General features: G+C 71.6%; 51 protein-coding genes (2 of these 51 running past the window's edge). 26 read left to right on the plus strand and 25 right to left on the minus strand.

What is annotated here, in order from left to right:
- Both IF655_RS11060 and IF655_RS11065 read left to right on the plus strand, forming a co-directional pair.
- A protein-coding gene (locus tag IF655_RS11060; RefSeq protein ID WP_199584003.1) for a lantibiotic dehydratase crosses the window boundary here: on the plus strand, positions 1–1,352 show its 3' portion. The gene continues 976 nt to the left of window position 1, outside the view; only the last 1,352 of its 2,328 coding nucleotides appear in the window; its start codon lies off the left edge, out of view; its stop codon occupies positions 1,350–1,352.
- Positions 1,353–1,397: 45 nt separating this feature from the next.
- Positions 1,398–3,695: a M20/M25/M40 family metallo-hydrolase gene (locus IF655_RS11065; protein WP_199584004.1), complete on the plus strand. Its 2,298-nt coding sequence runs from the start codon at positions 1,398–1,400 to the stop codon at positions 3,693–3,695.
- Positions 3,696–3,836: 141 nt separating this feature from the next.
- Here IF655_RS11065 and IF655_RS11070 read toward each other — a convergent pair whose 3' ends face one another.
- Entirely contained in the window at positions 3,837–4,976 is a 1,140-nt protein-coding gene (locus IF655_RS11070; RefSeq protein WP_199584006.1) for an aminotransferase class I/II-fold pyridoxal phosphate-dependent enzyme, read from the minus strand.
- A 252-nt stretch (positions 4,977–5,228) separates the two neighbouring features.
- On the opposite strand from IF655_RS11070, the gene vioC reads away from it, so the two are divergent.
- The gene (gene vioC, locus IF655_RS11075) at positions 5,229–6,257 is read left to right on the plus strand and encodes an arginine beta-hydroxylase, Fe(II)/alpha-ketoglutarate-dependent (RefSeq protein ID WP_199584007.1); all 1,029 of its coding nucleotides are present in this window, start codon (positions 5,229–5,231) and stop codon (positions 6,255–6,257) included.
- A gap of 10 nt (positions 6,258–6,267) precedes the next feature.
- Here vioC and IF655_RS11080 read toward each other — a convergent pair whose 3' ends face one another.
- The 5 genes from IF655_RS11080 to IF655_RS11100 all read right to left on the minus strand — a co-directional run bounded on the left by IF655_RS11080 (position 6,268) and on the right by IF655_RS11100 (position 12,672).
- Complete coding sequence (locus IF655_RS11080) at positions 6,268–7,431, minus strand: aminotransferase (protein ID WP_199584008.1); 1,164 nt, start codon at positions 7,429–7,431, stop codon at positions 6,268–6,270.
- A 103-nt stretch (positions 7,432–7,534) separates the two neighbouring features.
- Positions 7,535–8,776 (minus strand): winged helix-turn-helix domain-containing protein, encoded by a 1,242-nt coding sequence (locus tag IF655_RS11085; protein WP_199584009.1) that lies wholly within the window; start codon positions 8,774–8,776, stop codon positions 7,535–7,537.
- Complete coding sequence (locus IF655_RS11090) at positions 8,773–9,480, minus strand: response regulator transcription factor (RefSeq protein ID WP_199584010.1); 708 nt, start codon at positions 9,478–9,480, stop codon at positions 8,773–8,775. The genes IF655_RS11085 and IF655_RS11090 overlap by 4 nt, the downstream gene beginning before the upstream one ends.
- A 268-nt stretch (positions 9,481–9,748) precedes the next feature.
- On the minus strand, positions 9,749–11,098 hold the full coding sequence (gene lat / locus IF655_RS11095) for an L-lysine 6-transaminase (protein ID WP_199584011.1): 1,350 nt from the start codon (positions 11,096–11,098) through the stop codon (positions 9,749–9,751).
- 44 nt (positions 11,099–11,142) lie between these two features.
- Entirely contained in the window at positions 11,143–12,672 is a 1,530-nt protein-coding gene (locus IF655_RS11100; RefSeq protein ID WP_199584012.1) for an aldehyde dehydrogenase family protein, read from the minus strand.
- Positions 12,673–12,864: 192 nt separating this feature from the next.
- Here IF655_RS11100 and IF655_RS11105 point away from each other — a divergent pair, with 192 nt between their 5' ends.
- Positions 12,865–14,127 carry a cytochrome P450 gene (locus IF655_RS11105; protein ID WP_199584013.1) on the plus strand — a complete coding sequence of 421 codons (1,263 nt, stop codon included), beginning with the start codon at positions 12,865–12,867 and terminating at the stop codon, positions 14,125–14,127.
- A gap of 10 nt (positions 14,128–14,137) precedes the next feature.
- Here the strand turns inward: IF655_RS11105 and IF655_RS11110 are convergent, their stop codons facing one another.
- The 5 genes from IF655_RS11110 to vioD are packed head-to-tail and all read right to left on the minus strand — an operon-like array spanning position 14,138 to position 25,280.
- Positions 14,138–14,791: a 4'-phosphopantetheinyl transferase superfamily protein gene (locus IF655_RS11110; RefSeq protein ID WP_199584014.1), complete on the minus strand. Its 654-nt coding sequence runs from the start codon at positions 14,789–14,791 to the stop codon at positions 14,138–14,140.
- Positions 14,792–14,793: 2 nt separating this feature from the next.
- Positions 14,794–15,624, minus strand: a complete 831-nt coding sequence (locus IF655_RS11115) for a metallophosphoesterase (RefSeq protein ID WP_199584015.1) — start codon at positions 15,622–15,624, stop codon at positions 14,794–14,796.
- Entirely contained in the window at positions 15,596–19,459 is a 3,864-nt protein-coding gene (locus tag IF655_RS11120; protein ID WP_307814904.1) for an amino acid adenylation domain-containing protein, read from the minus strand. Before IF655_RS11120 ends, IF655_RS11115 begins: the two co-directional genes overlap by 29 nt.
- Positions 19,456–24,147, minus strand: a complete 4,692-nt coding sequence (locus tag IF655_RS11125) for a non-ribosomal peptide synthetase (protein WP_199584020.1) — start codon at positions 24,145–24,147, stop codon at positions 19,456–19,458. The genes IF655_RS11120 and IF655_RS11125 overlap by 4 nt, the downstream gene beginning before the upstream one ends.
- Positions 24,144–25,280, minus strand: coding sequence for a capreomycidine synthase (gene vioD, locus IF655_RS11130; protein WP_199584021.1), 1,137 nt, complete (start codon positions 25,278–25,280; stop codon positions 24,144–24,146). Before vioD ends, IF655_RS11125 begins: the two co-directional genes overlap by 4 nt.
- A gap of 214 nt (positions 25,281–25,494) precedes the next feature.
- On the opposite strand from vioD, the gene IF655_RS11135 reads away from it, so the two are divergent.
- The 10 genes from IF655_RS11135 to IF655_RS11180 all read left to right on the plus strand — a co-directional run bounded on the left by IF655_RS11135 (position 25,495) and on the right by IF655_RS11180 (position 35,961).
- Positions 25,495–26,601 (plus strand): branched-chain amino acid aminotransferase, encoded by a 1,107-nt coding sequence (locus IF655_RS11135; protein ID WP_199584022.1) that lies wholly within the window; start codon positions 25,495–25,497, stop codon positions 26,599–26,601.
- 216 nt (positions 26,602–26,817) lie between these two features.
- A complete protein-coding gene (locus IF655_RS11140) occupies positions 26,818–27,036 on the plus strand; it encodes an MbtH family NRPS accessory protein (protein WP_199584026.1) in 219 nt (72 codons plus the stop codon).
- Positions 27,037–27,095: 59 nt separating this feature from the next.
- A complete protein-coding gene (locus IF655_RS11145) occupies positions 27,096–28,937 on the plus strand; it encodes a non-ribosomal peptide synthetase (RefSeq protein ID WP_242488667.1) in 1,842 nt (613 codons plus the stop codon).
- Positions 28,921–30,213 carry a cytochrome P450 gene (locus IF655_RS11150; RefSeq protein WP_199584028.1) on the plus strand — a complete coding sequence of 431 codons (1,293 nt, stop codon included), beginning with the start codon at positions 28,921–28,923 and terminating at the stop codon, positions 30,211–30,213. Before IF655_RS11145 ends, IF655_RS11150 begins: the two co-directional genes overlap by 17 nt.
- A gap of 32 nt (positions 30,214–30,245) precedes the next feature.
- Positions 30,246–30,995, plus strand: coding sequence for a thioesterase II family protein (locus IF655_RS11155; RefSeq protein ID WP_199584030.1), 750 nt, complete (start codon positions 30,246–30,248; stop codon positions 30,993–30,995).
- Positions 30,992–31,753, plus strand: coding sequence for a thioesterase II family protein (locus IF655_RS11160; protein WP_199584031.1), 762 nt, complete (start codon positions 30,992–30,994; stop codon positions 31,751–31,753). Before IF655_RS11155 ends, IF655_RS11160 begins: the two co-directional genes overlap by 4 nt.
- 74 nt (positions 31,754–31,827) lie before the next feature.
- A complete protein-coding gene (locus tag IF655_RS11165) occupies positions 31,828–32,769 on the plus strand; it encodes a hypothetical protein (RefSeq protein WP_199584032.1) in 942 nt (313 codons plus the stop codon).
- Entirely contained in the window at positions 32,766–33,707 is a 942-nt protein-coding gene (locus IF655_RS11170) for a hypothetical protein (RefSeq protein WP_199584033.1), read from the plus strand. Before IF655_RS11165 ends, IF655_RS11170 begins: the two co-directional genes overlap by 4 nt.
- Positions 33,704–34,603, plus strand: a complete 900-nt coding sequence (locus IF655_RS11175; RefSeq protein WP_199584034.1) for a cyclopropane-fatty-acyl-phospholipid synthase family protein — start codon at positions 33,704–33,706, stop codon at positions 34,601–34,603. The genes IF655_RS11170 and IF655_RS11175 overlap by 4 nt, the downstream gene beginning before the upstream one ends.
- 23 nt (positions 34,604–34,626) lie before the next feature.
- A complete protein-coding gene (locus IF655_RS11180; RefSeq protein ID WP_199584035.1) occupies positions 34,627–35,961 on the plus strand; it encodes a cytochrome P450 in 1,335 nt (444 codons plus the stop codon).
- A 14-nt stretch (positions 35,962–35,975) separates the two neighbouring features.
- On the opposite strand, the gene IF655_RS11185 is transcribed toward IF655_RS11180, so the two are convergent.
- Positions 35,976–36,920 carry a GlxA family transcriptional regulator gene (locus tag IF655_RS11185; protein WP_199584037.1) on the minus strand — a complete coding sequence of 315 codons (945 nt, stop codon included), beginning with the start codon at positions 36,918–36,920 and terminating at the stop codon, positions 35,976–35,978.
- An 88-nt stretch (positions 36,921–37,008) separates the two neighbouring features.
- Between IF655_RS11185 and IF655_RS11190 the strand changes: the two genes are divergently transcribed.
- The gene (locus IF655_RS11190) at positions 37,009–37,947 is read left to right on the plus strand and encodes an NADP-dependent oxidoreductase (protein ID WP_199584289.1); all 939 of its coding nucleotides are present in this window, start codon (positions 37,009–37,011) and stop codon (positions 37,945–37,947) included.
- 115 nt (positions 37,948–38,062) lie between these two features.
- On the opposite strand, the gene IF655_RS11195 is transcribed toward IF655_RS11190, so the two are convergent.
- The 8 genes from IF655_RS11195 to IF655_RS11225 form a co-directional block, all read right to left on the minus strand.
- Entirely contained in the window at positions 38,063–39,028 is a 966-nt protein-coding gene (locus tag IF655_RS11195; RefSeq protein ID WP_199584039.1) for an SDR family NAD(P)-dependent oxidoreductase, read from the minus strand.
- Between the two features lie 106 nt (positions 39,029–39,134).
- Entirely contained in the window at positions 39,135–40,892 is a 1,758-nt protein-coding gene (locus IF655_RS11200; protein WP_199584041.1) for a complex I subunit 5 family protein, read from the minus strand.
- Positions 40,889–41,236 (minus strand): sodium:proton antiporter, encoded by a 348-nt coding sequence (locus tag IF655_RS11205; protein ID WP_199584292.1) that lies wholly within the window; start codon positions 41,234–41,236, stop codon positions 40,889–40,891. Before IF655_RS11205 ends, IF655_RS11200 begins: the two co-directional genes overlap by 4 nt.
- 8 nt (positions 41,237–41,244) lie before the next feature.
- On the minus strand, positions 41,245–42,027 hold the full coding sequence (gene mbhE / locus IF655_RS11210; RefSeq protein WP_199584043.1) for a hydrogen gas-evolving membrane-bound hydrogenase subunit E: 783 nt from the start codon (positions 42,025–42,027) through the stop codon (positions 41,245–41,247).
- Entirely contained in the window at positions 42,024–42,284 is a 261-nt protein-coding gene (locus IF655_RS11215) for a DUF4040 domain-containing protein (protein ID WP_199584045.1), read from the minus strand. Before IF655_RS11215 ends, mbhE begins: the two co-directional genes overlap by 4 nt.
- A gap of 28 nt (positions 42,285–42,312) precedes the next feature.
- Complete coding sequence (locus tag IF655_RS31115) at positions 42,313–42,774, minus strand: MrpF/PhaF family protein (RefSeq protein ID WP_307814905.1); 462 nt, start codon at positions 42,772–42,774, stop codon at positions 42,313–42,315.
- Entirely contained in the window at positions 42,771–42,947 is a 177-nt protein-coding gene (locus IF655_RS31120) for a hypothetical protein (protein WP_242488689.1), read from the minus strand. Before IF655_RS31120 ends, IF655_RS31115 begins: the two co-directional genes overlap by 4 nt.
- Before the next feature lie 279 nt (positions 42,948–43,226).
- Entirely contained in the window at positions 43,227–43,871 is a 645-nt protein-coding gene (locus IF655_RS11225) for a dihydrofolate reductase family protein (RefSeq protein ID WP_199584047.1), read from the minus strand.
- A 219-nt stretch (positions 43,872–44,090) separates the two neighbouring features.
- Here IF655_RS11225 and gvpO point away from each other — a divergent pair, with 219 nt between their 5' ends.
- From gvpO to IF655_RS11280, 11 genes are all read left to right on the plus strand, one after another.
- Complete coding sequence (gene gvpO / locus IF655_RS11230) at positions 44,091–44,399, plus strand: gas vesicle protein GvpO (RefSeq protein ID WP_199584049.1); 309 nt, start codon at positions 44,091–44,093, stop codon at positions 44,397–44,399.
- A gap of 25 nt (positions 44,400–44,424) precedes the next feature.
- Positions 44,425–44,859: a gas vesicle structural protein GvpA gene (locus IF655_RS11235; protein WP_199584051.1), complete on the plus strand. Its 435-nt coding sequence runs from the start codon at positions 44,425–44,427 to the stop codon at positions 44,857–44,859.
- A gap of 3 nt (positions 44,860–44,862) precedes the next feature.
- Positions 44,863–45,573 (plus strand): GvpL/GvpF family gas vesicle protein, encoded by a 711-nt coding sequence (locus IF655_RS11240; RefSeq protein WP_199584053.1) that lies wholly within the window; start codon positions 44,863–44,865, stop codon positions 45,571–45,573.
- 37 nt (positions 45,574–45,610) lie between these two features.
- Positions 45,611–45,856: a gas vesicle protein GvpG gene (locus tag IF655_RS11245; protein WP_199584055.1), complete on the plus strand. Its 246-nt coding sequence runs from the start codon at positions 45,611–45,613 to the stop codon at positions 45,854–45,856.
- 131 nt (positions 45,857–45,987) lie between these two features.
- A complete protein-coding gene (locus IF655_RS11250) occupies positions 45,988–46,602 on the plus strand; it encodes a hypothetical protein (RefSeq protein WP_199584056.1) in 615 nt (204 codons plus the stop codon).
- Positions 46,595–47,761, plus strand: coding sequence for an SRPBCC family protein (locus tag IF655_RS11255; RefSeq protein WP_199584057.1), 1,167 nt, complete (start codon positions 46,595–46,597; stop codon positions 47,759–47,761). The genes IF655_RS11250 and IF655_RS11255 overlap by 8 nt, the downstream gene beginning before the upstream one ends.
- 33 nt (positions 47,762–47,794) lie before the next feature.
- Positions 47,795–48,211: a gas vesicle protein gene (gene gvpJ, locus IF655_RS11260; RefSeq protein ID WP_199584058.1), complete on the plus strand. Its 417-nt coding sequence runs from the start codon at positions 47,795–47,797 to the stop codon at positions 48,209–48,211.
- Positions 48,204–49,073 carry a GvpL/GvpF family gas vesicle protein gene (locus IF655_RS11265; protein ID WP_199584059.1) on the plus strand — a complete coding sequence of 290 codons (870 nt, stop codon included), beginning with the start codon at positions 48,204–48,206 and terminating at the stop codon, positions 49,071–49,073. Before gvpJ ends, IF655_RS11265 begins: the two co-directional genes overlap by 8 nt.
- Entirely contained in the window at positions 49,070–49,309 is a 240-nt protein-coding gene (locus IF655_RS11270; RefSeq protein ID WP_199584060.1) for a gas vesicle protein, read from the plus strand. The genes IF655_RS11265 and IF655_RS11270 overlap by 4 nt, the downstream gene beginning before the upstream one ends.
- Positions 49,310–49,357: 48 nt before the next feature.
- On the plus strand, positions 49,358–49,663 hold the full coding sequence (locus IF655_RS11275; protein WP_199584296.1) for a gas vesicle protein K: 306 nt from the start codon (positions 49,358–49,360) through the stop codon (positions 49,661–49,663).
- Between the two features lie 63 nt (positions 49,664–49,726).
- Entirely contained in the window at positions 49,727–50,161 is a 435-nt protein-coding gene (locus tag IF655_RS11280; RefSeq protein WP_199584062.1) for a hypothetical protein, read from the plus strand.
- An 87-nt stretch (positions 50,162–50,248) separates the two neighbouring features.
- Here IF655_RS11280 and IF655_RS11285 read toward each other — a convergent pair whose 3' ends face one another.
- The 5 genes from IF655_RS11285 to IF655_RS11305 form a co-directional block, all read right to left on the minus strand.
- Positions 50,249–50,956 carry a hypothetical protein gene (locus tag IF655_RS11285; protein ID WP_199584063.1) on the minus strand — a complete coding sequence of 236 codons (708 nt, stop codon included), beginning with the start codon at positions 50,954–50,956 and terminating at the stop codon, positions 50,249–50,251.
- A complete protein-coding gene (locus IF655_RS11290) occupies positions 50,953–53,169 on the minus strand; it encodes a hypothetical protein (protein ID WP_199584064.1) in 2,217 nt (738 codons plus the stop codon). The genes IF655_RS11285 and IF655_RS11290 overlap by 4 nt, the downstream gene beginning before the upstream one ends.
- Before the next feature lie 53 nt (positions 53,170–53,222).
- Entirely contained in the window at positions 53,223–53,756 is a 534-nt protein-coding gene (locus tag IF655_RS11295) for a hypothetical protein (RefSeq protein ID WP_199584066.1), read from the minus strand.
- 393 nt (positions 53,757–54,149) lie between these two features.
- Positions 54,150–56,921: a hypothetical protein gene (locus tag IF655_RS11300; protein ID WP_199584068.1), complete on the minus strand. Its 2,772-nt coding sequence runs from the start codon at positions 56,919–56,921 to the stop codon at positions 54,150–54,152.
- On the minus strand, positions 56,918–57,491 hold the 3' portion of the coding sequence (locus IF655_RS11305; RefSeq protein ID WP_199584070.1) for a 4Fe-4S cluster-binding domain-containing protein. 164 nt of this gene lie beyond the right edge of the window; only the last 574 of its 738 coding nucleotides appear in the window; its start codon lies beyond the right edge, outside the window — the gene reads right to left on this strand; it ends in the stop codon at positions 56,918–56,920. The genes IF655_RS11300 and IF655_RS11305 overlap by 4 nt, the downstream gene beginning before the upstream one ends.

The following is a 57,491-nucleotide window of genomic DNA, read 5'->3' on the forward strand; positions in this document are numbered from 1 at the left end:
TCGCGGCCGAGTTCGAACGCCTCACCACGTCCTCGTCCACGCGCCGGGCGGGCGGCACCTACGCCGGACGGACACTGGTCTACGAGGACACCGTCCGCGACCTGGACCTCCGCATCGGCCGCGAGGTGACCGACCAACTGGCCGCGCCCCTCGGGCTGCTGCTCGACAGCGCGCTCTGGCTGGCCAACAGCATCGCGGAACGCTACCTCGCCCGCGGCCGCCATGTGCTGGAGCGCGGCGGCGCCGAGTCGATGCCGTTGCTGCAGATGCTCACCGCGCTCCTCCCCGAGGTCGCCCAGCTCTCCACGGACAACCTCCGCTCGGAGCTGGTCGACGAGGTGGTCGCGGAGTTCCGTGCGCGCTGGCGCCGCGTCGTCGGGCTGCCCCTGGAGTCCTTCGCCGACACGCCCCGGCACACCGTCGGCGCCGCGGAGATCGCCGACCGGGTGGCCCAGGAGTTCGCGACCGGGGCGCCGCTCTGGAGCTGTGCCCGCTGGAACTCGCCCGACGTCATGTTCCTGACGGAGAGTCCGCAAGCCGCCGAACGCGGGGACGTGGACTTCGTCCTCGGCGAGATGCACTGCTCCATCAACACCCTGGAGAGCCAGCTCTTCGTCTCCCAGCACCCCGACTCCGCGCGCCTGCGCGACAGCGCCGCCGCCTCGGGCATGGACGGGCGGGTGGTCATCATCCCCCGCATGGACGCCGCCCTGACCACGTCGCGGATGGCCCGGGCGACCGAGCTGAGGCTGCCGTCGTACACCTATCTGTCGATCGGCTCCGACTCCTTCGACGCGCCCCCGGGAGCGACCACCCTCTCGGTCGCGGACCTGATGGTGGAGCGCAAGGGCGACGACGGACTGGTCGTGCGCCACCGGACCGACGGCCGGGAGTACCCGTTCCTGGAACTGATCGGCGAACCGCTCTCGCTCCTCGTCGCCAACGCGTTCAGCCCGTTCGGCGGGGCGGGGCACCGTCCCCGGATCAGCATCGACCGGCTCGTCGTCGAGCGCGAGGCATGGACCTTCACCGCGGCGGACTGCGACTGGGCGTTCCTCAAGGACGAGCGGCGGCGGTACGCGGCAGCACGCGCCTGGCGCGCCCGGCACCGGCTGCCCGAGCGCGGCTTCTACCGGGTGCCGGTCGAACGCAAGCCGATGGCCGTCGACTTCCGCAGCCTCGCGCTGGTGAACCTGCTGGCGAAGTCCGTCCGCAGGACCGCCGAGACCGGCGGCGGGTTCACGCTCTCCGAGATGCTCCCCGACACCGACCGGCTCTGGCTGCGCGACCACGCCGGTCAGCGGTACACCGCCGAACTGCGGGTCGTCGCCGTCGATGCCGCCCGCCGGTGACCTGATCCCTCCCCTTCCCCGTCACGAGGTACAACCGTGCAGGCCATGATCGCTCTGCGGAGACGGATACCGGCCCTGGCCGCGTTCCTGCTCCTGCTGCTCGTCTCCGTCGCGGCCACGCTGCCGCTTCTCACCCCCGACGCCCGGCCGGTCTCCACCGCCGAGGACACCTTCTCGGCGACCCGCGCGATCGGCAGGCTCGACCGCATCGCGACGGTCCCGCACCCCACCGGTTCGCCCGCGCAGAACGACGTACGCGCCTACCTCCTCGGCGAGCTGCGGGCGCTGGGGCTCACCCCCGAGGAGCTGACCCGCGCCGCCGCCCGGGACGGCGACGACGCGCCCGCCGACGCCGGTACGGTCACCGACCTCCACGCCACGATCCCCGGCACGCGGTCCACCGGCCGCGTCCTGCTCGTCGCCCACTACGACTCGGTGCCGATGGGTCCCGGCGCCGCCGACGACGGCTCCAACGTCGCGGCGATCCTCGAGATCGTCCGCGCGCTCAAGGCGGGACCGCGGCTGCGCAACGACGTCGAAGTCCTCTTCACGGAAGGCGAGGAGGACGGGCTGCTCGGCGCGCAGGCGTTCGTGGACGCGGAGGCGGGGACCCGGCAGGCGGCCGCTCCGGAGCGGACCGTCGTGGTCAACATGGAGGCGCGGGGTGTCTCCGGTCCCGCCGTGATGTTCCAGATGGCGGGCGGGGGGCTCACCTCCGCCGTGCGGGCGTCGGGAGCGTTCACCACGTCACTCGCCGACGAGGTCTACCGGCTGCTGCCGCACGACACGGACCTGACGGTCTTCGACGAGGCAGGGATGCGGGGGCTCAACTTCGCCTTCATGGGAGGCTCCCCGCACTACCACACCGACCACGACGACATCGCCCGGCTCGACCCCACCTCCGTGCAGGACATGGGCGACAGCGCGCTCGGCGCGGTCCGGCGGCTGGGCGGCGAGAACCTCGCCGGGAGCGGTTCGGACGCCACGTACTTCTCGCTGTTCGGCACGCTCGTGTCCTACCCGGCGTGGCTGGTTCTGCCGCTCGCCGTGGTGGCGCTGCTTGCCGTACCGCTGCTCATGTGGTTCGGGCGCCGTGCGGGTCTCGCCCCGCGCCGCGTCGGGCGGGCCGCCGCCACGTTCCCGCTGACGCTGATCGGCGCGGCGGCGCTCGGGGTGGCCGCCTGGTGGGTGCTGGCACAGTTCCGTCCGGACTTCGTGCTCACCGCCGGGGGCGTCTACCACCTGGGACGCTACGCCGTGGGGGAGACGCTGCTGCTCCTGGTCCTGCTCGCCGCCTGGTACCGGTGGGCCCGCCGTGAGGCGTCGCCGCTCGATGTCACGGTGGCGGTGCTCTGCTGGTTCGCGCTGCTCTCCGTGGTGTGTGCCGTACTGCTGCCCGGAGCCGCCTACCTCTTCACCTGGCCGGCGCTGATCGGTCTCGCCGCCGTCGCCGTGATCCTGCGGTACACGGGCGAGAGTTCGCCCTGGCGGACCGTGGCCGGGGCGGCGGCAGCGGTACCGGCGGTGGCCCTCGTGCTGCCGGTGGTCCTCATGCTGCTGCCCACCCTGGGGCTGTCGGCCGTGGCCGTCCCGCTGGTCCTGGCGGCGTTCGTGGCGGGCGTGCTCCTGTGCGTGGTGGAACCGCTGCCGCGGCGCCGGGTGGCCACCGCGGTGATGCTGGCGGCGGCGGTCGCGGGCGTGGCCACGCTCGGCGTGGGCGCCGCCCTCGACGGCTACAGCCCCGACGAGCCCAAGGCGGTCAGCCTCGGGTACGTGCTCGAGTCCGACACGGGCAGGGCGACCTGGGTCAGCCTCGGCGACACCTCCGAGCCCACGGTCGGCACGTTCCTCGGCGACGACCCCGTCCGTTACGACGACCGGGTTCCGCCGCTGTCCGGCGTCGCGCTGCCGAACGGGAAGGCGAAGACCGCCCGACTGGACCTTCCGCGCGCCGAGGACGTCTCGGTGACCGAGTCCGGCGGCGTGCGCACGGTACGGATGCGCGTCAAGGCGCCCGCGGACAGCTACGCCCTCGCCGTGTACGCCGACACCGGCGACCACGAGATCCTCGGCGCCTCCGTCGAAGGAAGGAAGCTCTCCGGGGGTCGCAACCACCCGCAGGGCAGGTGGGGTTGGGGCGTCACCTACGCGGCGCCGCCGACGGACGGACTCGACATCGTCGTCCGCGCGCGGGGCGCGGGTCCGCTGCCGCTGCGCGTGGTGACCAGCGAGGTCGGTCTCCCCGACGGGGTCGGCGCACCCGCACTGGGCGCCGACCGGAGCTGGGCGGGCTGGCCGTCGGTCGCGGGCCAGACCTTCGTCGTACGGACCTTCAGGGGCTGAGCGCCCGACCGTTGCCCGCGGGGCGCTTTCGCCCGTGTCCCGCGGGCGGTCCGCCTTGTCCTCGTCGGCCGGACCGCGCAACGCGTAAGGCGGCACCACCCCGCTCAGGGGTTGTGCCGCCACAGGCGTCGCGCGGTTCCGTCAGCGTGCCGACGGGGTGGGGGCGAGGTCCCGGTACGCCTCGGCCATCGTCTGCACGGCCTTCTGCACCGTCTCGAACGGCCGGGCCAGCGAGACCCGTATGTAGCGCAGACCGCTCTCCGGGTCCGCCCAGTGGAAGGGCGAGCACGGCAGCACGTGGACGCCGCGCACGAGCATCTCCTTGTGCAGGACGGCCGAGTCGGGTCCCTCCTCGGGGAGTTCGATACGCGCCACACTGATCTGCGAATCCGGGTCGGCCAGTCGCAGACCGACCTGGGCGATCGTCTCCTTGACCGTGGCACGGTTGCGCTCGACCAGGTCGCGTGCCCGCTCGTAGCCGCCGTCGACCCAGTCCCCGGCCAGTTGCGTGATGAGCTGCAGGACGACCGGGGAAGCCGCGAGCAGCGACTCGGAGAAGGCGTACTCGATCGGCAGGTCGGTGCGCTCGCTGTAGGCGAGCATGCCGATCTTCAGCTCGTGCGTCGGCCACAGCTTGCCGGTGTCCTCGATGGTGATCCAGGCGCACCCCGCGGCGTCGAGCACCGCGTAGGTGTCGTACTGCGCGTCACGGACCTGACCGCGGAAGCTGGCGTCGATGATGACCGTCTGGTCGTTCCGCGCGGCGTGCTCCGCCAGGGACCGCAGGTGCCCCTCGGGGGTGATCAGCCCGGTCGGGTTGTTGGGCAGCGTCACCACGATGGCGTCGACCGGGGCGCCCGGCCACTTCTCGGCGAGGAGGTCCTCCTCGGACATCGGGACGAGGCGCAGACCGCGGGTCCTCAGCAGGTCGGCGATGTTGTCGAACGTCGGGTGGAGCACCGCGACCGTCGCTCCCGCCGGGAGGGCGCGGGCGACGATGTCCGTGGCGAGCGTCGACGAGTAGCAGCTCAGGATCCGTCCGGTGCCGACCGGCGCGGTGTGCTGGCCGACAGCGCTGAAGAACGCCTTGTGGGCCGCGAGTTCGATCTCGGAGAACGGCCGGCGGGTGGCCTCCACAAACATTTCGGGAATGCGGGCGACAATGTCGGACTGCTGTGGTGTGAGAACGAGCCGGGCGTGTCCGTCGGTGAGGTTGAGCCCACCGTCGACGTCCATCAGCGCGTCAACTTCCATTGTCGTCAGATTGACAATTTCGGTCATCCTCAGCCCTTCAATAGGTCCCCGGATGCCTTCTGCTCGCCGTATTGATGAACCGACTCGGGCGTCACGAAAGCGCGATTGGGCTCCGCAGGAACTGTCACGTTGCCGAAAATATAGAGAGGGTCGCGCCCGGTGTGCCTGTCCCCTCTAAGGGGGACCGCGAGGCTTTCCCCTCCGTGCCTAGACTCCGATCCGTTCACGTCGGACCGCGGGTGCAGGGCACCGGCGGCGGGAAGGTGGAGGACGAAAGCCATGCATGACCTGGCGCTCACACCCGAGGACAACGCGGCGCTCACGCCGATGCTCGCCGGGCTGGCGGCGACGTACGACACGATCGAGAACCCCGAGCTCCTCCGCCGCGCTCCCGTGCTCGCGAAGGCGCTGCCCACCCACCTCTTGTCGTTCCTCGAGGAATTCCGCTTCGCGGAGCCGTCGGCGCTCTGCCGGATCTCCGGTCTGGACGTGGACGAGGACGAGCTGGGACCGACGCCCGAGCACTGGCGCGACAGCCACTTCGACTCGCCGGCCTTCCGCCAGGAGATCTTCTTCCTGCTGTGCGCCACCGCCCTCGGCGACGTCTTCGGATGGGCGACGCAGCAGGACGGCCGCATCATGCACGACGTCCTGCCCATCAAGGGTCACGAGAACTACGAGATCGGCTCCAACAGCCTTCAGCACCTCTCGTGGCACACGGAGGACGCCTTCCACCCCTGCCGGGGCGACTACGTGGCGCTGATGTGCCTCAAGAACCCGGACTCGGTCGAGACGGTCGTGTCGACCGTGCCGGACATGGACTGGTCGAACGTCGACGTGGACGCCCTGTTCGAGGCGGAGTTCACCGTCATGCCCGACAACTCGCACCAGCCGCAGCAGGGTCTGGCGTCCTCCGGCGACCCGCGCATCGACGCGCTGCGCGAGCGCAGCTTCCGGCTCATCCAGGAGTGGAACGACAACCCGCAGAAGCGCCCCCTGCTCTACGGGGACCGCAACGACCCGTACATGGCCCTCGATCCCTACCACATGGACCCCTCGGGCTGGACGGACCGCAGCCGCCAGGCGTTCAAGCAGTTGTGCGAGGAGATCGAGAGGGCGATGAAGGACGTCGTGCTCCTCCCCGGCGACCTGGTCTTCATCGACAACTTCCGCTCGGTGCACGGCCGCAAGTCCTTCCAGGCGCGCTACGACGGGTCGGACCGCTGGCTGAAGCGGCTCAACATCACCCGCAACCTGCGCGGTTCGCGCGCCTGGCGTCCCGCGACCGACGACCGCGTCATCTACTGATCCCGGTCCCTCACCCGCCGACTGCCGCGAGGCGGTCGGCGAAGTCGTGCAGCGCCTCCTGCGTCACGTTGCTGACGCTGACCCGCAGGGTGCGCTGGTCGGCGGGGTGGAAGGCGGTGCCCGGCAGCACCAGGACGTCCTGCTTCAGCAGGAGTTCGCGCACCACGTCCCCGGTCGGCCGGTCGGTGAACGGATGGCGCAGCCAGCCGAAGAAGCCGCCGACGGAGAGCAGTTCGAACCCGCCCGGGCGCCGCGCCATGGCCCGGGCGAACGCGTTCCGCTTCGAGACGACCTCCGCCGCCCGCTCCCGGCGCCACTGGCCCGCACCGGTGAGTCCCGCCCAGGCGGCTTCCTGGCCGATGCGCGGCGGGCAGATCGTGACGCAGTCGAGGAGCTTCATGATCTCCTCGTTCAGCGCGGGCGACGCCACGATCGCGCCGACCCGGTACCCGGGGATCGCGAGGTCCTTGGAGAAGCTGTGCAGGCTGACGACCGTCTCCTGCCAGCCGGGGTCGGCGAACAGGGGATGCGGGGGTTCGTCCGTGCCGCGGAACGAGCGGTAGGTCTCGTCGAGGATCAGGGCGATCCCGTGGCGTTCGGCGACCCGCGCGAACGCGACGATCTCCTCCGGAGGGATGGTGACCCCGGTGGGGTTGCCCGGCGTGACCAGGGCGATGGCCCGGGTGCGCGGAGTGATGAGCGCCTCGGCCGCCGCGGCGCTCGGCACGAGGTCGGGACCGGGCTCCAGGTGCACGGGGGTGAGCCCGTCCAGCCCCAGCCACATGTCGTGGTTGAAGTAGTACGGCAACGGCAGGACGATCTCGTCGCCCGGCTCGGCCAGAGCCGAGGTCACCAGGCAGAACGCCTGGTTGCACCCGGCGGTGACGACGACGTTCTCCGCCCCGACGCTGCCCCGGTAGTCGCGGGACAGCTCCTCGGCGAAAGCCGTCCGCAGCTTCGGCAGCCCCGCCAGATCGACGTAGTCGGCGCCGTGGGCGTCCCGGGCGACGGAGACGATGTGCTCCACGACCGACGGGGCGGGCGGGTGGGCGGGAGCCGCCTGCGCGAGGTCGAGCAGGGCGGCGTTCCCGTTCCCGTCGCGCTCGTCGAGCAGCGCGTAGGTCGCCCCGATGGGCGAGGGGGTTCGCAGCAGGGTCCTGGAGGTGAGGCGCACGCCGGTTCTCCTTCGAAGAGAGCTCGTCGCACCGAGCTTCCCCGGGCCCGTCCGGCGCCGCCAACCCCCTCTTCAGGGGACGTGCCGTCGAGGAAGAGGCGGGTCAGGACGACAGGAGCGCGGCCCGCCAGCCGTCCGGGAGCACCTCCCCGTACTCGATGTCGCTCACGCCGCGGAAGGCGGCGAGGTCCTCCAGTTGCCCCACGACCGCCCGGCGCAGCGCCGCCGTCGGCTCGACTCCGGGCTCCAGGTGGATGCCCTCGACCAGCAGGCTGTCCCGCTTGCGCTCCACGCGCGGGGAGATCCGGCCGACCAGCCGGTCGTCGTGGACGATCGGCAGCAGGTAGTAGCCGTACTGCCGCTTGGCCTTGGGGATGTACATCTCGTTGCGGAAGTCGAAGTCCCACAGCCGCTGGGTCAGCCGACGGTCGCTGACGAGGTTGTCGAAGGGGGAGAGCAGGGCGGTGCGCCCGTGCCAGTCGCCGGCGCGGATCGCGGTCAGCTCGTCCTCCGCGTCGGCGTGCACGTACCAGGTCTCGTTCGGCTTGCCGCCCTCGACACGGACCGGGACGACCCTGCCCTGTTCGGTGAGGTCGCGCAGCACGCCGGGCAGCCCGTCGTACTGGCCGCGCAGGAAGTACTGCCTGATGTCGAGCGGGCGGGCGACTCCGAGAGCCCGGAGGGTGTGCTCGGTGGCCGCCGTGACCTTCTGCTCGGCGGACATCGGCTGCCGGTCGGCGCCGGGCGGCAGACAGGCGTCGGGCAGACCCCACAGCCGCAGACCGCCCTCGCGGCCCTGCACCATCACCTTGCCCTGGAGCCAGAGGAAGGTGAGCATCCGCTCGACGTTGCGCCCGGCGGTCCAGCCGGAGGACGGCCAGTCCATGGCCGCGCAGTCGTCGAAGGCTTCCGTGGGCAGCGGGGTGCCCTCGGCGAGGCGGGACAGGACGTGCTTGGCCAGCACCACGTTGGCGTCCAGCCAGACCTGGGTGAAGGACCGGTTGGGCGGCGGGTAGGCGTCCATCGTCGCGCGGTGCAGCGGGTAGTCCTCGGTGAGCACGATGGCAGCCGCGTGGGCCCAGTACTCGAAGAGCCAGCGCTCCTGCCACCAGATCGTGGACAGGTGCGGCGCCGCCTCGGCGCCCAGACGGCTCCAGACCACCAGTTCATGGCTGGGCGCCACCACGTTCACGGGGTCGAGCTGGAGGTAGCGCAGGGAGCGCAGGACGGTACGCAGTCCGTCCGGCGTCGGAGCGGGCCGGGACGCGGTCAGGTGCTGTCTGGACAGGGCGAGTCGGCGCGCCTCGGTCGTGCTGAGCGTGAGAGTCGCCTTGGACGGGGTCATCGTGCTGCGGCTCCTTGCTGGGCGAGCTGTCCGAGGGAACGTCCCAGTCCCAGGAGGTGCTCGCCGCTGTGTGTCCGGCCGGTGGTGTACGGGGCGGTCTGCTGTCCGAGTAACGCGACCCGGGTGAGTTCCGCCTTGTTTCCGACACCCAGTTTGGCGCGAATGCGTTTGACGTACGTGTCGACGGTGTGCGGGCTGATTCCGAGGCGGGTCGCTATCTGTCCGTGGGTGAGCCCGCGGGATATCTGACGGAGTACTTGATTTTCCCGGTCGGAGAGGTTGCCGTCCGGGAAAGCCATTCCCTCCTGGGCGGCTGGGCCGGTGCTTTCGAGTGCGGTCCGGGTGGCTCCGCACAGGCACGGGGCGGGTTTGGAACCGGCGGCGAGAGCCTGAATGGCTCGTATGATGCAGGCGACCGAACCGTTCTTGTTGACGATGCCGGAGGCACCCGCCTGGAGGTAGGGGGCGGGGTCTGCCTCGGACGCGTGGTTGACGACGAGGACTGGTGCCTGGGCGGCGAGTTCGGTGATCTGTTGCAAGGAGGCAATGCACAGAGCTTCGGCGTCGAGGAGGACGACATCGGTCCGTCTGGGCGGGTTCGCCTGGGACGACCGTGCGGTCACGTCGATTCCGGAACCGTCAAGAACCTGGACGAGTCCGGCCAAGAAGATGGGAGACGCCGTAATTGCTTCGGTCCTGATCATAAATCCCCGTACTTTGAGCTATAAATGCTTGACAGTACTGTGGCATTCAGATATGGAGCGACGGCGGTAAGTGATCGTGTCGCTGCAGCCGCCGCTTGATCCGGCCGGGCCTGCGCATCCCCCCAATCGAGTAAACCGCTTCCCCAGGGCCGTACATCCCGATTCGAAAACGAATGTTATCAGTCGGGTCTCGCTTGACCTGTAGCTGTTTCGGGGGACATGTGGGTATGACAGCTACCAGTTTCAGCCATTTTCTTTGGGCGGGTCCTCAGGCGCCGTCGGCGCAGCGCTTGAGCGCCCGGGCGAACGCGTCGAGGGCGAGGGACAGCTCCTCCTGACCGACCGACAGCGCGGGCCGCAGCCGCACGGTGCGTTCACCGCCGGGGAGCACGAGGACTCCCTCCTCCCGCAGGACGTCGACGAACGTGTCGCGGATCTGGGTCGACGGCAGGTCGAAGGCGCACATCAGCCCGCGTCCCCGGGCGTTGGAGAGCAGACCGGGGAACCGGTCGGCCAGGGAGCGGAACCCCTCCAGCAGATGGGCGCCCGACGACACGGCTCGCTCGATCAGCCGGTCGCGCTCGATGACCTCCAGCAGACGGCGCGAGCGGACCATGTCGGTGAGCCCGCCCGCCCACGTCGAGCCGACCCGGGCGCTGACGCGGAAGACGTGGTCCGGCACCAGGTCCACCCGTCGCCCGGCCATGACCCCGCCGACCTGAGCCTTCTTGCCGAAGGCCACCAGGTCCGGCTCGATCCCCAACTGCTGGTACGCCCACGGCGTTCCGGTCAGTCCCACCCCGGTCTGCACCTCGTCGAGCACGAACAGCGCGTCGTGCTCGTGGCACAGCCGCTGCATCGCCTGGAGGAACTCGGGACGCAGATGCTGGTCGCCGCCCTCGCTCAGGATGGGCTCGGCGATGAAGCACGCGATGTCGTGCGGATGCGCCGCGAACGCCGCCTCGGCCTGGGCGAGCGCCGCCCGCTCGGCGTCCTCGACCAGCCGGGTGTTGCGCTCGTCCAGCGGGAAACGGATCGCGGGCGTGTCGATGCGCGGCCAGTCGAAGACCGGGAAGCGTTCGGTCTTGACCGGTTCGGTGTTGGTCAGGGACAGGGTGTATCCGCTGCGGCCGTGGAAGGCGTACTTCAGATGCAGTACCTGAGTGCCGAGCGACGCGGACCGGCCGGCCGCCTCGTTGCGTCGGCTCTTCCAGTCGAAGGCGCACTTCAGCGCGTTCTCCACGGCCAGCGCCCCGCCTTCGACGAAGAAGAGGTGCGGCAGCTCGGGGTCGCCCAGCACCCGGGCGAACGTGGCGACGAACTCCGCCAGCTCCGGGGTGTAGGCGTCCGCGTTCGACGGCTTGTTGGCGGCGACCTTCGCCAGGAGCCTGCCGAACTCCGCGTCCTCCACGACGTCCGGCGGATTGAAGCCCAGCGGGCTGGACGCGTAGAAGGTGAAGAGATCGAGGTACGAACGACCGGTGAGCGCGTCGACCAGCCAACTGCCGTGGCTGCGCGCCAGGTCGAGGACGAACGGGTATCCGTCCACGAGCATGTGGGCCGCGAGGCTCCGGTGGACCTGGGCAGGGGGGATCGAGCCGGTGGTGGGGAGAGACATCTGCGTTCCTCGCGTCGGGGGGCGGGTGCGGGCGGCCTGACCGGTCAGGAGAAGCTGATGTTCTGGGCGAGGGCGACCTCACCCGAGTAGTTGACGACACTGGTCGAGCGGCGCATGTACGCGTGCCACGCGTCCGAGCCGCACGCCCGCCCGCCCCCGGTCTCCTTCTCGCCACCGAAGGCGCCGCCGATCTCCGCCCCCGACGTGCCCAGGTTCACGTTCACCAGTCCGGTGTCCGCGCCGACGGCGGACAGGAAGATCTCGGCCTCCTGCTGGTCCCGGGTGAAGATGCTCGCGGACAGACCCTGCGGGACGTCGTTCTGCAGGGCGATGGCCTCCTCCAGCGTGTCGTACGTCAGCACATAGAGCAGCGGCGCGAACGTCTCCTCCCGCACCACGGGGGAGTGCGCGTCGATCCGTACGACCGCGGGCCGTACGTACGCGGCGGCGGACTCGGGGGTCGTCTCGACCCGGTCGCCGCCGACCAGCAGCTTTCCGCCGTCGTCCGTGACCCGGGCGATCGCCTTGCGCATCGTCTCGAGCGGAGCCGGGGAGATCAGCGGGCCGACGAGCGTGTCCTTGTCGAACGGGTCGCCGACGGCAAGCCGCTCGAAGGCGGCGGTCAGCCGCGGCAGCAGCTCGTCCACGACGTCCCGGTGCACGATGAGCCGCCGCAGCGAGGTGCAGCGCTGCCCCGCGGTGCCCGCCGCGGCGAAGAGGACCGCGGGCAGGGCGAGTTCGAGATCGGCGCTGGGGGCGATGATCGCCGCGTTGTTGCCGCCCAGCTCCAGCAGGGAGCGCCCGAAGCGCGCGGCGACCCGGGGTCCGACCGCCCGGCCCATCGGCACCGAGCCGGTGGCGCTGACCAGCGCCACCCGCGGGTCGTCCACAAGCGCCTCGCCGGTCTCCCGCCCGCCGAGCACCAGATGGTGGATGCCGGCCGGGGCACCCGACTCCTCGGCGGCCCGCGCCAGCAGCCGGTCGCAGGCCAGCGCGATCAGTGACGCCTGCTCGGACGGCTTCCACACGACGGTGTCCCCGCAGACCAGCGCGACCGCGGTGTTCCAGGACCACACGGCTGCCGGGAAGTTGAACGCGGAGATGACACCGACGACCCCCAGCGGGTGCCAGGACTCGACCATCCGGTGCCCGGCGCGCTCGGACGCGATGACCCGCCCGTACAACTGACGGGAGAGACCCACCGCGTAGTCCGCGATGTCGATCATCTCCTGGACCTCGCCGTACGCCTCGGCGCCGATCTTGCCGACCTCCAGGGTGATCAGCTCGGCCAGGTCGTCGTGGTGCTCGCGCACCAGATCGCCGAAGCGGCGCACGACGTCACCGCGGCGCGGAGCGGGCGTGGAACGCCAGGCGAGGAACGTCTCGTGGGCGGCGGCCACCGCCGCTTCCGTCTCCGCCGCGCCGCTGCCCTTCAGCCCGAACAGGTCCTCCCCGGTGATCGGCGTGCGGGCGTACAGGTCGTCGCCCTCCGGCACCACGACACCGATGCGGTCCAGGCACGCACGGGCACGCGCGCGCAGGTCGTCCGTGGGGGGCAGGGCAACGGTGCTCATGCATGGCTCCTGAGGAGGTGAGGCGGGCCGCAGTCGGCGGAGTTCCTGACGTTCGGCAGCCCCTAGCACACGTCGGGACGGACGGTCCCGGCAGCCCCCGGTTCGCGTGACAGGACAGCTCGCCGTTCGCGTCGTAAGTTCCTGACGCACGGCGCAGGGGTCCCTGTTCGCACCGGCGATGGAGTCGTATAGATGCACACCGACAGCTCGGCCAGGCAGGACAGCGTGATCGATGCGGTGGATCGGCCTGTCTATGACCCGTTCTCCTGGGAACTGCACGAGGACCCCTACCCGGTCTATGCCTGGATGCGGGAGAACGAGCCGGTCTACCGCAACGAGGAACGTGACTTCTGGGCGCTGTCCCGGCACGAGGACGTGCTCGCGGCGCTGCGCAGTCCCAAGCTGTTCTCCAACCGCAACGGCATCTCCCTGGAGACCGAGCTGTGGGGTCCCGAGGCGTACAAGACCAGCTTCTTCCTCGCCATGGATCCGCCGGAGCACGGCAGGCTGCGCACCCTGGTGTCCAGCGGCTTCACCGCCCGGCACGTCACGGGGCAGGAGGCCCGCATCCGCAGGATGGCGCGCGACCGGCTGCTGCCGCTGCTCGAGCAGGGCGAGTTCGACTTCGCGAGCGACTACGCGGCGGCGCTGCCCAACGACATCGTGTGCGACATGGTCGGCATCCCCGCCGCCGACTGGGACCTCATCCGCGCCGACACCGACATGCTGAACATGCGCGGCGACGGCGAGGAGGACCGCCCGGCGGGCTCCGTCCAGGCCGCCCTGCGCCTCGCCGCGTACTTCGTCGCGCACGTCACCGAGTTGCGGCGCAAGCCCGGCCACGACCTCACCTCGCACCTGCTGGACGTGCGGGTCAAGGACCGGGCGCTGAGCGACTCGGAGATCGTCGCCTTCCTCTTCCTGCTGATCACCGCGGGGAACGAGTCGACGGGCAAGGTCATCGGCAACGCCTGGTACCACGGCTGGCTCCACCCCGACGTGCGGCGGGCCGGGCTGGACCACCGCCCCGAGGACTGGACGATGGAGACCCTGCGCTACGACTCGGCCAGCCAGATGGTCGCCCGGACCGTCACCGAGGACACGGTGCTGCACGACGTCCTGCTGCCGGAAGGCAGCCGCGTCGCCATCCTGCCCGCCTCCGGCAACCGCGACCGCCGGGTCTTCTCCGACCCCGACCGCTACGACCTGGACCGGGACACCAGCCAGCTCATCAGCTTCGGACACGGTCCGCACTACTGCCTGGGCGCCGCCCTCGCCAAGCTGGAGATCAAGATCGCCCTGGAGGAGATCGGGGCGCGTATCGCCGACTACGACATCGACATGACGTACGCCCGGCGCGTGCACTCTCCGCACCAGCGCGGCTATGCCGTGCTGCCCACCTCGGTGACCCTGCGCGACAAGCCGCGCCCCCTGCCGGACGTGCCCGACCTCTAGGCGCCTGTCGCTAATCCCCGTCCGTGACGGCGGTCAGCAGGATGCCGTCACGGACCGTGAAGCGACCGCGCAGGGTGGACCACCGGACACCGTCCACGACCGGTCCGGGGACCAGCAGCCGGGCGCTGAAGCCGAAGGCGTCGGCGTCGATGGTCAGCTCCGCGTCCAGGAAGTCCAGCCACGTGCCGGTGAGCGGGAACCACGCCTTGTAGACGGACTCCTTGGCGCTGAACAGCAGCCGGTCCCAGGCGATGTGGCGATCCGCGGAGAGCGCGGACAGCATGGTGTGCTCGCTCGGCAGTCCGATCGTGCGGAGCACCCCTTCGGGCAGTGGCTCGTTCGGTTCGGCGTCCACCCCGAGCGCGGGCACGTCCCCGCGCAGCGCCACGGCGGCGCCGCGGTAACCGGCGCAGTGCGTGATGCTGCCGATCACTCCGGCGGGCCAGACCGGCGCGCCGCGCTCGCCCTTGGGGATCGGCACCACTTTCACCCCGAGAACCTGCAGCGCCTGCCGGGCACAGTGCCGTCCCGTGATGAACTCGGCCCGGCGGTGGGGCAGCGCCGAGGCGACGTGCACCATCTCCTGCGGGTGGTACGGGACACCGGGCGGGTCCCCCCTGAACTCTCGCACCGCGACCTTCGGCGGCAGGATGTCCGCGAGCACGGTCAGCCCTCCTGGACGGGGAGCACCTGGCGGACCCCCGGGTAGTCGCCGCGGGCGGTCCACTCACGCGGATAACCGACCGAGACCTCCATGAACGGCACGCCGTCGTACCAGGTGGTCCGGCGAATGTGCAGGTGGCCGTAGACGACGGCCGCGACGTTGAAGCGGGTGTGCCAGTGCGCGGTCCGGTCCGTACCGCACCACAGGGCGAACTGCGGATGGCGCAGGACCAGGGTCGGGTCCCGGACCAGCGGGAAGTGGTTGACGAGCACCAGCCGGCGGTCCGGGTCCAGCGCGGCCAGGCGGCGCTCGGTCAGTTCGACGCGGGCGTGGCACCAGGCGGCGCGGTCGGGGTAGGGGTCCGGGTGCAGCAGCGCCTCGTCGGTGCAGACCACACCGGACTCCCACGCCTCGTCCAGCGCCTGTTCCCTGCTGACGCCCGCGGGACGGAAGCTGTAGTCGTACAGCAGGAACAGCGGCACGACGGTCACCGGGCCGCCGGGACCCTCCCAGACGGGGAAGGGGTCCTCCGGCGTGTCGACGCCCAGCTCCCGCGCCGTCTCCACCAGTTGCTTGTAGCGGACGTCCCCGCGCTGGGCGTCGGTCTCGCCCCGGGTGGTCCACAGCTCGTGGTTGCCGGGGGTCCAGATCACCCGCGCGAAGCGGTCGCGCAGCACACCGAGCGCCCACGCCAGATCGTCGATGCGCTCGGCGACGTCGCCCGCCACGATCAGCCAGTCGTCGGGCGAGGTGGGCCGCACGCGCCGGAGCAGGTCACGGTTCCTGCCGTGCGAGACGTGCAGATCACTGATCGCGAGGAGCCTGCCGCTCATCGTTCCCTTTCCCCAACGCCGCCGCGATGACCGTGGCGAGGATCTCCGGCTGCTGCTGCAGGAAGTAGTGGCCGCCTTGCGGAACGGTCGCCAGGTCGACGGAGGAGCCGAAGCGCTCCCACACCCGGTGCCTGCGCTCGTAGCGGGGCGTCTCCGGATCGTCCGTGCCGATGACCACGGTGATCGGCGCCGCCAGCGGCTCGGTGCGGCGGCGCCGCGGCCAGTGCTCGCCGAAGTACGCCTGCGCGGCTCCCGCGTCGTGCCGGAACGCCCGCATGACGAAGGCGAGTTCGTCCTCCTGGACCACTCCGCCGAACCCGCCGAGCGACTGCAGATAGCGCAGTTCCGCCTGGTCGGCTTCGGGTCCCTCGCGGCGGCGCCGCGCGAACCGGCTCCCGTAGTACGGGTACGACGCGCCGAGGAAGAGCCGTTCGACGTCGCGTCCTGCCGTCTCCAGGCGGCGCACCACCTCGACGGCGAGCGCCACCCCGACGCAGTGCCCGTAGACGGAGACCGGTCCCGCCACGTTCTTCAGGACCTCGTCCGCGACGCTCTCCGCCACCTCCTCCAGCGGGCGTAGCTCCGGGTCGCCACCGAGTTCATGACCGGGCAGCGCCACGGCCAGCAGGTCGATCGCGGGGTCGAGACTGCCCGCGAGGGGCTGGTAGCCGATGGCGCTGCCGCCGCCGAACGGCACGCACACCAGGGTGTGCGCGGTCGTCCGGTCCCGGGGGCGCGGGGTCACCCGGAGCAGCGGTCCGGGTTCGTCGGTCGCTTCGAGCGCCGCCGCGAGTTCGCGCACGCTCGGACAGGCGGCGAGCAGTCCCACGCTGGCGCCCTCGATGCGGCGCACCGCGCGGACGGCGGTGAAGGAGTCGCCGCCCAGGTCGAAGAAGCTCGCGGTGACGTTCACGGCGGGCAGCCCCAGCAGGTCCCGGAAGACCTCGGCGATGCTCTCCTCCCGCGCTGACGCGGGCGCCTCGACGGCGTCCGCCGCCACGGCGGGCGCGGGATCGGGCAGCGCGCCGCGGTCCAGCTTTCCGTTGTGGGTGAGCGGCATCGCGGGCAGGACGGTGACCGTGGCCGGAACCATGTAGCGGGGCAGCGCCGCCCGTAGGGCGTCGTGCAGGACGGCAGGGTCGGGGCTGTCGCCGGTGACGTACGCGGCGAGGCGCGTTCCGTCCCGGACGGTCACCACCGCTTCGCGGACCGACGGCTGGTCGAGCAGCACCTGCTCCGCCTCGCCCAGCTCGATCCGGTAGCCGTGGATCTTCACCTGGTGGTCCATCCGCCCGAGGAACTCCAGCGTCCCGTCCCGGAGCCGTCGGACCTTGTCGCCGGTGCGGTACAGCCGTCCGCCGGGTCCCGCCAGGTCGTGCGCGACGAACCGCTCGGCGGTCAGTGCCGGACGGTTCACATAGCCGCGTGCCAACTGCACGCCGCTGAGGAAGAGTTCGCCGGGTACGCCGGGCTGGGCGGGGGACAGGCGCTCGTCCAGGACGTGCGTCCCGGTGTTCGCGACGGCGTCGCCGATCGGGACGACGCCGACGGGCGCGGGGCGGGCGCAGTCCCACCAGGTGACGTCGACGGCCGCCTCGGTCGGTCCGTACAGATTGTGCAGCTCCACGTGCGGGAGAACGCCGCGGAAGCGTTCCACCAGGGGGTGGGGGAGCGCCTCGCCGCTGCACATCACCCGGCGCAGGGCGGGCGCGTCGACGGGCTCGTCGAGGAAGAGCTGGAGCATCGACGGCACGAAGTGCGCGACGGTGACGCGCTGTTCGGTCAGGACGCGGGCCAGATAGGTGCTGTCCTGGTGCCCGCCGGGCCGGGCGAGCACCAGGGTGGCGCCGTTCATGAGCGGCCAGAACAGCTCCCACACCGACACGTCGAAGCTCAGCGGAGTCTTCTGCAGCACCCGGTCGTCGGCGCCGAGCGGGAAGGTCTCCTGCATCCACAGCAGCCGGTTGACGATCGCGCGGTGGGTGACGACCACGCCCTTGGGACGCCCGGTGGAGCCGGAGGTGAACAGCACATAGGCGGCGTCGTCGGGACGGCCCGGACCGGTCGCGCGCGGCACCTCGGAACGGTCCGCCGAGGTCAGGACCCGTTCCGCCCCGGCGCGTACGGCCGTCTCCACGCAGTCCGGCGCGGCGAAGGCCACCGTCATGCCCGCCTCGGACGCCATGAAGGCGAGGCGCGCGGGCGGCAGCGAGGGCTCCAGGGGCAGATAGGCGGCGCCCGTGAGCAGGGTGCCGAGCACGCCCGTGACCATGTCCGGGCCGCGTTCGGCGCAGACCCCGACGAACCGGCCGGGACCCGCCCCGGCGGCGGCGAGCGCGTCGGCCGCCCGGCGGGAGCGTTCGAGCAACTGCGCGTAGGTGAGCGTGCCGTCCTCACCGTGGACGGCGACCGCGTCGGGGGTGGCCGCCGCCTGCCGCTCGATCAGCGCGGCGAGGGTCTCCTCCGCGTCCGGGTACCGCACGCCGAGCGCCGGACCGCTCTCCTCGGCTCCGGCGGCGGCCGTCAGCACGCCGTCGACCGTCTCGGCGCCGGTGAGGGCGTCCAGGACGCGGTAGAGGTACTCCATCATGTCGTCGACCGCGCCCGGCTCGAACCGTTCGCGGTGGAAGACGAGCCGGACCACCGAGGCGGGCGCCGGTGTCACGATCAGGGTCAGCGCCTCGCTGGTCTTCTCGAAGTCGTTGACCGAGCGGACCGAGAACTGTTCGGCCAGCTTCCCGTCGCCGATGGCGAGCGGGTAGTTGTCGAGGACGACGACGCTCTCGAACAGCGGCTCGTTCCCGGGCAGGTTCGCCCAGGACCGGATCCGCGCCAGGGGCGCGTACTCGTACCGCCTGGCCGTGGAGTGCACCGTCTGGATCTCCCGCAGCCAGTCGCGGAGCGGACCGTCGTCGGGCACGGTGATCCGGATCGGCAGGGTGTTGATGAACGAGCCGACCATCTCGTCGACGCCCCGCAGTTCGGCGGGGCGACCCGAGCTGGTGCAGCCGTAGGTGACCTCCGCGTCCCCGCTGAAGCGCCGCAGGACCAGCGCCCAGGCAGCCTGCAGCAGCGTGCTGAGGGTGACCTGGTTGCGGGCGGCGACCGCGCGCAGCCGCTCGTCGAGGTCGGCGGGCAGCTCCCGGCGGACCTCCTCGACGGCGCCGGGACCGCGTCGCGGGTCGAGCCGCAGCAGCGGGCCGAGGCGACCGCTGTCGGCGGAACCCGAGAGGGCGCCGGTCCACCACTCCTGGGCCGCCCGCATGTCCTGGGACTGCAGCCAGGCGATGTAGTCCCGGTACGGGGCGGGCGCGGGCGGTGCCGGAGCGCCCGCGAGCAGGCACTGGTACCGCCGGATGAAGTCGCCGAGGACGATCGGCACCGACCAGCCGTCGAGCAGCAGCATGTGGTGGGTCCAGACGAACCCGTGGCGCCCCTCGCCGAGCCGGATCAGACGCAGCCGCTGCAGCGGCGGACGCTCCGGGTCGAAGCCCGTGGCCCGGTCCTCGGCGAGGAGCCGCTCGAACCTGTCCCGCTGCTCGTCGGCGTCCGCGTCCGACCAGTCGTGCCGCGTCAGCGCGCCGGGCGGGGTGCGGTGCACCACCTGGAGCGGCTTGTCGAGACCCTCCCAGTGGAAGGAGGTCCGCAGCGCGGGATGCGCGGTCACGACCTGCCGCCAGGCCAGCTCCAGGAGGTCGGCGTCGAGCGCGCCCGTGATCTCGAAGCTGCGCTGCGCGACATAGGTGTCCGCGTCGCCGCCGTACAGGGTGTGCAGCAGCATGCCCTGCTGGAGCGGCGACAGTTCGTAGACGTCCGCGACGTCGGCCTGGCTCACGGGGTCTCCTGGCCGGTCTGCAGACGGCTGAGCAGCCCGTCGAGCTGGGAGCGGTCCACGCGGGCGAGCGGGAAGTCCGAGGGGACGTGCGTGACGTCCCCCTCGGCCGTCAGCGCCCGCAGCTCCGTCAGGAACCGCTCCGCGAGCCGGTCCACGGTCTCCTGGTGGTGCAGCCTGGCGCTGTACTCCCAGGTGACGGTCAGCCTGCCGCCGGTGACCGAGGCGCGGACCGCGAGCGGGTACGGGCGCCGGGCGAGCGGACTCGTCGCGGGTCCGGCGGGTCCGAGCGCGGTGAAACCGTCCGTGGCCGGTGACGGCTCGTGGAGCTGCCCGGAGTACTCGAAGAGCACCTGCGCCGGGGAGTCCGGCACCGGGTCGTTGCCCTGGTTCAGCAACTGCCAGCCGAGCCCGCCCTCGGGGACGGCGCGCAGGACTTCCTTGACCGACTTCAACGTGGTCTCGGGCGTGCCGTCGGGTTCGCTGACGAGACCGACCGGGTGGACGGTGTCCAGCCAGCCGACGGTGCGTGCCAGGTCGAGGTCCCCGAAGATCCGCTCGCGGGTGTGCCGCCGCAGGTCGATCAGGGTGCGCGGCGAGCCCGTCCAGTCGCCGAGGGTGCGGCTCAGGGCGGTCAGCAGCAGCTCGTCGATCCGGCAGTTGTGCGCCGCCGGGACGGCGTGCAGCAGCTCGGTCGTCTCCTCGGCATCCAGGCGCGCGACGACCTCGCGGGCGTCGGCGGCGGTGTCGGCGCCCGGCGGCTCCGCCGTGTCGAGGGGCACCGTGCCGGACGCGCTCTCGACCAGCTCCGTCCAGTACGGCCGCTGCGACCGCACCGGCTGGGTACCGGCGTACGACGCCAGGCGGCGCGCCCAGGACTGCCAGGACGTCGTCTTGGCCGGCAGCGCGACGCTCTGGCCCGCGCCCAGCGCGAGCAGCGCGGTCCGCAGGTCCTCGACGAGGATGCGCACGGAGGTGGGGTCGGCGACCAGGTGGTGGGCGATCAGCGCCAGTTGGTCGGGGCGTCCCTCGCCGAGTTGGAAGAACTCGAACCGGACCAGCGGTCCCACGGAGGGCTTGAGACCCGCCGCCGCCTCGGCGGTCAGCTCCGTGATCCGGCGCTCCTGCTCCTCGCGGTCCAGTCCGGACAGGTCGTGCGCCGTGAACGGCGTGCGCGAGTCGGGCAGGGCGATCCGCACGCGCGTCTGGACGCCGTTGAGCTGGAAGCGCTGCCGCAGCCCGTCGTGGTGGACGAGGAGCTGGACGACCGCCTCGCGCAGCAGGTCCTGCGGATAGGACTCCCGCAGTTCGAGCAGCGTGGAGACGTTCCAGTGGTGCGGGTCGGTGATGTCCGCGCCGCAGAACCAGCGCTGCCGCGCGGTGAGCGGCGACGGTCCGCTGACCACGCCCTGCTCGGCGTCGATCACCGGAGCCGCCGTCGTCACCGCGGCGAGCATGGCGACCGTGGGGTGCTCGAAGAGGTCCAGCGGGGAGATCCGGATGCCGATGTCCTGCGCCTGTGCGACGACCTGGATGGCGAGGATCGAGTCGCCCCCCAGCTCGAAGAAGTTGTCGTGCACGCTGATGCTCTCGGTGCCGATGACACCGGCGACGATCTCGGCGAGCTGCTGCTCGACCGGGTTCTCGGGAGCGACGAAGTCCGCCGCCTCGGCGGGGCGTTCGTCGGTGGGGGCGGGCAGCGCCGCGTGGTCGACCTTGCCGTTCGGGGTCAGCGGCAGGGCGCGCAGCTCGACGAACGTCGCGGGAACCATGTACGGCGGCAGTTCCTTCTCCAGGAACGCGCGCAGGACACCCGCCGCGGGCGCGGGCGAGGTGCGCGGCACGACGTACGCCACGAGCCGCTTGTCCCCGGGCTCGGGCTCGTGCACGACGACCACCGACTCGGTGATCTCGGGGTGCAGGCTGAGGTTCGCCTCGATCTCCGCGGGCTCCACCCGGAAACCGCGGATCTTGACCTGGGTGTCGGCGCGGGAGACGAACTCCAGGTTGCCGTCGGGTCGTTGGCGCACCAGGTCGCCGGTGCGGTACAGACGCGCGCCCGGGTGCGCCGGGTCCGGGTCGGCGACGAACCGCGCGGCGGTCAGACCGGGGCGCCCGTAGTAGCCGCGGGCCAGGCTGATGCCGCCGATGTACAGGTCACCGATGCTGCCGACGGGGACGGGGCGCAGCCGGTGGTCCAGGATGCGCAGATCCGCCGAGGGCAGCGGGGTGCCGATCGGCAGGTTGGGCCAGTCGCGGCTCTGGTCGACCGGGTCGATACGGAAGAAGGTCGAGCTGACCGTCGTCTCCGTCAGTCCGTACACGTGCATCAGCGGCACGCCGAGCGGCTCCCACATCGTGATGCGGTCGGGCAGCACCCGCTCGCCACCGATGATCACCAGGCGGAGCCACTCCGGGAGTTCGCGGTTCTCGCGCCGCAGCGACCGGGTCCACTCGTGCCAGTACGCGGTGGGCAGTTCCATCACCGTGACGTGCTCGCGCTCGGCCAGCTCCGCGAGGTCGGCGCCGCCGCCGAGCAGCCGCTCCGCCGGGATGACCACCGCGCCGCCGGCCAGCCAGACCGGGAACAGCTCCTCCACGAGGACGTCGAAGCTGGGCGAGGCGAACTGCAGGAACCGGTCCCCGGTGCCCAGCCCGAAACGGTCCACGACGTCACGCGCGAAGACCGCCAGGGAGCGGTGCTCGATCTGGGCGCCCTTGGGGCGACCGGTCGAACCCGAGGTGTACACCATGTACGCCGTCGAGGCGGGGTCGGGCAGCGTGGGCAGATCGTGTGCCGGGCGGTCCAGGGGCGCGTCCACGAGGACGACCTCGCCCGCCCACGCCTCGCCCGCGACCGTCGGCGCGCCGTTCTCCTTCTCGACGATCAGCACCCGCACATCGGCGTCGGCGAGCATGAACGCCAGGCGCTCCGCCGGATAGGACGGGTCGAGCGGGACGTAGTAGCCGCCCGCCTTGAGCACCGCAAGGATCGCCACGGCCATGCGGGGCGAGCGGTCGAGCAGGATGCCGACGGGCACCTCCCTGCCCACCCCGCGTGCGCGCAGCTCGTGCGCGAGCCGGTTGGCGGCGCGGTTCAGCTCCGCGTAGCTCAGGGCGGTTCCCCCGTGGACCACCGCCGTGGTGTGCGGGGCGAGGGCAGCGCGCCGCTGGAAGAGCTCGACGAAGCCCGGACCGTGGTCCGCCGCCGCGACGGGGACCGGCGCTGCCGCCGCCGCGACCGGGCTGACGATGAACTCGACGTCACCGACCTTTGTGTCGGGCGCCGTCACCAGTTGCCGGAGCACGTTGACGAACTGCGCGGCCAGCAGCTCCACCGTCTCGGTGTCGAACAGCTCGGTGGAGTACTGCCATTGCAGGGACACGGTGTCGCCGCGCGGCATCGCGAACAGGGTCAGGTCGATGGAGACCGGTCCGATGTCCATCGGCTCCGGCGCGATGGTGAGGTCCGGCAGTTCGAGGGCGCTGGCCGGGGCGGTCAGGACGTTGATCATCACCTGGATCAGGGGGGTCTGCGACGCCTCCCGGCCGATGCCCAGTTGTTCGAGGAGCCGCTCGAAGGGCAGGTCCTGGTGGTCGTAGCCCGCGGTGGTGGTGTCCCGGGCGGCGTGCACCAGATCGCGCAGTGTCTGGTCCTGGGCGAGCCGCATCCGCAGCGGCAGCAGGTTGGCGAAGCAGCCGATCAGCTCCTCGGTCTCCACCCGGTTGCGCCCGGAGATGGCCGAGCCGATCACCAGGTCGTCCTGGTTCGCGTACCGGTGGAGCAGGACGGAGAAGGTGGCGAGCAGCACCATGAACAGCGAGGCGTTCTCCCGCTCGCTGAACACCTTGAGTTCGCCGCTCAGTTCGGGCGTGAGGTCGATGTGGTACTGCGCGCCCTCGAAGGTCGGCCGGGCGGGGTAGGGCCGGTCGACGGGCAGCGAGAGGCGGGTCGGCACCCCCTCCAGCGCCTGCTTCCAGTAGGCGAGTTCGGCGCCGATCCGCTCGTCGGTGAACTCCCGCGCCTGCGCGGCGGCGAAGTCACCGAACTGGATCTCCAGCGGCGGGAGCGTGCCCGTGCCGCCCCCGCGGTAGGAGCCGTACAGCGCCACGAACTCCCGTACGAGGATGGCCATCGACCAGGCGTCGGACGCCGCGTGGTCGGTCGTGAACAGCGCCACATGGGTGTCCGGGGCGAGCCGCAGCAACTGGATGCGCAGGCGCTGGGGGTCCTCCGGGGCGAAGGGGCGCACCAGCTCGGCGTCCGCGCGCCGCCGCACCTCGGCGGGCTGCTCCTCGGCGGGCAGGTCGGACAGGTCGATCAGCGGGGTCGGCACCGGGGTGACCGGCTGGACCACCTGCACGGGGGTGCGGCCGTTCATCTCGACCGTGGACCGCAGCGCCTCGTGCCGGTCGACGATCTCCGTCAGCACCCGGCTGAGCAGGGAGAGATCGAGGTCGCCGACGAGCCGCAGCGCGCCGCCGATGTTGTTGGAACCGCGGATCCGGCCGGTGGTCCACTCGCGGAGCTGGGCGAAGGACAGCGGGGTCGGCGCCTCGCGGTCGCGCGGCGTGATCCGGTCGACCGCGGCGGTCCCGCGCGCCGCCGCCATGTCCGCGAGCCGCCGCTCCAGCAGTTCCCGCTTGTCCGGGGAGAGGGCGGCGATACGGGATTGCAGGTCGTCAGTCATCGGGCAGCCACCGTTCGGGAGTCTTCGCGCAGCACCTGTTCGAGGGAGGAGAGTCCTGCTGTCAGCTCGGCGGTGGTGCCGCCGAAGCCGAGCCGGGCGTAGGAGCGGAAGTCCTCGCCGAAGCACATGCCCGGCACGAGCAGCACACGGTGCTCCTCCGCGAGCCGTCGGCACGAGCGCTCCACGTCGGGGAGGCGGGGGAACTCGACGAAGGTCGTCACACTGCCGTCCGGCGGGGTGAGCCGGACCAGTTCCGGCAGTCCCGCCGCCCAGTCCCGCACCAGCTTGAGGTTGGCGTTCGCGTGCTCGCGCTGGAACGCCACGATCCGGTCCGCGTTGCGGATCGCCTTCTCCGCGAAGAACTCCAGGACGGGCGAGACGTACAGCGCGATGTAGTCACGCAGCACCGCCATCTCCTCGTGCAGTTCCCGCGGCGCCAGACACCAGCCCACCCGCATTCCGGCCAGCCCGTAGCTCTTGGAGAGGGTGCCGAAGGAGATGACCTTGTCGTAGCGGTCGTGCGGCAGCCGCAGGGGGTCCCCGGTGTACGTCATCTCGCCGAACGCGTTGTCCCAGACCAGCCAGGCGCCCGACGCCGCCGCGATGGCGATCAGCTCGTCCTGCTCCTCGGCGGTGATCGACACCCCGGTCGGGTTGTGCGGGAAGTTCACCACGATCATCCGCGGTCCCGACGCGGCGAGTTCACGCAAGCGCTCCATATCGGGGCGGAAACCCCGGTCGGCGCGCAGCGGCCAGCGCGTGATCCGGCACCCCAGCGACCCGGCGATGTCGTACAACTGCTGGTAGGCGGGGTCGACGACGATCACCTCGTCGCCCGCCTCCAGCAAGGTGTGCATGACGATGTAGATCGCCTCGCTGGACCCGTGCGTGACCATCACCGGGTCGACGTCGCCGCCGGTCCAGCGGTCCGCGAGCGCCGCCCGCAGCCCGGGCCCGCCGTACGCCTCGCTGTCGTGCAGCACCAGCGAATCCAGCTCGGACAGCTCGAAGTCGCAGAGCGTGCGCAGCTCCGCCATGGACAGGTCGCGCACCCCGCTGCTGCCGATGTCGTGATCGACCTTGTGGTAGTAGTCGCGCATCCAGGCTTCCAGCTTCGCAACGGCGATGCCCATACGTAATTCCACTCTGTTCGCGGCCACTTCGAACGGGAACTGCGGAGCCGAAAGTCGACAGATTCCCCAGTCTCGGCCAGCCTCGTTCACCGGCTCCGCGCCCGCATGTCGTCCTTTCATGTGACACCGCCGCGCCGAGTCGCTGCGGGTAGTTTCTGGACCACATCAGGGCCTTCACACCGCCGAGTTCAACGAGGAAGCAGGTGGTCGACCGGTGGACTTCGAGATACACACCAGTGACCGACCGACGCCGGCCCGGGAGCGCGAGTCGGTCCTCGGCTCACCCGGCTTCGGCAGGGTCTTCACCGACCACATGGTGACCCTGCGCTTCGACGAGGAGCGCGGCTGGTACGACGGGCGGCTCGAAGCGTACGCCCCCCTCAGTCTCGACCCCTCCGCCTCCGTGTTCCACTACGGCCAGGAGTGCTTCGAGGGCATGAAGGCGTACCGGCAGGACGGCGGCGGCATCGCGCTGTTCCGCCCGTCGGTCAACGCGCGCCGGTTCAACCGCTCCGCGGAACGCCTCGCCATGCCCGCCCTCCCCGAGGAGACCTTCCTGCGGGCGCTGGAGCTGCTGGTCACCCAGGACGCCGCCTGGGTCCCCTCCGGCGAGGGCGAGAGCCTCTACCTGCGCCCCCTGATGATCGCCACCCAGCACGAGCTGGGTTTCACGCTTCCCTCGCGCAGCTATCTGTTCGTGGTGTTCGCCTCGCCCGCCACCGCCTACTTCGGCGCCGGTGAACGGCTCCGGCCGCTGACGGTGTGGCTGTCGGAGGAGTACACCCGCGCCGCGCCCGGCGGCACCGGCGCCGCCAAGGTCGGCGGCAACTACGCCGCCGCCTTCGCCGCCCAGCGCCAGGGCGTGGCGGAGGGCTGCGACCAGGTGGTGTGGCTGGACGCGGCGGAGCACACCTGGGTCGAGGAGATGGGCGGCATGAACATCTTCTTCGTCCTGCGCGAGGAGGACGGGAGCAGACCGCGGATCGTCACACCCCCGCTGACCGACACGCTGCTGCCCGGCGTGACCCGCGACTCCCTGCTCCGCCTCGCCCCCGAACTCGGCTTCGACACCGAGGAACGCCCCATGTCGGTGCCGCGGTGGGAAGAGCTGTGCGCGTCCGGGAGGATGACCGAGGCATTCGCCTGCGGGACGGCTGCCGTCATCGCCCCGATCGGCCGGGTCAAGGGAGCGGGCGGCAAGGGCTGGACCATCGGGGACGGCGAGCCGGGACCCGTCACCCGACGGCTGCGCGAGGAGCTGCTCGGCATCCAGTACGGGCGGCTGCCCGACCCGCACGCCTGGGTGCACAAGGTGGGCTGAACCCGCGCCCCGCGCCCGGATGTCGTCCTTTCATGTGACACCACGCGGGAGTTCCACGCGGATAGCGTCGGTTCGACGTCCCACGACAAAGCGGCGACCCGTTCGCACAGTTCGTCGATATCTCCCGGAAGCGCCGGCGCTCCCTTCGAAAAACACGGTGCGGCATTCCCGTCCGGTCCGCATTCATTCCCGCTGCCCATTCAAGGAGCCCATGCAATGAATCCCTTCGACGATTCCAACGGGACCTTCGCCGTCCTCGTCAATGCCGAGGAACAGCACTCGCTCTGGCCGCTCAAGCTGGACGTCCCGGCGGGCTGGAAGTCCGTCCACGAGGGCACCCGGCAGTCCTGCCTGGACTACATCGACGAGCACTGGACCGACCTCCGCCCGCTCAGCGCGCGCCAGGACCCCGCGGCGGTCTCCGCCTCCCGTTGAGCCCGCCCGGCATCGGTGACGCAGAGCCGAGCAGAGAAGAACAAGGTAGGGAATCAGTGATGGGCAGCCTTCAGTCAGCTCGCTCGCCGCGCTGTGTGCACGACATGGTCGCGGAGCAGGCCGCGCGGATCCCCGAGGCGACCGCGATCAGCCACGGCGACCGCAGTCTCAGCTTCCGGCGGCTCGACGCCGACGCCGACGCCGTGGCGCGGCGGCTGCGCGCGGCCGGGGTCGGTGGCGGCAGCGTCGTCGCCGTCCTGCTCGACCGGTCGATCGACCTCATGGTCGTCCTGACCGCGATCCTCAAGGCGGGCGGCGCCTACCTGTACCTCGACCCGGCGGAGCCCGCCGAGCAGCGCGCCCGCATCCTCGACGACGCGCGCGCCCGCTTCGCCGTCGTCGACTCCGGCACCGCGCCGCTGGCCCACGGCATCGAGCACGTGCTGTCCCTCGACGACCCCGCCGAGCCCGAGTCCGCCGAGCCCGGTCTGCTGCCCGCCGCCGAGATCGGACCGGACAGCCCCGCCTACGTCTGCTACACCTCGGGCTCCACCGGCATGCCCAAGGGCGTCGTGGTCTCGCACCGCGCGATCTTCCGGCTCATCGACACCCCCGACTGGATCGACGTACGCCCCGACGACGTCTTCCTGCAGATCACCCGCGTCGGCTTCGACGTGTCGACCTTCGAGATCTGGACCTCGCTGGCCAAGGGGTGCCGCCTCGCCCTCGCCCCGTCCGGCCGGGCGGACCTGGACGAGATCGTCAAGACCATTCGCGACGAGGGCGTCACCATCCTGTGGCTGACCTCGGGTCTCTTCCACAAGATGGTCGCCCACCACCTGGACGGACTGGGCACCGTACGGCATCTCCTCGCGGGCGGCGACGTCCTCTCCCCGGACCACGTCCGCCGGGTCCTCGCCGCGCACCCGGACCTGATCTTCACCAACGGGTACGGACCGACCGAGAACACCACGTACACCACCTGCTGGACCACCCGCACCGGCAGCGACGAGGAACGCGTCCCGATCGGCACCCCCATCCACGGCACCACCGCCGCCATCCTGGACGACGCGATGCGCCCCGTCCCGCCCGGCGAATGGGGGGAACTGTGGGTCGGCGGCGACGGCGTGGCCACCGGATACCTCAACAAGCCGGGCGCCACCGCCGAGAAGTTCGTCGCCGACATCTTCGGCGCCGAACCCGGTCGCCGCATGTACCGCACCGGCGACATCGTCCGCGAACTGCCCGACGGCAACCTGGACTTCCTGTGCCGCGCCGACCGCCAGGTCAAGATCCGCGGCTACCGGGTCGAGCCCAGCACGGTCGAGACGGAACTCCTCAAGGACCCCCGGGTCGAGGAGGCGGCAGCGCTCACGCACACCGACGGCGCCGGTGACACCCGGCTGATCGCGTACGTCGCCGCGGGCGAGCTGTCCGAGGAGGAGTCCGCCGCGCTCGGCGTGCAGCTCCGCGAGAAGCTCGCGGCGGTCCTGCCCGCCCACCTGGTCCCCTGGGTGATCCTCGCCCTGCCGGAGATCCCGCTCAACGCGAACGGCAAGGTGGACCGCGGCGCCCTGCCCTCGGCCAAGATCCCGCGCAACGTGTGGAACGAGTACGTCGAACCGGCCGACGAACTGGAGCGCCGCCTGGCCGAGATCTGGAGCGAGGCGCTCGACGTCGAGCCGATCGGCTCCACCGACAACTTCTTCGAGCTCGGCGGGCACTCGCTGATGGCCGCCGAACTGCTCGCCGCTCTGCAACGCGAATTCAACGTCGATCTGCCTGCCCGGACGCTGTACCTGCGCCCGACGATCGCCGACCTCGCCGAGGGTCTGCGGCAGAGCGAGGGGCTGGGCGCACCGAAGTCAACACAGGAGGCCGAGCATGCTGCCGCTGGATGAATCAGCCGCCGGGGCTGTCACCCCGGTCGTCGGGTGCCCCGTCGTACCCGCCCAGCCGGCGCCCGGCTGCCCGGTCGGAAAAGCCGCCATGGGTCTGGCCGACCCCATGCTCTACAGCCACGGCGACTTCCATCCGCTCTGGGCCGAGCTGCGCGAGAAGGACCATCTCACCTGGCAGCAGGTCGACGACGCGAACGGCTTCTGGTCGGTGGCCAACTACCACGACGCCGACCAGGTGCTGCGCGACTCCCACACCTTCACCTCCGAGCGCGGCACCCTGCTGAACATCCTCGGCGTCGAGGACCCGGCGGGCGGGCGGCAGATCGCGGCGACCGACCCTCCCCGGCACACGATCATGCGCGCCCGGCTGCAGAAGGCCATGGCCATCAAGGCGATCGAGCGCCAGGACCAGATGATCCGCGACCTCGTCCTGGAGGTCCTGCGCCCCCTGGAGGACGGCGGTCCGTTCGACTTCGCCGAAGCCATGCTGGCGCTGCCGGTCGCCGTCGGCGGCACGTCCATGGGTCTGCCCCGGGAGGACTGGCCGCGGCTGGCCACGCTGCTCAACTCCTCCATAGCCGCCGACGACCCCGAGTACCGGCTGGAGGGCGGCACCCAGGCGACCCTCGACAACGCGCACCGCCAGTTGTTCGCCTACTTCCAGGACATCTACGGCGAGCGCCGCCGCAATCTGGGCGACGACCTCATCAGCGTCCTGATCACGACCGAGGTGGACGGCCGGCGCATGACGCCCGGCGAGGTCATGTCCAACTGCTACAGCGTGCTCCTCGGCGCCGTGGTCACCACCCCGCACTCGCCGAACTACATGATGGCCGAGCACGTGGAGGACGGGCTGCTCGAGACCTGGGCGTCCGACCTCAGCGTGACGTCCACCGCCGTGGAGGAGGCGCTGCGCGTGGCGTCCCCGGTCAGCCACTTCATGCGCTACGCCGTCAACGACACCGTGATCCGCGGCACCCGGATCAAGGCAGGCGACGCCGTGGTGGTCTGGCTCGGGTCCGCCAACCGGGACCGCGAGGTGTTCGCCGACCCCGACACCTTCGACCTGCGGCGCCGTCCGAACAAGCACGTGGCGTTCGGCATCGGCCCGCACTACTGCGTCGGCCACACCGTCGCCCGGGTCACCCTGAGGATCCTCTTCACCGAACTCCTCAGCCGGTTCACCGACTTCGCGTACGCGGGGGAGAAGTCCAGGCTCCGGTCGAACTTCATCTCCGGGTACAAGCACCTGCCGATCACCGCCCGTCTGCGCTGACCACCGCCCCTCCCGACCCTGGAGACCTGCCGATGAACCACCGCCCCTCCGGCCGGAACCCGTGGCTGCCCCACCGGCCGTCGGCCGACGCCGTAGCGCGGGTGTTCCTCATCCCCTATTCGGGATGCGGTGCCAGCATGTACCGCCAGTGGCCCCGGCACCGCGACGGGGTGGACTTCGTCCCGGTCGAACTCCCGGGCCACGAGACGCGGTTCGCCGAGCCCAACTTCACCACCTACCAGGAGCTCGCCCAGGCCATGATCCCCGGCCTGGAGGACCACCTGGACGTGCCCTTCGCCTTCTTCGGGCACTGCGGGTCCGCGCTCGCCGCCTACGAGGTCTCCGCCGAGCTCGCCCGCACCGGCAAGCCCGCCGCGTCACAGCTCTACGTCTCCTCCGAGGTCGCCCCCCAGGACGGACCCGCCGGCCGCTTCCTGTCGATGGACGACACGGAACTGACGGCCGAACTCGAAGGGCTGATGCGCAGGCTCGGCGGCAACCCCAGCCCGGACATCCTCTCCTTCTACCTGGAGATCCTGCGCGCCGACGTCGACACCAACAAGCGGTACATCGTGCCCGACCCGTTCCGGCTGCCCGGACCGATCACCGCCATCGGCTGGACCGAGGACGACGAGATCCCCTACGCCGACATGACGGGCTGGAAGAAGTGCGGCGAGACCACCGCCGTCCTGCTCGAAGGCCACCACCACAAGTTCATGGAGGCTCCCGACAGCCTCCTCGACCTGATGGCCGCCAACCTGCTGACGGCGGCGGGACGATGACCGGCACCGCGACGCCGGGGGCGAACACCGACCGCCGCTGGTTCAAGCGGTTCGGCCGCACCGGTCCCGCCGAGACCCGCCTGTTCTGCTTCCACTTCGCGGGCGGCAACACCTCGCTGTTCCGCCGGTGGCCACAGGAACTGCCGTGGTACATCGAGCCGGTGGCGGTGCAGCTCCCCGGCCGCGCCGACCGGTTCACCGAGACGCCCTACGAGCGCATGGCTCCCCTCGTCGACGATCTGATCAAGGTCATGGAGCCGCACCTCGACAAGCCGTTCGCCCTCTACGGCGTCAGCATGGGAGCTAGGGTCTCCTGGGCGCTCGCCCACGCCCTGCGCGAACGCGGACTGCCGGGACCGAAGGCGCTGTTCGTGGCGGCCAGCGTGGCGCCCGCGTGCGACAACGGCCAGTGGGAGTGGGACGGACGGGAGGACGGACTCGTCGGCTACGTGCGCGACATGGGCGGCACACCCGTCGAAGTCCTGCAGCAGCCCGAGCTGCTCGCCGGACTGCTGCCGACCCTGCGCGCCGACCTGACGGTCCTCAGCACCCACGACTTCCACCCCGAGACGCCCCTGGACATCCCGGTCCACGCGTTCGCGGGCACCGAGGACCCCGAAGCACATCCCGAACGGATGAAGGACTGGTCCCGCGAGACACGTGACCGGTTCGCTCTGACACCGGTCCCGGGCGGCCACTTCTTCGACGACGAAGGGCAGCAGCAGGTCATCCGCGTGATCGTGGACCACCTCACGTAAGACCCGCCCGGGGCAAGGGCGACAGGGCCGCCCGGGCAGCATCGGTGCGGCGAAGTCCGGCTGATAGGGGACTCATGACAACCGTCCGCCAACTCGACATGCCGTGCCCGGGCCGGGACCCCAACCCCGCCGCGCGCACGGCTGCCGGGGAGCTGCGGTCCTGGGCCGACCGGTTCGGTCTCCTCCAGGACGCGAACCGTGAGGAGATCCTGAAGCGGGCGAACCCGGCGCACGTCGCCGCCCGGCTGTATCCCGACGCGCCACCCCGTGCCCTGACGCTCGCGGCGCAATGGCTCGCCGTGAACTTCCTCGTCGACGACCTGCTCGACGCCGAGGACGACTGCGGTCGCTGTGAAGCGCTGGCGGACCATGTCGTCGCCGCCTTCGACGGCGCGACGACCACCGCGGACCCCCTGATCCCCGCGATCACCGACCTGTGGCGCCGCACCACGGTGGGACGCTCCGCGCAGTGGTGCCGCACGTTCCGGGACGACTGCGCCCTGTGGCTGTGGACCTACGCCCGCGAAGCCATCGACCGCGTGGGCGACCGGGTCCCGGGAGTCGACGAGTACCGCCGCCACCGGCGCCTGTCCTCAGGGATGCTCGTGTTCGCCGACCTGGTGGAGGTCGCCTCCGGCGTCGACCTGCCCGCCGGGGTCAGGCGGCTCGACGCCGTCCACACCCTGCGGTCCCGCACGTCCGAATACATGGGTCTGGTCAACGACCTCTACTCCATCGACAAGGAACTGGCGACGGGGCAGGTCCACAACGCCGTCCGCGTGGTCATGCACCACACGGGCGCCGACCTCGCCCGGGCTGTCGACGCGGTGGGGGAGCTGGCGTCCGCGAGCCTGCGGGCGTTCGAGGAAGCCGCCGCCGCGGCAGGCACCTCGGACGACGTCAGGCGGTGCGTAGCGGGATACCGCCTGCTCATGCGGGGCGCGGTCGACTGCTGCGGGGAGCTGGACCGCTATGCGACTCCCGCCGTCGGACCCCAGGAAGGAGCCCCGGCGTGATCACCTACCCCGAGCACTTCATGCCGTTCCCGCCGATCCCGCTCAACCCCGCCCGCGACACCTGCGAGGCACCGGTGTGGGAGTGGATCGACAGGTTCGCACTGGCCGACGACGAGGACGTGCGCCGTCTGCTGCGCCGCGCCGACCCCGCGCTGACCACGGCGCGCTACTTCCCGACGGCTGCTCCCGAACTGCTCGTCTACCTCGCCCAGTTGATGGCCTGGATCTTCGTCAACGACGATCAGTTCGACGACGGCCGCCTGGGACGGGACCCGGTCCGGGGCCGCTCCGCCCTCGACGGCCGCCTCGGTGTCCTCGACGGCGCCCCCGCCTCGGGCGCGATGGAACGGTCGCTGGCGGAACTGTGGGGACGCCTGCCCGAGGACCGCTCTCCCGCCTGGTACACGACCTTCCGCCAGGACCTCGGCGCGTTCCTGCTCACCTACGGCGTCGAGTTCGACGAACGGAGCAGAGGGCGGATACCCACCCTCGACACCTATCTCGCCCACCGCCGCGACACCGCGGGCACGCGCTGGTGCGCCGACCTCATGGAGGTCGCCGTCGGTGTCGATCTCCCCGCGGACGTGCGCCGCCTGCCCGCCTACGGGGCGCTCAAGGACGCCGCCGCCGAGCACTGCGGACTGTTCAACGACATCTACTCGGTCGGCAAGGAGCTGGCCTCCGAACAGATCCACAACGCGGTGCGCGTGGTGATGCACCACGAGGGCACGTCCCTGGGCGACGCGCTCAGCGCGGTGAACGACCTGGCGACCGACCGGGTGAGCGCCTTCGAGAGCGCGGCGCGGGCGCTGCCCCGCTCCACCGGGACCGACCGGTGGATCACGGGCGTACGCCACCTGGTCAGAGGCAACTTCGACTGGCACTTCGAGTCCGAACGCTATCGCGGCGACCTCAACACCATCGGAGACATGACGTGACAACCACCAACGCAGGCTTCGACGTCATCACCGGCCTCGCGGACGACCCGTACCAGTCCCGGGTCGAAGCCGTCTACCGGGACGATCCGGCGATGTGGCGCACCGCGATCGGCGGCGACCTGTGGTTCCAGTTCGGCCTCTACGACGGTGACGACGACGCCTCGCTCGACCAGGCGGGGGAGCGCTACTTCGCCCGGCAGCTCGACCTCGCCGGACTGCCGGAGGGCGCCCCGGTCGGCCGGATCCTCGACGTCGGCTTCGGCTGGGGCACCACCCTGCTGCACATGGCCAGGCGATACCCGGATTGCCCGCGCATCGACGGGGTCAACATCAGCGGTCCGCAGGTGGAGTACACGGCCGACCGCCTGGCGCGAGCCGGTGTCGCCGACCGGGTGCGGCTCTACCAGTGCAACGCCCAGGACCTCGAGCAGATACCCGACCGCGAGCCACCGTACGACCTGGTGGTGCTCCGCGGCAGCATCGGTCATCTGACGCCGTCCACCCTCGAAGCCGCGATGAAGGCGATCTCGGTGCGTACGGCGGACAACGCCGTCGTGGTGATCTCCGAGACCCTCTACAACATCCCGCTCGGCGACTACCAATCGATGATCCCCGACGAGGTGGACCGGCTGGCCTGCGGACACCGCAAGACGCTCGCCCAGTTGGTCGAGGTGCTGGAGCGCAACTCCTTCGCCGTACGCGACCTGCAGGAGCTGCCGTCCGGTCCCGAGGCGATCCGCTGGCTGAACGAGATCAAAGCCAATATCGACCGCGACGACGCCCTGCCCGGACACCGCCCCTTCGCCGAGATGCGGGACGTCGCCGTCAACCTGTCGGCCGCGCTGCGCGCGGGCAAGGCGTCCATCTACAGCGTCGTCGCACGACGCCTCCCCTGACCGTTCCACCGAAGGAGTCCGGCATGACCACAGCGACCTTCACCAGCGGAACGGCACCGGGCGCCCTCCCCCTCGTGGGCCACGGACTGCGACTGCGCGGGCAACTGTTCGAGTTCCTCGAATCGCTGCCCCACCACGGCGACGTCGTCGAGATCAAACTCGGCACCCAGCCCGCCTACGTGGTCTGCCACCCGGATCTCGTCCGGCAGGTACTGATCGACGACCGCACCTTCGAAAAGGGGGGTCCGCAGATCGAGAAGCTGCGCGAGCTGATCGGCTGGGGGCTCGCCACCTCGCCGCACGACTCCCACCGCCGACAGCGGCGACTCGTGCAGCCCGCCTTCCAGAAGGAGCGGATGGCGACCTACGCCGACATCATCGGTGAGGAGATCGACGCCACCTCCCACTCCTGGACGGACGGCCTCACCACCGATGTGCAGCGTGACATGTACCGGTTCTCGGTCCGCACCACCGTGCGGACCCTGTTCGCCGCCGACATGAGCGTCGAACGCGTCGACGAGCTGCGCCGGTGCATCGACACGGCATTCGAAGGCGTGTACAAGCGCGTGCTCGCGCCGCTCGGTCTGAAGGAAAAGCTCCCGCTGCCCTCCAACCGCCGCTACACGACCGCGCTCGCGACCATCGTCTCCATGCTGGACGAGGTCATCGAGCAGAACCTGGCGGCGCCCGAGGACAGCGGTGACATGCTCAGCGGACTCACCGCCGCCCGGCACAACGGCGACAAGCTGTCGGCCCAGGAACTGCGCGACAGCGGGCTCACGGTGCTGATCGGCGGCTCCGACACGACGTCGTCGCTGCTGACCTGGACCCTGCACCTGCTGGGGCAGCACCCCGACATCGCACGGCGGGTGCAGGAGGAGTCCGACGAGATCCTCGCGGGGCGCACCGCGACCTGGGACGACATGGCCAGGCTCCCCTACATGAACCGCGTGGTGATGGAGTCGCTGCGGCTGTATCCGCCGGTGCCGCTCCTCACCCGCGAGACCACCCGGGACACCGAACTCGGCGGCCGTCGCATCCCCGCGGGCGCCACCGTCATCTACAGCGCCTACCTGATGCACCGTCGCCCCGAACTCTTCGACGACCCCGAGCGGTTCGACCCCGACCGCTGGGCGGAGGGCGCGGCGACGCCGTGCCGGGGCGCGTACGTCCCCTTCGGTCTCGGCGCCCGGCAGTGCGTCGGCAACGACTTCGCCACCATGCGGGGCGTCCTCGCGCTCTCCACCTTCCTCGGCCGCTGGAATTTCAAGCCCGCGCCCAACGCCCCGGTGCGCCTCGCCCCGACCAGTACGGTCATCCATCCCGTGCGTCTGATGATGGAGCTGCGGGCGCGGTGACCGAAGCGGGCGCGCTACGCCACCCCCCGGAACGTCCGCCGGTACGCCCCCGGTGTCACACCGATCGTCGCGTGCAGGTGCTCCCGTAGGGACGTGCCCGTGGCGAAGCCGACCTGGGTGGCGATGTCGTCCACCGGGAGGTCGGTGGTCTCCAGGAGGTGGCGGGCGCGGTCGAGGCGCCGTTGGATCAGCCAGCGGCCCGGACTCGTGCCGACCTCCTCGGTGAAGCGGCGGGCGAAGGTGCGGACGCTCATGCGGGCGTGGCTGGCCAGGTGCGCGAGGGACAGCGGTTCGTGGAGGTGTTCCAGCGCCCACTGGCGGGTGGCCGAGGTGCCGTTGGCGGGCTCCTCGGGCACCGGGCGGCGGATGTACTGCGCCTGACCGCCGTCCCGCCACGGCGGGACGACACACGCGCGGGCCACCTCGTTGGCGACGGCGGCACCGTGGTCCTTCCGGACGACGTGCAGGCATACGTCGACACCGGAGGCGGCGCCCGCCGAGGTGAGGATGTCGCCGTCGTCCACGAAGAGGACGTCCGGGTCGAGGGCCACCCGCGGGTACCAGGCGCGGAAGGTGTCCGCGAGCGCCCAGTGGGTGGTGGCCGGACGGCCGTCGAGCCGTCCGTCGGCGGCGAGGACGAAGGCGCCGGTGCAGATGGAGACGATCCGCGCTCCGGACGGTACGGCCGCGAGTGCCTCGCCGGTCTTCGGGGACAGCTCGCGGGTGAGACGGCCGAGGTCGAACGGGGGCAGGACCACCGTGTCGGCCGTGGCCAGCGCCTCGGCTCCGTGGCCGACCGTGACCGAGAAGTCGGAGTTGGTGGCGACGGGACCGCCGTCGGCCGAGCAGGTCAGCACCTCGTAGCGGCTCCCGGCCGAACCGAAGACCCGGCTGGGGATGCCCAGCTCGAAGGGGTACACCCCGTCGAGGGCGAGAACGACGACACGGTGAGCGGTCATTGGCACGATCCCGTTGAAAGATGGCTTTCATGCCATGGTACGCGGGGGCGGCTCCGGCGAACCTGGACGTATGACGAATCACCCCACCATGCGCGCCATCAGCCAGGACGAGTACGGCACCCCCGAGGTCCTCAAGGAGACCGAGCTGCCCCGCCCCGAGCCGGGACCGAGCGAGATCCTGGTCTCCGTCCGCGCCGCAGGTCTCAACCCGACCGACTGGAAGCACCGCGCCCACCGCGTCTTCCTCGACCGGCTCCCCCTCGTCCTCGGCTGGGACGTCTCCGGTGTCGTGGAGGCGGTCGGCTACGGCGTGACCCTCTTCAAGCCCGGCGACGAGGTCTTCGGGATGCTGCCCTACCCGCACGGCGTCGGCGCCCACGCCGAGTACGTCACCGGCCCCGCCCGCGCCTTCACGCACAAGCCCGCCTCGATCGACCACGTCCAGGCGGGGGCGCTGCCGCTGGCCGCGCTCACGGCGTGGCAGGCGCTCGTGGACACCGCGCGAGTCCAGCCCGGTCAGCGGGTGTTGGTGCACGCCGCCGCCGGTGGGGTCGGGCACCTCGCCGTACAGATCGCCAAGTCCCTCGGGGCGTACGTGATCGGCACGGCGAGCGCGCCGAAGCACGAGTTCCTCCGGTCGCTCGGCGCGGACGAGGTGATCGACTACCGATCCGTGGACTTCCGCGACGCCGTGCGGGACGTGGACGTGGTGCTGGACCCCCTCTCCGGTGACACACGCGGACGATCGCTCGACGTCCTGCGCCCCGGTGGCGTACTCGTCTCGCTCCTGCCCGGCACCGACCCGGAGGAGGGCGCGAAGGCCGAGGCGCGTGGGGTGCGGGTGGAGACGCTGCTCGTGGAGGCGGACCAGGCGGGGATGAAGGCGATCGCCGAAATGGCGGCTTCCGGCGCGCTGCGCGCCCACATCGAGGAGGTCTTCCCGCTGGCGGAGGCGGCGAAGGCGCACGCGCTGGGGGAGACGGATCGTACGACCGGCAAGATCGTGCTGGTGGTTGACGCGCCCTGACGGGGCGGACGGGGTCGACAGGGCTGACGGGGTCGGCGGGTTCCAGGGGGACGCTCCGGCTCGCGTCGGCGGTGGGATGCGCCACCGCCGACGCGAGCCGGAGTCGTACCGGGGACTACTTCGCGAACGCGTTCACGCCCGTCAGCTCCGCCGACAGCTCCCACAGCCGTGCCGCCTGCCCGGGGTCGGTGGCCCAGGGCTTCACTCCCGCCCAGGTGCCGTCCTCGGGGGCGGGTTCGGCGATGTCGCAGTCCTCCAGGTACAGACCGCCGAGGGCGTCGAGCCGCGGGGAGGTGGCGGCCCAGACCTGGGTGGCGGCGCCCTGCTCGGGGGTCTTGAAGCCGGAGGGGTTCACGGGGTTGCCCTGTTCGTCGATCCAGCCGCGCTCGACCATCTCCTCCTTGGCGAGGTGGCGCTGGAGCGGGGTCATGATCCCGCCCGGGTGGAGGGAGAAGGCGCGGACGCCCGAGTCCCGTCCGAGCGTGTCGAGGTGGAGGGCGAAGAGGGCGTTCGCCGTCTTCGCCTGGCCGTACGCCTGCCACTTGTCGTAGCCCTCGGTCCACTGGACGTCGTCCCAGCGGATGGGGGAGAGGTGGTGGCCGCGCGAGGAGACCGAGACCACCCGCGCGCCGCCCTCCGCGAGCGCCGGCCACAGGCGGTTCACCAGGGCGAAGTGACCGAGGTGGTTGGTGGCGAACTGGGTCTCCCAGCCCGGTCCCACCCGGGTCTCCGGGCACGCCATGATCCCGGCGTTGTCGATCAGGATGTCGACGCCGCGACCGGAGGCGAGAAACCGCTCGGCGAACCCCCGTACGCTCTCCAGATCACCGAGGTCCAGCTCGTCCACCTCGACGCCGTCGAGGTCCGCCAGCGCCTCTCGCGCGACGTCGGGACGCCGCGCCGGTACGACGACATGCGCCCCCGCCTTCGTCAGCGCCCGCGTCGTCTCCAGACCGAGACCCGAGTAGCCCCCGGTGACGATCGCGAGCTTCCCGGCGAGGTCGATACCCCGCAGAACCTCGTCGGCGGTGCTGTCGGCGCCGAAACCCGAACCGATCTTGTGCTGTGCAGGTGTGGTCATGCCCGGAACGCTACGAATTGGAGTGCGCTCGAAGTCAAGCGGGACACCCGGAATTCAGGACACCGGGTACCTGCTCCTGGCCCTCACGCCCCTACGCCTTACTCCCTCACCCCGGCAACGCCAGCACCGCCACCACCACCGTCCCCACCACCAGCCACGCCACATAGTCCCCGATGTGCCCGGAGTGCAGTCGGCGCAGGGGGGTCGTCCACGTGTGGAGGCGGGAGGAGACGGGGTGGGTCACCGCCCAGGTCGCCAGGGTGGCGGCGAGGGCGGAGGAGAGCAGGTCGAGGAGGACGCCGGGGAGGGTCCATTCCGGTGGCGGGGCGGGGGTGGAGCCCAGCATTTCGTCCACCGCGTGGCCCACCGACTCCGCCACCGAGGGGAACACCCCGACGGCCAATGAACCCGCGAGGAGCGCGATCGGTACCGTCAGCATGGTGTCGGGGAGGCGGCGCAGCGGGCCGGCTGTCTCCGGTTCCTCGTGCTCGCCCGTCGTCTCGGGTTCCTCGGTCCGCTCGTCCGGGGGTTTCTTGCCCAGACCGCCGAAGACGCGGGCGGCGACGCGGAGGACCGCGCCGCCCGTCACCGCCGAGACGAGCACGAAGACGGCGGTGAGCGCGGGGCCCGCCGACTCCTCCGTGAGCGCCTTGCCGAGACCGGTGCCGAACGGCGGGAGACCCGCCAGGGCGAGACCGCCCACCGTGAAGACGCCGGTCATCACGGGCAGTTCGCGGGCGCGGCCGTGGAGTTCGTGTTCGTCGACGCTGCCGTAGCGGGAGAGCAGGACGCCCGTGGCGGCGAACAGGGCCGCTTTGACGCCGACATGGCCGAGGACGTACACCGCCGTGCCGGTGGTGGAGGCGGGGGTGAGCAGTCCGATGCCGGTGAGGAAGAGACCGGTGTGGGCGACGGTCGAGTAGGCGAGGAGGCGTTTGACGTGGCGCTGGAGCCAGCACATCAGGGCGCCGACGAGGGCGGTGAGGACGCCGAGGGCGATCAGGGTGTGGCGGGTGTCGGGGGCGGGGATGCCGCCGGGACCGGAGAAGACGAACCAGTACACGCGGGCCACGCCGTACACGCCCAGCTCGACCATCACGCCGGACAGCAGCATGCACACCGGGGTGGGGGCGACCGCGTGCGCGTCCGGGAGCCAGAAGTGGAACGGTACGGCTGCCGCCTTGACCAGCAGCCCGGTCAGGATCAGGGCGAAGGCGGCCAGGACCAGGGCGTCGGCTCGACCCTGGGCGTCCAGGCGGTCGCCGATGGCGCGCATGCCGAGTTCGCCGGTGCGGGCGTAGAGCAGGGCGATGCCGAGGAGCAGGAGGTAGGCGCCGAGGGAGTTGATCACGCCGAAGGTGAGGGCGCCCTGGACGGCCTTGGGGTCCTCGACGCGGTAGCCGGTCAGGGCGTACGCGACGACGCTCATCAGCTCGAAGAACACGAACGCGTTGAACAGGTCCCCGGTGAGCACGAAGCCGCACATGCCCGCCTGGAACAGCAGGATCAGCGCGGGGAACGTGCCCGCGTGCCGGTGCGGCGGCTCGTCGAAGTACCGCCAGGAATAGGCGAGTACGGCCACCACCAGCAGGGACACCGTGGCCGCGAGACCCAACGGCAGCGGACCCGCCCGCAGGACGATGCCGACGCCCCGGCCGTCCGGGCCCGGGGTCCAGCCGCCCACCCACTCCGTCCGCGGCGGGGTGACCCCGAGCAGCAGCCACAGCACGAGCGCCGCCGTGCCCGCCGCGAAGGCCACGCCCACCCCCTCGGCGACCAGCCGGGGCAGACCGCGCCCGGCGACGACCAGCAGCGCGGCGCCCAGCAGGGGAAACGCCACGACCAGGGGCAGCAGGGCGCTCACCCGCGCAGTCCGGACAGCTCGTCGGGATCGACCGTGCCGTGCCGTTTGCCGACCTGGATCACCAGCGCCAGCAGCAGTGCCGTCACCGTGGCGCCCACCACCACGTCGGTCAGACACAGCGCCTGGACGACGGGGTCCACCAGCGGGCGGGAGCCGGGCTTGAGGTCCGAGTGCACGGGCGCGGTGCCGTTGTGGCGGTAGCCCACGGAGAGCAGCAGCACATAGGTGGCGGACTGGCACACCGTCAGGCAGCCGATGGTGTGGATCAGAGTGCGGCTGGTCGCCAGACCCACACAGCCGACGACGAGGAGATAGGCGGCGACCACATAGGGGAAGACCGCCATGAAGCCCGTCATGTGCTCTCGTCCCCCTCTGTCGAGCCCTCCGTCGAACCCTCTGCCGAGCCCTCCGTCGGGCGGATCTCCACCGCCTGGTCCAGGAAGCGCGCCAGCAGCACCACCACCGCGCTCGCGACCTCCATGCCGATCGCCGCGTTCAGGATCGGCACGGTGCCGCCCGAGGTGAGCGTGTTGAACGTGCCGTAGGGCAGCACGTTGGCCAGGAAGGCGCCGCCCACGAGCAGACCCGCGAGACCGGTCACGACGTAGCAGCCCTCCGCCGCCGCGTCCGCGATCTCGTACATGCCGACGGGGCGCACGCGCTCCAGGGCGCGGTAGTCCACCGCGATGTACAGCAGATGCAGCGCCGTCGCCACGACCACGCCGCCCTGGAAGCCGCCGCCGGGGCTCAACTGGCCGTGCGCGACGACGTAGAGACCGATCAGGAGGGTGACGGGGAGCGTGAGGAGGGCGTAGCGGCGGACCGGGCGTGCCACGCGTACCGGCGCGGGGCGCACCTCGCGTTCGCCGCGTGTCTGGCGGAGCAGCGCGACCGTGCCCAGCACCGCCGCGAACAGGATGCTCTCCTCGCCGAGGGTGTCGAAGGCGCGCTGGTCGAAGTTGACGGCGGCGACCACGTTGGCGGTGTGCCGGTCGAGCGCCGCCCGGGTGGCAAGCTCGCCGTACGGGTGCCAGGTGCCGCCGAAGGCGGGCAGCCGCAGACAGGCGGCGACCAGCAGCGCGGCGAGCCCCGCGAGACCGGCGCCGAGCACCCACAGCCGCAGCCGCCGGCTCATCCGGACCCCTCCCGGTCCCGCCCGCGCCGACGCACCTTGCGCGCGGTCAGCAGGATCAGCAGCGGCGTCAGCACGGCGCCCACCGCGAGCTGCGACAGGGCCACGTCCGGCGCCTGGAGCACGGTGAACAGCACGGCAAGCGCCAGCCCGAGCAGCGAAAGCACCAGGCACTGCCGAACGGGGTCGCGGGTCGCGACGGCGGCGGTGGCGGTCCCGGCGACCAGGACGAGACTCAGTACGACCAGGGCGTCATTCATGTGGGTGCGCTCTCATCCGCGTCCGCTCTCATCCGCGTTCAGCCTCCTCCGGCTCGCCGCCGCCCAGCGCGACGGACGCGATCACGTTCCCGGCGATCAGCAGCGCCCCGATCACGAGCAGCTTCCCCATGGCGCGGCTGGGCCCGGTCGCCACGCACAGCGGTACGACCACCACCACGGTGAGGACCGCCGACGCGAACGCGGTACCCCGCACCTTCGGCGGATCGCGCTCCAGGTCCGCGGCGAGCAGACGGGCGTACACGAGGGTGCCCGCGGGACCCAGGACCGAGAGGACCAGCGCCAGATCGACGTACGACGGGCGCCCGTACCCCTGCGCGAGCAGCAGGAAGACCAGGCAGACCACCAGCGTGGCCGTGTTCTGCGCGGTGACCCGGCGGCGCGGCGGGCCGGTGGCGACGCCCACGGCCGCCGCGCCGAGACCGAGGGCGAGCAGGGCGAACGCGGCGGCGAGCCACGGCCAGGAGGTCACCGGGTGCCCACCGCCCGCCGTGCGGCGCACGCCGCGAGGGCGCCGAGCGCGGCGGCCGTTGAACCGACCGTCAGCTCCGCGCCGTCGACGGGTCCGATGAACAGCAGCCACAGCGCGGCGAGCACCACCCACCAGCCGAGGAACTCGGCGACCGCGACCGCTCCCGCCCTCACCCGTCCTCCTCCCGGCCGCCGCGCGGCGCGCCCGGACCGTCGTCGGCACCGGCGTCGGCGCGCCGTCCCGCACGCCGTCCAGCGCGCCGGGCGCTCGCCACGCGGTACCCGGACGCATCGCCATGAAACCACCGCGCCGGGAACGATCACCGGAGCCACGGCGGGGGCGCGTGCGACGCGGGCGGGCGGCGGCTCGGGCGGCGCGTGCGGCTTCCGCCGGAACAGCGGGAGCTGCTTCCGCCGGAGCACCGAGCGCCGCCTCCGCCGCAGCCGCCCGCGCTACTTCCGCCAGAACAGGTGGTGTGTCACGCCGCTCGGGCTCGGTACGACGTCCATGTGGAAGCGGTCGAGGAGGTCGTCGGGCGAGTCCCACAGGCGCAGTCCGTGGTCGAGCTTCATGGGCGAGACCACCACGTGGAGCGTGTCGACCAGGTCGGCGTCGAGGAACTGCCGGATGGTCGAGACGCCGCCGCCGAGCCGGACGTCCTTGCCCTGCGCGGCTTCCTTCGCCTGCGCGAGGACCGTCGCCGGGTCGCCCGAGACGAAGTGGAACGTGGTGTCCGAGAGCGTCAGCGGGGGACGCTCGTGGTGCGTCAGCACGAAGACGGGGGTGTGGAACGGGGGTTCGTCGCCCCACCAGCCGCGCCACTCGTCGCCCTGCCACGGACCGCGTACGGGACCGAACTTGTTGCGGCCCATGATCTCGGCGCCGATGTTGCGCGGGTAGTCCCGGGTCATGTAGTCGTCCAGACCCCGGCTGCCGCCGGGCTCGGTCCGCATGGGCCAGCTCGCCGTCGCCCCTGCCCAGGCGAACAGCCGCCCCGGATCGACATGGCCGAACGGCCGTTCAAGGGTCTGGTCCTCCCCGGCGCCGATCCCGTCGCTCGAGACGTTGAAGTTCTGGACCCGCAGCAGTTGAGTCATGTGTTTCCTTCCATGGCAGAAGCGGAAGCCGACGTCGGCGCCGTGCCGACGGGGCTTTGACCGTGTGGAACGACGAAAGTCATCGGGTGGGTACGCAGCCCGTCTCCGTACACCCGAGCAGACGCGAGGCATACGTGAGAGTCGCACGGGCACGCGAAGCAGAAGTCGTAGAGGACGGATGAAGACCGTCTTCAAGAAAGCTTCCGGCGGGCGGAGTTCATGAGCAGCAGCGACGACGAAAGCCAGAAGGACGGCAAGGGCGCGGAGGAGCGGCTGGACCTGCCGACGGTCGTCAGCCGGGCGGGCAGTCAGCTCTCCGCGTTGCTGCAACGCGAGGCGGGCGCCGTCTCGGCGGTGCGGGCCACCGACGACGGATGGTCCGCGGAAGTCGAGGTGGTCGAGCTGGAAAGGGTGCCGGACACCATGAGCGTCATGGCGTCCTACCGCATCGAACTCGACCACCGCGGCCGCCTCCTCGGGTACGAACGGCTGCGCCGTTACGCCAGGGGCCAGATCGACCGCCGTTGAACGAACCGACGGAAAGGAGCTCACCATGACACTCGTCCAACAGAGCAGTACCACCTCCGGGGGCAGCGGATCGGGAAATCTCTACGACGTCCTCGAACTCATCCTCGACCGAGGGCTCGTGATCGACGCGTTCGTGCGCGTCTCGCTGGTCGGCATCGAGATCCTGAAGATCGACGTACGGGTCGTCGTCGCCAGCGTGGACACCTATCTCCGCTTCGCCGAGGCGTGCAACCGCCTCGACCTGGAGTCGGGCCGCAAGGCGCCGAGCCAACTGACCGATCTCGTGGGCGACATGACCGAGAGCGGGGCGAAGGGGAAGTCGAAAGGAGCGCTGACCGGAGCGGTCGAGGCGTTCACCGACTCCCTCCAGGGCAAGAGCGACGAGCCCGAGGAGGAGCCGCGCAAGCGCCCGGCCCGCAAGTCGACGTCCAGCCGCCAGTCGTCCCGCCGCGAGGAGTGAGAAGTGCCCACCTACGTCTACGGCATCACGGGTGCCGACCATCCCCTGCACCTCGACGACGTACGGGGTGTCGGTGAACCCCCGGCCGAGCTGCGGACGGTACGCACCGACACGCTCACCGCGGTGGTCAGCGACGCGCCCGAGGGGCTGCGCGCCAAGCGGCGTGACGTCCGCGCCCACCAGGGGGTCCTGGAGGCGCTGATGGCCGACGGGGCGACGCTCCCCATGCGCTTCGGACTCCTCGCGCCGGACGACGACCAGGTCGCGGCGGCGCTGGACGCGGAGAGCGACGGCTACCGCAACCGGCTGGCCCAGCTCGACGGTCAGGTGGAGTACCACCTGCGGGTCGTCCGCGACGAGGACGACCTGCTGCGCGAGATCGTCAACACCTCCGACCGCGTACGGGAGTTGCGTCAGCGGACGCTGGCCGACCCCAACGCCCACGACGAGCGGATCGCCCTCGGCGAGACGGTCTCCCACGAGGTGGAGGCCCGCCGTGCCGCCGAGGCACGGACGCTCTCCGACGCACTGGCACCCACCGCGACCAGCGTGTCCCCGGGCGAGTCCGGCACCGACGTCCTCAGCGTGTCGTTCCTCGTCGAGGACGCGAAGGCGGACACGTTCGTCCAGGCAGTGCAGCGCGAGGCCGAACGGCTCGGTGACGCCTACACGTTCACCCTCACCGGCCCGCTGCCGCCGTACAGCTTCGTCTGACCCGGCCGCCAACGCCACCGCCGGAAGGGAGTCGGCCATGGGTCTGATCACCGGCATCCTCACCCTCCCGCTCGCCCCCGTCCGGGGCACCGCCTGGGTCATCGACCAGGTGCTGACGGCGGCGGAACGCGAGTACTACGACCCCGAGCCGGTACGACGCCGACTTGGCGAGCTGGAACGCGAGTTGACCGAGGGGCGGATCTCCGAGGAGGAGTACGACCGCCTGGAGGACGAACTGCTCGACCGGCTGGACGAGATCGAGCGGTACCGGCAAGGGGGGTGAGCCGCACAGGAGTTGAGCCGCACGGCAGTTGAGCCGCACCGGGGTTCAGGAAGCGAGCGGCAGGGAGGTTCGAGCCGGTCCATGACGAACCGCGACGAGAGAAGAACGGAAGAAACCGGGGTGCACACACCATGACGAAGAACGCCAAGATAGCCGTCGCACTCGTGGGCGGATACGTCCTCGGGCGCACGAAGAAGGCCAAACTGGCCCTCGGGCTGGGCATGTTCCTGGCCGGCAAGAAACTCGACCTCGACCCCCGGCGGGTCGGCAAGCTCATCGCCAACTCGCCCGCGCTCGGCGGACTCAACGACCAGGTGCGCTCCCAGCTCGTCGACGCCACGCGCACGGCGGCCACCGAGGCACTCACCCAGCGCGCTGCCGGGCTCGCCTCCTCGCTCGCGCGGCGCACCGAGGCGCTGCAGGACCCGACGGGCGTCACCGACGCGGCGCGGGACGAGGACGGCGAGGACGCGGACGACGCGGAGGGCTCCGCCGAATCCGCCGAGTCCGCCGACTCCGACTCCGGCGACGAGGAACCGGCTCGTCGCAAGTCGTCCGGCGCCGGCGGACGTTCCCCCGCCAAGCGGACCCGCTCCTCCGCCGAGGGCGGTGCGCGCCGTACCGCAGGGACCGCCCGCAAGCGCACCGGCGCCGCGAAGTCCGCCGCCACCAAGGCGAGCGGCGCGCGCAGCGCCAAGAAGCGGACCACCTCCACGCGCAAGAGCGGCGGTGACAGCGATGCCTGACTCCACCGTCGGCAAGATCCGCGAGGACGTGCTGTCGAACCCCGCCACCGACCGCCTCAAGGAAGAGCTGCGCAACTACCTGGTCGCGCGCGCCGAGCACACCGTGACCGGACTCGGTCGGCGGCTCGGTGAGGGCGTCTCCAAGCTGGCGGAGCCCGGCGGCGCCTCCGGTCCGCTCAAGAGCCTCGCCAAGGGCGGGCAGGCGCTGTCCGAGGGCAAGTCCCCGGCGCAGGCGGCGATGAGCGCGGGCGTCTCCCACCTCAAGGAGAGCGTCAAGGACAAGGTCAAGGGGCTGTTCGGCAAGGGGCGCAAGGCGGGCGGCGGCAAGTCCAAGAGCGTCACCATCGTCGAGGACATCGACGTGGGCGTGCCGGTGCGCGAGGCGTACGACCAGTGGACCCAGTTCCAGGAGTTCAGCACCTTCGCCAAGGGCGTGGTGAGCGTCGAGAAGGCGGACGACACCAGCAGCAACTGGAAGGTCAAGGTCGCCAAGTCCACGCGGAGTTGGAAGGCCAACGTCACCGAGCAGGTCCCCGACGAGCGGATCACCTGGACCACCGAGGGCGCCAAGGGCACCGTCAAGGGCGTCGTCACCTTCCACGCCGTGACCGACGACCTCACCAAGGTGCTGCTCGTCCTGGAGTACTTCCCCAAGGGGCTGTTCGAGAAGACGGGCAACATCTGGCGCGCCCAGGGCCGCCGCGCCCGCCTCGACCTCAAGCTCTACCGCAAGTTCCTCATGATGCGCGGCGAGGCGACCGACGGCTGGCGCGGTGAGATCCGCGACGGCGAGGTCGTGGTCCCGCACGAGGAGGCGGTCGAGCGCGAAGAGGCGGAGGAATCCGAGCAGTTGGAGGGGTCCGAAAACTCGGAGGACTCGGAGCGGGACTCGGACGCGCCGGAGGACGACGACTCCTACGCCGCCGAGGACGAGGCGTCCGACGACGCCCCCGACGACGCTTCCGGCGACGAGTCCTACGACGAGGACGAACCCGAGGGCTACGACGACGAGTTGGCGGACGAGGAGCCGTACGACGAGGAGGAGCCCGAGGAGTACGAGGACGAGGCCGAGCTGCCCGACGAGGAACCCGAGCCCTCCGACGACGAGCCCGCTTCCCGCGGCTCCCGGCGCCGCCGCACCGCCGGTGCGCGGGCGTGACCGGGGACCGGCAGACAGACAAGGGTTGACGACGTGACCGAATCACTCAGCGGCCGCCTGCCCGCTCCCACGCGCTCCGCGTCCCCCTACGGGGCACAGGGATCGTCCGCGAATCTCGCCGACATCCTGGAGCGAGTCCTCGACAAGGGCGTCGTGATCGCGGGTGACATCCAGATCAATCTGCTCGACATCGAGCTGCTGACCATCAAACTCCGCCTGCTGGTGGCCTCGGTCGACAAGGCCAAGGAGATGGGCATCGACTGGTGGGAGCACGACCCCTCCCTGTCCTCGCGGGCTCCCTCCCGCGCCCCGGCCGCCGAACTCACCGAGGAGAACGAGCGGTTGCGCGCCGAGATCGCCCAACTGCGGGCGGCGTCCGGTCCGGCGCTCACCTCCGAGGCGGTAGCCGCTCACGAGGCGGAGCCCGGGGGGAGGTCCGGTCATGAGTGACGCGGAACTGCGGTACGTCTACGCCGTCGGCCGGGACGAGGGCGCGCTGGACCGGGTGACGGGACTGGTCACCGGGGTGGACGGTCACTCCCTGCACGCCGTGCGCGGCGGCGGGCTCACCGCCCTGGTGTCCGGCGTCCCGGCCGACCGGTTCGAAGAAGCCACCCTCACCGCGCAGTTGGAGGACCTGGACCGCCTGGAACGCCTCGCCCGCGCACACCACGCCGTCGTGGACGCGGCCTTCGCCGAGACGACGGTCCTGCCGATGCGGCTCGCCACGGTGTACCGCGACGAGGCACGGGTGGCGGCGATGCTGGCGGAGCGGCGGGTGCCGTTCGGCGAACTGCTGGACCTGCTCGACGGTCACGTGGAACTCGGCGTGAAGGTGTACGCCGTACCGCAGTCCGCCGCGCAGGCACCCGCGTCCTCGACGTCCTCGGAGCCCGACGCGGCAGCCACCACGCCGGGTCGCGCCTATCTGCGGCGCCGCCGCGCCCAGCGGGACACCGTACGGAACGCCTACCGCGTCGCGACCGACCTGGCGGAGGTCGCGGCGCGGGAGGCGGAGGTGCTGGCGGCAGCCCGCGTGACGCACCGGCCCCAGCAGGGCGAGTGGTCCGAGGGGCGGGGCGAGAACGTGGCGAACGAGGCGTACCTCGTGCCGGTGGGCGCGGTCGAGGAGTTCCGCGCGCGGCTCGGTTCGCTCGCGCGGCCGGGGGTCGGGGTGGAGGTGACCGGGCCGTGGGCGCCGTACTCGTTCGCGACGGGGGCGGGGCAGACGGGGCAGCCCGGGCACACGGGGGAGCCCGCGTCGGACGCGGAGCCCGAGCGGCAGACCCCCGCCGGGGGGAGGAGCGCATGAGCGTGCGTACCGTAGGGGTCCACGACCCCGAGCCCGTCTCCGGTCCGCCCGTCGCCCTCATCGACCTGCTGGACCGCCTGCTGACCGGCGGTGCCGTCCTCACCGGCGATCTGGTGCTGTGCATCGCCGACGTGGATCTGGTCCATATCAATCTCCGCGCGGTCATCCGGTCGATCACCTCGGACGAACCGGCGCCTCAGGAGGCTTTTCCCGGGCCGCGCGGTCAGGAGTTCTGAATCATGCCCGAAACATCCGTGGACGCCCTCGCCGACCGTCTGCTGAACATGTCCGGCGCCACCTCCGCCGGAAATGCGCACCAGCGGTGGAAGACGGACCCCGACACGGTGGAGCGGGATCTCGTCAAGCTGGTCCTCACCATCGTGGAACTGCTGCGCCAGCTCATGGAACGCACCGCGATCCACCGCGTCGACCAGGGAGATCTCAGCGAGGAACAGGAGGAACGCATCGGAGTCACGTTGATGATCCTCCAGGAACGGATGGAGGAACTGTGTGAACGGTACGGGCTCACAATGGACGATCTGAATTTGGATCTCGGACCGCTGGGATCACTGCTTCCACGGGAATTCTGAGCGATTTCCGACGCGGTACCGAAACCCTGTTTGAGTTACCGACCCGGGGACAGAAGGAGCATCATGACCACCGAGAACAAGAACACCCGGAATTCGACCGCCAACGGCGCCAAGAAGGCGGCCGCCGCTTCTCGGACGGCCACCGCGCGGGACACCGCCCGCGAGGCGAAGGAGACGGCGCTGGACGCCAAGGAGACGGCACGCGAGGCGACCGACTCCACTGCCTCCGCCGCTCAGTCGGCCGGTCAGGCAGCCCAGCGCGTGAGCCGTGCCGCCGCTGTCGGCATCCAGAGCGGCCAGCAGGCCGTCACGGCCAACGCCGCCAAGGTCGCCGCGGCCGCCGGGTCGGCGTGGACGGTCGTCAAGCACCGCAAGGCGATCGCCGCCGGAACCGCGGCAGCCGTGGCGGGCGTCGCCGGAGCCGCCTTCGCGATAGGCCGCTCGACGGCCAAGCCCCAGGTGGGCCCCCTGACCCGGCTCACCGGCGGCCGCATCTGAGCCCCGCGCCGGGCGACACCCGAGAGCCCACGACAAGGCCGGTCCCGCCGTTCGAACGGCGGGACCGGCCTTGTCATGCCGCGCGCCCTACGGCTCCACGACGGCGGCGAGCCGCGCGCTCAGGTCGTGGTGACCCAGGGTGTCCAGGGCGGCGTGCAGGATCTTCAGCAGGTCCTGGGCGGTGTCCTCGGTGACGCGTTCCGCGAAGGTGTGGAGCACCTGCGCCGTGACGACCCAGCGCGACTCCGGATGCCAGCGGTGCGCCTCGCGGACCAGCGCGTCCAGGTCGGTGCCGGGGAGCGGACCGCCGAGGCGAGGGGAGGGCGGGAGCAGGGTGTACAGCCGGGCGGCGGACGGGTCCGCGAGGAGTTCGTCGCGGAGGAACTCCATGCGGGCGCGGGCCTGACGGCGTTCGAGTTCGTCGAGTTCGCAGGCGTGGCGCGTCCGCTGCTTGCGGCGGGCCGCCGCCACCACGGCGGCGTCGACATGGACGGAGGCCGTCACGCCCGTCACCGTCACCTCGCCGCCCAGCGGGACCTCGTCACGCAGGACGACCGCCAGATCCTGCCCGGCCGCGTCCGGGCGCAGTACGGACGACTCGTGCAGCGTCTTCTCGACGAGCTGCCGCGCCAGACGCCCGGCGACGCGCGGCGCGTCGGCCGGTGCCGGACCCCGCTTCGTCCAGGTCCACTCGACGCGGACGGACACCTCGAAGGCGAGTCCCGGGTCCTGGCTCGCGCACACGTCGGTGAAGGTGTGGACGGACGGGGTACGGCGCCGTCCGGGCCACCTCACGCCGGAGCCCCGGCTGCGTCGGCGCGGGAGAGCCGGCTCCGGAAGCCGTCCACGAGACCGTCGTCCAGCAGGTGGGTCAGCGCCGTGTACACGGCCGTACGGCTCGGGGCGCCCGCCGGTAGCTCGCAGGCGTCGGGGGCGGACGCGTCGGGGTCCGGGGTGCGGGCCCAGGTGCGGACGATCGCCCGGAGCCGGTCGCGCGGGCTCTCGGCGAACGCGGACGGTTCCTCCTCGGCGTCGGTGCGGACGGCTGCGGCGAGGACGGTGAGGACTTCGCCCAGCAGACCGGGGTAGCGGCGCGCCGCGTCCAGCCAGAGCCGGACGGCCGCCGCGTCCGCGTCGTCCGGTTCGAGACCGTGCGCACCGCGCAGCACCGCGCGCCAGCCGGTGGTGAGGTCGGCCGTGGACGGGGTGAAGTCGTCGTCGCCGTCGCGGGTGAGCAGGACCGGGAGGGCGGAGGCGGCGGCGTCCTTGGCGGCGGCCAGCGTGCGGAACGTCTCGCGCCCGGCGTCCCGGGTCGCCTCGGCGTCGCACCAGCCCACCACGTAGGAGAAGAGGGCACGGCGGGCGGTGGGTTCGGACCACAGGGCGTGCACCGCTCGCTGAAGGGCGTCGCGTACCTCCGGGTCCTGGTCGTCGGCCGCGTGGCGCAGGCGGGTCAGCGCCTTCACGGTGTGCTGTCTGCCGAACTCACCCGCGCACACCTCGACCACCGCGAGACGCTGCGCCGTGGTGCCGTTCTGGGCCCACTGCCGCAGCATCTCGTGGATGTACGGCGCGCTCGCGGCATGGACACCGGCGGAGGTGAGGATCTCGATCAGCGTGGGCCACAGCGCCTGCCCCCGCCAGCCCAACGCGAGCTGCCGCAACGGCTCCTGGCGCCGCTGGCGTACGGCCCACCGCACGGCGAAGGAGCCGATGCGCAGTGCCATGGCCTGCTGCTGCGCGCGGGTCAGGGTGTTCAGTGCCTGCCGGTTGGTCCTCAGGGGCGCGGTGGCGAGCCACTTGAGGAACTCGGTGCGCGACAGCGGGCGGTCGACCCAGAAGTACTCCAGCGCCGCGTCGTCCCAGTCGGGCCGGTCGAAGGTGACGGTGTCGTCCTCCGCCAGCTCCGCGTCGATGGAGTGCACCATCTCGATGACGCCGGGCTCCTGCTGACCGTTGAGGGAGACGTCGCGATCGCCCAACTGCTTCCCCAGGTCGGCCGCGCCCGCGTAGAGATGGGCCACCGGGGCGCCCCGCAGGGCGGCGCAGGACAGCAGGAAGTTGCGCTGGAAGCCGGTACGACCGTCCTCGCGATGCCAACTCAGCAACTGAGCACGCCAGTTGGACCGAGCGGCGAGGACGCTCAGCACCTGGCGGTCGAAGGGCGTGGGGTCCTTGCGGTGGTACTTCCGCGCCAGCGCCTCCAGATGCGGCAGCCCGCCGTCCCCCGACCGGTGGGCGTGCAGGATGTGACCGACGATCTCCAGTACGTCCACCGGTGGCTGGCCGTCCAGCAGTGCCGCGATGTCCGTGTCCCCGAGCCACTGGTCCACGGGGAACCCGGGGGACTCCGCCTTGAGCCACCTGCGGGCGATCTCCAGTGGGGGTGGCGTCCCCAGGGGCTGCCGGGTGCCCTCCGGGGCGCCGGTGCCGATGCGCCGCCACTGTTCCGGGGTGGTCAGGACGACGAGCCGTGCCCTGCGGTGGGCGAGGTGGTCCCGCAGTCCGCCGAGGGTCGCGCCGAAGGTGTCGGACACCACGAAGTCGTCCTCGTCCGGCGGGAGTTCCAGCAGATACGCCCAGTCGGTGGCGTGGGGGACGCGATGGGCGGGGAAGTCGGGGGAGGCGCCGAAGCCGAGCCTGCCGACTCGTACGTCCGGGTGCTCGTGGCGCAACTCGGCCAGCAGGGCGCGGGCAGCGGTGGTACGGCCCTTGCCCGGACCCTCGGCGAACACGGTGACCGAACCGGGCTGCTTCCACGACCGGTAGACCGTCTCGAAATCCGCGCCGCCCTCCGGTGCGACGAAGACGGCACGCACCGCCTCCATGAAGTCGTCCGAGAACGCGCCGTGTTCGAGCGGCATGTCGAATCCGGCGCTCACCTTGACGGCGTTCATCTCACCGAAGTTCAGCAGCGCGAGCTGCCGCAGCCGCGCGACCGCCTCGCTCTCCAGCAGTGATGCCAGCGGACCCGACGGAGCGGGCGACGCGGGCTGTTCCTCGTGCATGTCGTGCATTTCCTGACCCCGTGATGTCGAGACGTGCGGGAACCGGCTTGCTCTCAGCCGAGGGTGTCCCCGACGTCCAGCCCGGTGAGTTCACCGCCGGGACGCACGGTCCGCGCGGTCTGCTCGATGTCGACGGCGGCGCGGTCGGACACGTGCCGTGCCTTGACGCCCCGGGCCACGGCGTTCGCCCCGACCTCGTCCACGCGCTGGACGACCCGGACTCCGGCGCCCGGGCGCCGCTCGCCCGCGAAGGTGAAACGCTGCCCGTAGACCGCTTCGAGGTCGTCGCGCACCTGGCTCAGCGTCCGCAAGAGGTGCGCGTCCGCCGGTCTGATCAGATCCGGGTTGTGCCGGTACGCGTCCAACTCCCTTTCGGCGAAGCCCAGTCGGGCGACACGGTCTCCGGTCAGCGCGTCCTGGTGGAGGACGTAGGGCGCCGGAGGCTCCGCGAGCGCCGAGCGGAATTCCTCTTCCTCACGGGATTCCGCGCGCCGGTCGAGCGCCTCTCCGAGTCGGCCGAACAGGAACCCGAAGACCTGTGGCAGCGCGGTCGTGGCCACGGTCGCCAGCGAGAGCTGGTCCGTCATGATGCTTCCCCCGAGTGTGCGGTCGTGCCGTGGAGCGGCTGGAGATTGTCACCAAGGTTAGGGTTTTGGGGTGTTCGGAGGGGAAGAGGGGATTTTGCCAGTTCTGGGGGTGGTGGGATGGGTGGTGCGGCGGGCTGTGTTCGGGGGGTTATTCGAACTCGTTCCGTCGGAGGTGGCGGCGTAACGGGTCAGGGGTCTTACGCCTTCCGCAGGGGCGTATTCGGTGGCGTTCGAGCGGTGCGGGGTGGGGAGACGCGGCGCGGGCTGGCTGGATGGTGCCGCTTGTCGAACCGCCCCACCGTCCCGCAGAGCGCGGAACACCTGCGGCCGGACCTGCGCGTCGCAGGTTTCCGGCCGCTGGTCGGGACGGCTGTGCTGATGTGCGGGCGGCTGTCAACTCCCGTACGGGGAGCCGTACGTCGTGTTCCGTCGCCGTTCCACCGGAGTCGTCCCCCGCTTCGCGAACACCCACAGCCCGATGGCGAGCACCGCCACCACCCACAGTGACCCGTGCCAGAAGTCGAGGGCGTAGGTGGTCGCGAGGAGGGCGTGGGTGAGGCTGTCGGCGTAGAGGTGCCAGAGGAGGGCGGCTGTCGTCACGGTGGCGGTGACGGCGCAGGTGAGGCGGAGTGCCCGGCTGCGGGCCCGTACCGCCCAGCGCAGGCCCGCCGCGGAACCCGCCAGGATCAAGGACGGGAGCAGCCACGGGAGTTGCCCGGGGACGCGGTCGCCGAAGCCGAAGAAGGCGCCGTCCTCGAACCACTCGGGGCGGTCGCCGTTCAAGTCGTCCGAGAACTCCTGGAATTGACTGACGACATCCAGCGCCTTCGGGGCGGCGTCGGTGCGGGCGTCGCGCCAGAGCTGGGCGTGGGAGAGGTGGTCCGGGGCTGCGTCCGGGGCGGGCTCGGTCTTGTGGGGACGGGGCTTCTTGTGGTGGTCGGACGCCGTCACCACGCGTCTCGTCGCGACCTGCCGGGACGCCGCCGGGGCCGACGCCTTGGCCGGGGGAGCCGTGTACGGCACCCAGCCGTACGCCGTGTAGCCGACCACGTCGAGCAGTCCGATCGTGAACGCGGTCAGCCAGAGCCAGCGCAGCTTCAACAGGCGGCGGTGGGCGAGGTCCTGGCGTGCCTGCCGCCGGGTGCGGGCGTCGTCGCGGTTCTCCGCCGAGCGGGAGAACCGGGTGCGCAGCCACGCGGACGACCGCTGACCGGCCGCGTTGATCCGGCGCCGGAGGAGCACCCGGCGGGTGCGCCACAGGTCGCGGTGGAAGGCCACGACCTGGAGGTCGAAGGCGAGCGCCGCCGCCGTCAGCCCCGCCGCCGTCGATCCCACCGCCCCGGCGGACCCGGCGGTCTCACGCCCCAGGGTCTGGGTCGTCAGGTCGTACAGCCGCCCCCACCAGCGCGGGGTGACGCCAGGGCGGCGGGTCTTCCCCAGCCGCTCGCGGCAGTACCGCAGATACGCCTCGTCGCCCAGGAGCAGCCGGACCACCGTGCGCAGGGACTCGTCCTGGTCGTACCATCCGGAGCCGCGCGGAATCAGTTGCTGGGTCGCGCCGGAGCGCAACTCGTCGGTCTCCTCGGCGCGTTCGCGCTCCAGGTCCCGTGCCGTGCGCTCGGTCTCCTGCGCGGCCGTCTCCAGGGCGCGGCTCACCTTCTCGGGCAGTCCGCGCAGCGCGGGGCAGCCGGGGGAGTCCGGGTGGCGGGCGCAGGTCTGGCGCGCCGCGTCGCGCAGGACACCGCTGTCCAGCACCGCGTGCAGCGTCCGCATGTCCTCGCTCGCGGCCAGCGCCACCAGACCGTCCTCGTCGATGTCGGCGCCCCGGAAGCGCGGCCGGGCGAACGGCAGGAATTCGGCGGCGAGCGACGCCAGCGCCTGATCGGCGGCGTAGGGACGGCTCGGCGAGCGCAGAAGGCGGTCGAGTCCGCTGCGGTCCGCCTGCGGGGCACGGGACGCCAGCCACTCGTCCAGCAGCGCGGTGTGCCCCGGATCGGCAAGCCAGGAAGGGCCGTTGGCGCCCGCGTCCACCAGCGCCGACGCCAGGTCCGCCGGGTCGTCGTAGGCGCGACCGCCGTACCGGAACGGCTCCACCGGCGCCGCCTGCGCCTCCCGCTCCGCGCACCAGGCGCGCACCTCCGCCGCGCCGAGACGGCCGCCCGCGAGCCGGTCGAGGAGGTCGTCCCAGTGCCGGTCGCCGGTGTCGGCGGGCGGACGGTGGAGCACCGCGTCGGCCAGCTCGTCCGGGTCGGGACCCGCCGTGATCCACGGCCGCCCGGTGAGCAGTTCGTGCACGACGGCGGCCACACTGACCCGGGCGGCACGCACACCCCAGCGCCCGTGGGTGGACAGATGGGCCGGTGCCGAGTATTGGGTCAGCGGCGGACGGGGACCGCGCGCGCACTCCTCGTCCAGTACGGCCGCACCGTCCAGGTCGGGGAGTACGGGCTCGAATCCGCCCAGGTCACGCAGGTACAGCGTGTCCGGCGACAGGTTCACCGGCACCGCACGGCAGTCCTGCTCCCAGCGCTCCAGGAGGTCCGCGAGACCGGTCAGCAGGGACTGGACGGTGGACTCCGCGAGGCCGCCGAGGTGGCCAGGGGCGCCGCCCGGCCGGGCGAGGGTGTCGTCCAGCAGCTTGCGCAGCGTGCCGCCGCCGGGCGGACGCAGGGTCTCCCAGGTGACCGTGGGACCGCCGTCGGGCAGCGTCTCCACGCCGTCGTCCAGCCGCGTCGCCGCGCCCGCCTCGCGCAGCCGGTCCTTCGCCGCGCTGGGCCGGAAACCGGGCGCGTGCACCTTGAGCAGCACGATCCCCTGCGGGCTGTCCACCGGCGCCGCCAGCCACAGGCGCCCGCCCACGGCTGCCTCGGCGGGCAGCATCTCCAGGATCCGGAAGCGGCGGCGGACGCCGAGCGGGAGCTGGACCTCGTCCGACGCGCCGGTGGCGTCCGTGTCGGCACGCGGAGCCTGGGACGCCGGGGTCCGGGACGCCGGAGTCTGCGGCTTGCGCAGCAAGTCGTCGATGGGGTCGGGCTGTTCGGCGCGCGGCGGCGGGGGTGCCGTCTCCTGCGCCGCCGGGGCGGGCACGGTGTCGCGCTCGTGCTCGTCGCAGTAGGAGGTCTCGCAGTAGTGCGGGGCGCGGCTGTCCCGGCAGTAGTACCTCACCGGTCGGTCTCCTTCCGGGTGGCCCCGGCCGGGGCGGCGGGTTCGGTGGCTGCCGGTTCCCTGTGACGCCCCGGGCGCCACGACACCTGGCCGTGGCGGAAGCCCGCCGTGCGCAACGCCTGCTGCAGCGCGGCGAGTTCGCCCTGCCGGGGCACGCCGATCAGCCAGGCGTCGTGGTCGGTGGCGAGCAGTTGCATGGGGGCGCGCTCGGGACGGTGGTCCAGGTGGGGTCCGTAGCGCTCGTGGCCCAGGGGGGTGAGCGGGGTGACGGTCTGGTTGGCCGAGCCGCGCCAGATCAGGGTGGTCGGGGCGTCCGCGCGGAAGGGCTCGCTGATCACCGCGTCCGCCAGGCCGTCCTCGATCAACTCCGGTGCCCGTCTTGAAAGTTCGGCCAGCGGGTGCCCGGTGTAGACGAGGAGATCGACCGCGCGTCCGGCCGCCTCTTCGCGGGCCGCCCGCAGCAGCGCGGTGAGCGCCTCGGGCTGGTCGCCGGGCTCGCCGCCGGACACGGTGAGCCCGTCCGCGCCCTGCGCCAGCGCCCGCCGCCACAGCGCGCGGAACTCCTCGACC

This window comes from Streptomyces sp. DSM 110735, assembly GCF_016482685.1.
Classification (GTDB): Bacteria; Actinomycetota; Actinomycetes; order Streptomycetales; family Streptomycetaceae; genus Streptomyces.

Coding starts and splice junctions, on each gene's coding strand:
- IF655_RS11185 (WP_199584037.1), bottom strand. CDS start 36,920: ATGACCGCTCACCGTGTCGTCGTTCTCGCCCTCGACGGGGTGTACCCC.
- IF655_RS11195 (WP_199584039.1), bottom strand. CDS start 39,028: ATGACCACACCTGCACAGCACAAGATCGGTTCGGGTTTCGGCGCCGAC.
- IF655_RS11280 (WP_199584062.1), top strand. CDS start 49,727: ATGACCACCGAGAACAAGAACACCCGGAATTCGACCGCCAACGGCGCC.
- IF655_RS11275 (WP_199584296.1), top strand. CDS start 49,358: ATGTCCGGCGCCACCTCCGCCGGAAATGCGCACCAGCGGTGGAAGACG.
- mbhE (WP_199584043.1), bottom strand. CDS start 42,027: ATGAGCCGGCGGCTGCGGCTGTGGGTGCTCGGCGCCGGTCTCGCGGGG.
- IF655_RS11145 (WP_242488667.1), top strand. CDS start 27,096: ATGGGCAGCCTTCAGTCAGCTCGCTCGCCGCGCTGTGTGCACGACATG.
- IF655_RS11090 (WP_199584010.1), bottom strand. CDS start 9,480: ATGATCAGGACCGAAGCAATTACGGCGTCTCCCATCTTCTTGGCCGGA.
- gvpO (WP_199584049.1), top strand. CDS start 44,091: ATGAGCAGCAGCGACGACGAAAGCCAGAAGGACGGCAAGGGCGCGGAG.
- IF655_RS11265 (WP_199584059.1), top strand. CDS start 48,204: ATGAGTGACGCGGAACTGCGGTACGTCTACGCCGTCGGCCGGGACGAG.
- IF655_RS11150 (WP_199584028.1), top strand. CDS start 28,921: ATGCTGCCGCTGGATGAATCAGCCGCCGGGGCTGTCACCCCGGTCGTC.
- IF655_RS11295 (WP_199584066.1), bottom strand. CDS start 53,756: ATGACGGACCAGCTCTCGCTGGCGACCGTGGCCACGACCGCGCTGCCA.
- IF655_RS11115 (WP_199584015.1), bottom strand. CDS start 15,624: ATGAGCGGCAGGCTCCTCGCGATCAGTGATCTGCACGTCTCGCACGGC.
- vioD (WP_199584021.1), bottom strand. CDS start 25,280: ATGGGCATCGCCGTTGCGAAGCTGGAAGCCTGGATGCGCGACTACTAC.
- IF655_RS11160 (WP_199584031.1), top strand. CDS start 30,992: ATGACCGGCACCGCGACGCCGGGGGCGAACACCGACCGCCGCTGGTTC.
- IF655_RS11225 (WP_199584047.1), bottom strand. CDS start 43,871: ATGACTCAACTGCTGCGGGTCCAGAACTTCAACGTCTCGAGCGACGGG.
- IF655_RS11100 (WP_199584012.1), bottom strand. CDS start 12,672: ATGAGCACCGTTGCCCTGCCCCCCACGGACGACCTGCGCGCGCGTGCC.
- IF655_RS11105 (WP_199584013.1), top strand. CDS start 12,865: ATGCACACCGACAGCTCGGCCAGGCAGGACAGCGTGATCGATGCGGTG.
- IF655_RS11155 (WP_199584030.1), top strand. CDS start 30,246: ATGAACCACCGCCCCTCCGGCCGGAACCCGTGGCTGCCCCACCGGCCG.
- IF655_RS11140 (WP_199584026.1), top strand. CDS start 26,818: ATGAATCCCTTCGACGATTCCAACGGGACCTTCGCCGTCCTCGTCAAT.
- IF655_RS11290 (WP_199584064.1), bottom strand. CDS start 53,169: ATGCACGAGGAACAGCCCGCGTCGCCCGCTCCGTCGGGTCCGCTGGCA.
- IF655_RS11250 (WP_199584056.1), top strand. CDS start 45,988: ATGACGAAGAACGCCAAGATAGCCGTCGCACTCGTGGGCGGATACGTC.
- IF655_RS11235 (WP_199584051.1), top strand. CDS start 44,425: ATGACACTCGTCCAACAGAGCAGTACCACCTCCGGGGGCAGCGGATCG.
- IF655_RS11205 (WP_199584292.1), bottom strand. CDS start 41,236: ATGGCGGTCTTCCCCTATGTGGTCGCCGCCTATCTCCTCGTCGTCGGC.
- IF655_RS11180 (WP_199584035.1), top strand. CDS start 34,627: ATGACCACAGCGACCTTCACCAGCGGAACGGCACCGGGCGCCCTCCCC.
- lat (WP_199584011.1), bottom strand. CDS start 11,098: ATGTCTCTCCCCACCACCGGCTCGATCCCCCCTGCCCAGGTCCACCGG.
- IF655_RS11165 (WP_199584032.1), top strand. CDS start 31,828: ATGACAACCGTCCGCCAACTCGACATGCCGTGCCCGGGCCGGGACCCC.
- vioC (WP_199584007.1), top strand. CDS start 5,229: ATGCATGACCTGGCGCTCACACCCGAGGACAACGCGGCGCTCACGCCG.
- IF655_RS11270 (WP_199584060.1), top strand. CDS start 49,070: ATGAGCGTGCGTACCGTAGGGGTCCACGACCCCGAGCCCGTCTCCGGT.
- IF655_RS11215 (WP_199584045.1), bottom strand. CDS start 42,284: ATGAATGACGCCCTGGTCGTACTGAGTCTCGTCCTGGTCGCCGGGACC.
- IF655_RS11065 (WP_199584004.1), top strand. CDS start 1,398: ATGATCGCTCTGCGGAGACGGATACCGGCCCTGGCCGCGTTCCTGCTC.
- IF655_RS11085 (WP_199584009.1), bottom strand. CDS start 8,776: ATGACCCCGTCCAAGGCGACTCTCACGCTCAGCACGACCGAGGCGCGC.
- IF655_RS11190 (WP_199584289.1), top strand. CDS start 37,009: ATGCGCGCCATCAGCCAGGACGAGTACGGCACCCCCGAGGTCCTCAAG.
- IF655_RS11125 (WP_199584020.1), bottom strand. CDS start 24,147: ATGACTGACGACCTGCAATCCCGTATCGCCGCCCTCTCCCCGGACAAG.
- IF655_RS11245 (WP_199584055.1), top strand. CDS start 45,611: ATGGGTCTGATCACCGGCATCCTCACCCTCCCGCTCGCCCCCGTCCGG.
- IF655_RS11255 (WP_199584057.1), top strand. CDS start 46,595: ATGCCTGACTCCACCGTCGGCAAGATCCGCGAGGACGTGCTGTCGAAC.
- IF655_RS11070 (WP_199584006.1), bottom strand. CDS start 4,976: ATGACCGAAATTGTCAATCTGACGACAATGGAAGTTGACGCGCTGATG.